Source organism: Collimonas sp. (genome assembly GCF_035566555.1).
Classification (GTDB): Bacteria; Pseudomonadota; Gammaproteobacteria; order Burkholderiales; family Burkholderiaceae_D; genus Collimonas.
In genome coordinates, this window is the sequence record NZ_DATMRB010000025.1 from 1 (window position 1) to 48,247 (window position 48,247).

Sequence of the window (48,247 nt, forward strand, 5' to 3'; positions counted from 1 at the left end):
TGGTGCTGATCATCATGCTGATCATCACGATTCCGATCCAGAATCATGCGATCAAGCTGAACATGCCGACCGGTAATCCGCCGCCGCCGCTGGCTCTGCCAGTGGTCGACACGGTGGATATCGATCCGAGCGGCACGGTGATGTGGAACGGGACGCCGATGGCGAACCGCGCAGAACTGGAAGATCGCCTGAAGACGGTGGTCGCCGGCGGCAACATCGATGAAGTACATCTGCGTCCGAACAAGGCGGTGGAGTATAAGTCGGTCGCGGCCGTGATGGCGTCGGCGCAGCGTCTGGGCGTCACCAAGATCGGTATCGTCGGCAATGAGCAGTTCATGGAGTAACAATTAGGTTTTGTTTTTTTGCACCATATAATAGGCAGGTTTAGGGCGCGCCCTGGAACCTGCCTATTTTCGTTTTCGATTGAAAGAATGCCATGTCAAAATTACGCTTCGCTCCCATGTTTGTGTTGTTGGCTGCAGTCGGTTTCAATGCGACGCTTCCTGTCCTGGGTCTCACCCAAAGCGCTTACGCTGCCGATGATGCAGACAAGGCGAAAGTCGAAACCGTGCGCCCGGAAATCGGCACGCCGCTGCAGGCAGCACAGGCTTTGATGAAAGAACAGAAGTACAAGGAGGCGTTGGCGAAAATCGCGGAAACAGACGCTGTCGGCGACAAGACTGCCTATGAAACCTATACCATCGACCGCATGCGCGGCGCCGCCGCGGCAAGCGCGGGCGATGCCGATCTGGCCGCCAAGTCATTCCAGGCCGTGATTGCTTCCGGACGCCTGGCCCCTGCCGATCAGGCCAAGATCGTGAAGGCCCTCGGCAACTTGTATTACGAAGCGCAGAATTATCCAAAGGCGATCGAATGGCTGTCGCGCTCCGTCAAGGAAAGCGGCAGCGATCCGGAAACCCGCACGCTGCTGGTCCAGTCCTATTATCTGAGCAATGACATTCCGCGCGCCACCACCGAACTGCAGGCAGACATCGCAGCGGATGAAGCTGCCGGCCGGGCGCCGACCGAGATCAACCTGAAGCTGTTGATCAGTTGCGCGCTGAAGAGCAATGACAAGGCCGCTTACCTGGCCGCGCTGGAAAAACTGAACACCTACTATCCGAAGAAAGAATACTGGGCCGATCTGATCAACAAGGTGCAGTCAAAACCTGGCTTTTCCGACCGTCTGATACTCGACGTCTATCGCTTGAAAGCCGCTACCGTACAACTGCAGACCAGCACGGAATTCACCGACATGGCGCAGCTGGCCTTGTTGGCGGGTTTCCCGGCCGAAGCCAAGAAGACCCTGGAGCAGGGTTATCAGGCCGGTTTGCTGGGAAGCGGTCCGGATGCTGCCAAGCAAAAGCGTTTGCGCGACCAGGCGACCAAGGCCGCGGCCGACGACCTCAAAACCATGGCGCAAAGCGAAGCTTCGGTCGCCAGTTCCAAGGAAGGCACCGGGCAGATCAATCTCGGCTACGCGCTGGTAACGGCTGGGCAGTTTGACAAGGGCCTGGCGCTGATGGAAGACGGCTTGAAGAAGAGCGGCGTCAAGCGTAGCGAAGACGCTAAATTACATCTGGGTATCGCATACCAGATGGCCGGCCAGAAAGACAAGGCGATCCAGGCCTTCAAGTCGGTGCAGGGAACGGACGGCGTTGCCGATCTGGCGCGTCTGTGGGTGATGCAGGTGAACCATCCGGTGAATTGATGGCCCCGGGCAGTTGCTAAAACCAGAGACAGAGTTGTCCGCAGCGATCTGCGGCGACTCTGTTTTTTATTGGGAGGGAGCAGGGCCGCTGCGGGCCTGCTCCCGAACCGTTTAACCCTTAGGACCTCTAGGTGCGACAGGTGGAATCATGTCGGCAGCCTGCTCAGGCGAGAGCGTCTGCATATTCGATTTCTTGTTCTGCTTGGATGGCAGGTTGCTGCCGGTGGTGTAGACGTTTTCCTGGTTGGCCGATGCGCTGTCTTGGTTGGTCTCGGTCGAAGTCATTGCACATGCGGATACGAGCGGCAGGATTAGAGCGCTGATCAATAAAGTTTTCATGGCGGGCTTGGTTTGTCTCAAAAGGTTAGGTATGAATGTCTGCTGAATACAGATCGACATGTACTACAGTATGTTACATACTAGAACTGCAAGATAACATAGTTGCTTTTAGAAAAGTTAAAGCAATGTAAAAAAAATCACCGCCCGCTTATCCGCGAGCGTCTGATGACAGCATGACTCTTTGCTGACCTGATTTCACCCCAAATCACAACGGACAAAACATGTATCTCAAACACGCACTTGCTTTATCCGCAATCCTCAGCAGCGGCGCCGGCATCGCCCAGCAATGCCCGGCCGCCGGCCAGACCCTCAACTACCCCACAAGCAAGAAAGTCGACCAGACCGACGATTATCACGGCGTCAAGGTGGCCGATCCCTACCGCTGGCTGGAAAACGCCAACGGCGACGACACCAAGGCCTGGATCGAGGCGCAGAACAAGCTGACGCAAGGCTACCTGGAGACGATCCCGGCACGTGCGGCGATCCGCGACAGGCTCACCAAGCTGTGGAACTATGAGCGTTTCAGCGTGCCGTTCAAAGAGGGCGGCCGCTACTTCTACAGCCGTAACGATGGCCTGCAAAACCAGGCTGTGCTGTATACGGTCAAGCACATCAACGATGAGCCGCGCCTGCTGCTGGATCCCAACACGCTGGCGGCAGACGGCACGGTGGCGCTGGCGGGCATAGCCGTCAGCCCGGACGGCAAGTATCTGGCCTACGGCACCGCGGCTTCCGGCTCTGACTGGAACGAATGGAAAGTGCGCGACATCGAGAGCGGCAAGGACACTGCCGACCATCTGCAATGGGTGAAATTTTCCGGCGCCTCCTGGGCTCACGACAGTTCAGGATTTTTCTACAGCCGCTACGACGCGCCGAAAGAGGCGACCAAGCTGGCCGACGTCAATTATTTCCAGAAACTGTATTTCCATAAAATGGGCACGCCGCAGTCGGACGACGTCCTGGTCTACGACCGCCCGGACCAGAAAGAATGGGGCTTTGCCGGCCATGTCACCGACGATGGCAAATACCTGATCGTCAGCATTTCGCAAGGCACTGAACAAAAGAACCGCGTCTACTACAAGGACCTGGGCAAGAAGGACGCCGCCATGCAGCCGTTGCTCGACGATTTCGACGCTTCCTACGATTTCATCGACAACGATGGCCCGGTGTTCTACTTCAACTCGAACAAGGATGCGCCGAAGGGCAGCATCATCGCGATAGACACGCGCCAGCCGCAGGCCGCGAAGTGGAAAATGATCGTGCCGGAAGCGGAGGAGACCTTGCAGGGCGCGAATGTGGTCGACCAGCGCCTGGTGCTTGATTATCTGAAAGACGCGCGCAGCCAGGTCAAGGTTTATACGCTGAACGGCAAGCTGGTGCGCGAGGTGGCCTTGCCCGGCATCGGTTCCGCCAGCGGTTTCGGCGGCAAGCGCAGCGACAAGGAAACCTTCTATTCGTTTACCGGCTTTACCACGCCGGCCGCGATCTATCGCTACGACCTGGCAAGCGGCAAGAGCAGCCTGTACCGGCAACCGAAAGTCGATTTCGATCCGAGTGCTTTTGAAACCCGCCAGGTGTTCTACAGCAGCAAGGATGGCACCAAGGTGCCGATGTTCATCGTCTCGAAAAAAGGCATCAAGCTCGATGGCAGCAATCCGACCTATCTGTACGGTTATGGCGGCTTCAATATTTCGCTGACGCCGACATTCTCGGTCGCCAACCTGGCCTGGATGGAAATGGGCGGCGTCTACGCCTTGCCGAACCTGCGCGGCGGCGGCGAATACGGCAAAGCCTGGCATGAAGCGGGCACCAAGCTGCACAAGCAGAATGTGTTCGATGACTTCATCGGCGCGGCGCAATGGCTGATCGCCAACAAGTACACCTCGCCGCAAAAGCTGGCGATCGGCGGCGGCAGCAATGGCGGCCTGCTGGTCGGCGCTACCATGGTGCAGCGGCCGGATCTGTTTGCGGCGGCGATTCCGCAAGTCGGCGTGATGGACATGCTGCGCTTCCATAAATTCACTATCGGCTGGGGCTGGACTTCCGATTACGGCTCTTCCGACAATGCCGATGAATTCAAGGCGCTGTACGCTTATTCGCCTTTACATAACCTGAAGCCTGGCACCTGCTATCCGGCCACGCTGGTGACCACCGCCGATCACGACGATCGCGTGGTGCCGGCGCACAGCTTCAAGTTTGTGGCAACGGAACAGGCCGACCAGGCCGGCGCGGCGCCGGTGCTGATACGCATCGATACCAAGGCAGGGCATGGCGCCGGCAAGCCGACCTCGAAGCAGATCGAAGAAGTGGCTGACCGCTGGGGATTCCTGACCAAGGTGCTGGGCATGCAGGTGGCGCCGGATGGCGCAGCAGTTGCCGGTGACGTGGCAAAGCCAGTCGCAAATTAACCCCTGGCTTTAGTAGTTCAAAAAAAATCCAGCGGGTCTTCACGACCGCTGGATTTTTATTATCTTGCTTTTTTCAAGCGCAGATTTTTTTCTTATGCGCTTGCTTGTCATGATGCTTTTTTCTCTGCCGGCATGGCATGGCACTCATGCTTCAGGTCGTGATAGCACTCGCAGGCCCTGGCTTCCAGGCCGTCGCGGTCGAGCACCGTCAGGTGTCCGCGCGCATACTGGATCAATCCTTCTTCCTGTAGCTTGCCGGCCGCTTCCGCCACCGATTCGCGGCGCACCCCAAGCATGGCAGCGATCGCACTTTGGGTAACGCTGATTTCATTGTCCGGCAGGCGATCCAGCGTCAGCAGCAGGCTGCGGCACAGTTGCTGCGGCACGCTGTGGTGACGGTTGCAGACGGCGGTTTGCGACATCTGCGTGATCAATTCCTGCGTGTAGCGCAGCAATAGTTGCTGCAAAGCGCCGCCGCGCGCAAATTCTTCCAGCAGGATACTGGCCTTGAGGCGGAAGCCGTAGCCGGCGCTCTTGACCGTGGCCCGGTTCAGGCTCTTGCCGCCGCCCATGATCAAGGTGATGCCGAGTACGCCTTCGTTGCCAATGACCGCTGTTTCCGCGGAGCTGCCGTCCTTCATGTCATGCAGCAGAGAGACGATGCTGCTGGTGACGAAATAGATGTGCCGGATCGGGCTGTCTGCTTCGCAGACGGTCATGCCGAACGGCATGGCGACAAATTCGAGATGTGGCTGCAGGCGTTTGAAGTCGTCGCCAGGCAGGGATGCAAGGATGTGGTTCTGCAGCGGGTTGTGCCCATACAGGCCAGCAATGCGAAGCGAGCTCATGTTTTGCGCGCCGAGCTGGATGAAATCACCTTTGCTTGCGCCAGGCACGGCGGCCAGTACGACTGCCTTCTTGTTCGCCGCGTTTTTTGCACTGCTGTTGCTACAACCATTCAATACGTAAGCCATCGCCGTCTCCTTCGAGGGGTGGTAGTTCTGTGCATTGATAGTCGCAGTTGCAGGCGGATTGAGGAATCGGCGGATTACCTCTTCTGTTGTAGGACTTCACTGACACGATCATTGACTTCCTGATCGAGCCGGCGGTCGCGTCATGTTATGAGAATAATAATTGTCGGCCAGCACCTTGCGCGGAGGCCCGGAGAGACGATGGCCACCAGGAAGGTGGCCATCATGGCGGATGTCTAGCTGCCGGAACTGCCGGCGCCGCTTGCGGCAGGCGCGGCGGCATCTGGCGTGGACGGTGCAGGAGCCGGCGCCGGAGTAGGCGCGGGCGCCATGGCAGGAGGTGCTGCTTGCTGCGCGGCAGGTGCGTTCGCGTCATCGGCTTTTTTACATCCGGCGACCGCGATCATTGCAAATGCTGTAACCATCAGGGTATGTTTGAGTTGCATGTTTTCTCCATGAGACAACGAGGCATGTCAAAACCGCAGCTGTCAAAAAAATAAAAAAAGAATTACTGACGGTTTTATTTTTGTTCAAAAAAACCAGAATGTAAAGTTGTAATCGGCAATCCGCTGCTGCCGAAATTTCAACACCAGCCCGCAAACCCTTATGCAGTGCGGTGATAGCGCGTTTTTCGAGAAGCCGCCTTTAAGTGGCGTAGCGCACAAAAGCGATCTCCGTTTGCCGTTAACCTTGAGTCGTGTTGATGCGGAAACCCTGTCGGGTGATCCCGTATTTATTCAAAGCCGGACCCAGCTGCGATGTACAGATCCAGCCGTTTCATGCAGGCTCGGGATCATTCCAGCTGGGCCATTCCAACTTGAAAGGATCTATCATGAAACCTATCTACACACTTATTTTCGCCGCTGCGGCGTTGGCTGCTGCCGGCGCCGCCCAGGCCCAGACAGCGGCAGCCGCCGATGGCGATGCCAACGGCGGCCAAGTGATGATGGTGCCTGTCCCCGGCACCAATCCCGCAGCGCAGGCTGATCCGCTGGTGCAGAAGCGTCAGGCGGACAGCGACGCCAAGGCCGAATACAAGGCGCGCACGAAAGCGGCGAACACGGAAATGAAAGTGGAAAAAGCGGAAGCCAAAGCCGATATGAAACAACAGAAGGTCGATGCAAAAGCTAACCGCGACAAGGCGATGTCCAACGATGCCGCATCGCAGTAAACCGGTGTCGCCGTCTGCCCGGTCCTGAGCCGGGAAGGCGCTCCGGCACTGGTGTTGGCAGCCAACACGTAGCAATAACATACTAGCGCAAAGCAGCGCATGACATTAAGATGCGGACATCTCAAAGGAATCGTCCATGCCGCATCCCACTCCTTCCTCAAGTTTTGCCGCCGGCGCCCGCGACAGCCTGCCCATGCTGGTGGGCGCGGCGCCGTTCGGCGTGATCTTCGGCGCCCTGATCGCTGCCGGTCCGCTGGTGGCATGGCAGGGCCAGTTCATGTCGCTGAGCGTGTTTGCCGGCTCCAGCCAGTTCATTGCGGTGGGCCTGGCGGCAGCGCAGACCGGGATCCTGGTGATCTGGATGGCGACCTTCATCGTCAACCTGCGCCACATGCTGTACGCGGCGACCTTGCTGCCCTACGTCAGCCATCTGCCGGCGCGCTGGCGCGGCCTGCTTGGCTTCCTGCTGACCGACGAGACCTTCGCCGTCGCCAACGCCTACTATCACAAGCACGGACAGACGCCGCTGGGGCACTGGTATTTTCTCGGTTCGGGCGTGGCCATGTACGGCAACTGGCAGCTGTGGACATTGATCGGATTATTGTTCGGCGAAGCCTTCCCGCAATTGCAGACCCTGGGCCTGGATTTCGCCATGGTGGCGACCTTCATCGCGATCGTGGTGCCGCAACTGTTCCGCTTTCCGCAGCTGGCGGCGGCGATCGCTGCCGGCGCCTTCGCCTGGTTCCTGCGCGGCCTGCCGTACAAGCTTGGTTTGCTGGCGGCGATCCTGGCCGGCGTCGGCGTCGGCCTGGGGATCTCGCACTGGCAAGCGCGCAGCCGTGCAGCAAGGGGTAAAGCATGACGTACACATTGATGATCGTCGGCATGGCGCTGATCACGGTCTTTATCAAAGCGGCGATTTTCATGCTTGGCGAGCGCGCTGCCTTTCCAGTCTGGCTGAAAGAGGCGCTGGCCTTTGTCCCGGTCACCGTGCTGACGGCGATCATCGTGCCGATGGTGCTGGCGCCGCATGGCCAACGCATCGAACTCAGCTGGCGCAATCCGCAGCTGATTGCAGCCTGCGCGGCAGTGCTGGTGTGTGCCGCGACGCGCCGCCAGCTGCTGACTATCATGGTCGGGCTGGCAGTCTTCTTTGCCTGGCAGTTTGGCGTGCTGGGACAGTAAGATTTTTCAGGCTGCGGCCGGTTTCACCGGCGGCTTCTGCATTTTTCCCACCATGCCAGGAATTTCGGCCACCAGCGCATCGATGGCAACCCTGGTTTTCGTCGGCAGATAGCGTGACTGCGGCCACACCAGGTAAATTTCGGTAGGCAGCACGCTCTCGCTGTCCATCACCAGGGCCAGTTCGCCGGCGCGCGAATGCTTGGACATCAGCCAGCACGGCAGCCAGGCCAGGCCGGCGCCCGCCACGGCAGCGTCGGCGATGGCCTGCAAATCGTCGAACACCAGACGGATATCCACCTGCGGCTTGTGCACCTCGCCACTGCTGTCGCGCACGCGCCAGGGTTCCAGCCGGCCTGCGCGGCCATAGGCGATGCCGACATGTGCGCTCATCGCCGCAATGTCGGCCGGGGTGCCGTACTCCGCCAGGTAAGATGGCGCCGCGCAGATGGCCATGTCCTGCGTGGCCAGGCGCCGCGCCACCAGGGTTGTGCTGTCGGGCAGGCTGCCGCTGCGGATCGCCAGGTCGAATTTTTCTTCCACCAGATCCACCACCTGATCGCTGAAGGACATTTCAATCGTCATGCGCGGGTGCCGGCGCGCCAGCGCCAGCAATACCGGCGCCACGCAATGGCGGCCAAACAGCACCGGCACGCTGACGCGCAGGCGGCCGATAGCTTCGCTCTTGCCGCTGTCGAGCGCCGAGACGCCGGCATCCAGTTCGGCCAGCGCGCGCACGCAGCGCTCGTAGTAAGCCTGGCCGTCTTCGGTCAGGCTCTGGCTGCGTGTGGTGCGTTGGAACAGGCGCACGCCCAGACGCTGCTCCAGCCGGGCGATGCTTTTCCCCACCGCCGAACGGGTCAGCCGCATGCGCTGCGCTGCCACCGCAAAACTGCCGGCTTCGACTGCTTCCACGAAGGCGCTGATGCCATGCAGGCGATCACTCATTGATTGTATCCATATACGCTACATACATAGTAAAAAATGACATCACTGGAGAATAAATAGCTTCTATATGATAACAGGCAATCCCTGAGCAAGTGCTGCCGCAGCAACTGCCAGGTCCCGGACCGTGTGAACCCAACAGGAGAATTTCGTGCAAGCTTATCAAATTCAATCAGGACAAAAGATCGCAGGACTGGAACGGGTCCAGCGCCAGAGTACGCCGCTTGCCGCGCATGAGGTGAGGGTGCGGGTGCATGCGGTGTCGCTCAACTACCGCGATCTGATGATTGCCGATGGCAGTTACCTGAGTAGCGGCGACGGTCCGGTCATTCCGGCTTCCGACGGCGCCGGCGAAGTGATCGAGGTGGGCGCCGGCGTTACCCGCCTGCGCGTCGGCGATCGTGTCGCCGCCTCGTTTTTCCCGGACTGGATCAGTGACGCGCCGACGCCGCAGGTCACCAGCCGGGCGCTGGGCGCTGTCACCAACGGCATGCTGGCCGAAGAAGTGGTGCTGCACGAGCAGGCTTGGGTGACGATTCCGGCGCATATGGATTATGTGGAAGCTTCCACGCTGCCATGCGCCGGCGTGACAGCATGGAACAGCTTGTTTGTCGAAGGCGGCTTGCGTGCCGGCGACAGCGTGCTGCTGCTGGGCACCGGCGGTGTGTCGGTCTGGGCCCTGCAGATCGCCAAAGCCGCCGGCCTGCGCGCCATCATTACTTCTTCCAGCGACGAAAAACTGGAGCGCGCGCGGGCGCTGGGCGCCAGCGCCACCATCAACTACAACAGCACGCCTGAGTGGCAGGACGAGGTCCTGCGCCTGACGGCTGGCCGCGGCGTCGATCTGGTGCTGGAGGTCGGCGGCCAAGGAACGCTGTCGCGCTCCATCCGCAGCGCCAGGATGGGCGGCACGATCGCCATCATCGGTGGCGTCAGCGGGTTCGGCGGCGAGCTCGATCCCTTTGCGCTGATCGGCGGCGCCAAGCGCCTGTCTGGCATATTTGTGGGAAGCCGCAGCATGCTGGAGGAGCTGAGCCGGTTCACCGAGCTGACGGCGCTGCGCCCCGTGGTGGATCGCGTATTTCCATTCGCGCAGGCGGGCGAAGCGTATGCGCACCTGGAACGGGCGGGGCACTTTGGCAAGGTGGTGATTGAAGTCGCCAGGTAAGCGGGCCGGGCGTTTTATCAAGCACCCGCAGGGCGATCGTATCGCCCTGCGGGCTGCTGCTTAGATCGTGATCAGCAGATCGGGATCGAACAGCTGGTTTTCCTGTTTGCCGTCCCGTGCATAGCCGCGCGGATTGCAGGCCACGCGCGTGGCGCCGATGCGATAGCCGAAGCTGTCATGCAGATGGCCGTGTAGCCAGAGGGCAGGCTGCCATTGCAGGATGCGTTGCTCCAGGTCCGAGACGAAGCAGGCGTTCAGCGCCGAACCGGCAAAGCGCGGATGCACGCTGCGCGGACTGGGCGCATGATGGCTGATCACGACTGTGGGGCCGTCGTGCGGCTGCGCAAATTGCTGTTCCAGCCAGGCTACGCTGTCGTCGAACAGCCGTTGCGAGTGTGCCGGCGTGAACAGTTCAGGGGAATCTGGCGCCACGCGTATCCGCGAAAAATCCCTGACCAGTTCCACTGCCTGCTGCAGGCCAAGCTGACGTTGTTCTGCATCGCTGAAAAATCTGAAATCGGTCCATAACGTACAGCCGAGGAAGCGTACGCCATCCAGCGTGATGCTCTGTTTGTGCAGCACATGCACATTGCTGCCTGCAGCCGCAAGCTGCAGTTCAGCGACGGCGCCGTCCAGGTCGCGTCCGTAGAATTCATGGTTGCCGGCTACAAAAAGCGTGGGCACGGTGAATTGCCTGGCCCATTCGATGGCCTCTGCCGGCCGCCAGATATCGCCGGCCAGCACTACCACGTCGGCGCCGGTTTGCGGTGGCGTCATGGGGTGGACCGACAGGTGCAGATCTGACAGCAATGAAATTTTCATGGCAGGAGCGACAGGGGGAAGGAGGGTGCATCGATTTTATCCGGTTCTGCAGGAAGCCGCGGGCCGCTGAAATCCGGCATGCTTTACTTTCGCAGCACCGTCTTGAGTGTTGCGGCCAGCAGCAGGCAGTGCTTATGCAAGGCGCCGGCAAAAGCATCGGCCAGCATCGAGGCCGGCCGATGCTGCGGCCGCACCAGGCTGACATGGAACGGCACCGATAACGAGAAGCGGCGCAGATGCAGGCCCTTGCCGGCTTCATCCATGGCGGTCAGGGGATTGACGATGGCGACCCCGAGGCCTTGCCGCACCATGGCGCAGACCGATGCCGCGCTGGCGGTTTCGATCGCCATCAGGCGTTCTGTCGCATGCCGTTCGAAAATTTCATCCAGCTGCTGCCGGTAGCTGTCAAACACCGACAGGTTGATGAAGCGCTCTCCCGCAAAGTCACCAGGCGTCAGTTTCTGTTTGGCCAGCAATGGATGGCCGTCCGGCAGCACGCACACCATGTCTCCTGAAAACAGAAGCGATTGCGTGGTGGCTGCCGGCACGGCAAGCGTCTCGGTGATGCCGATGTCGTGACGCTGGGAGCTCAGCCATTCTTCCAGCAAAGGCGATTCCTGCGGCGTGATGCTCAGGCCGACGGTCGGGTAGTCGTCGAGAAAACGGCGGCATGCGGCCGGCAGCAGGGTCTGGGCAAAGGTCGGCAGGCAGATCACGGAAAGCTGGCCGTGCTCGAACTGCCGTATCGAGCCGGCCATGCTGACGATGCGTTCCAGGCCCACATAAGAACGCCGCACTTCTTCATACAGCGCCAAGGCCTGGGTGGTGGCTTGCAGGCGGCCGCGCACGCGCTCGAACAGCGCCATCCGCACCAGCGATTCGAAGCGCGCCAGCTCGCGGCTCACGGTCGGCTGCGAAGTGCGCAGCAAGGCGGCGGCGCCGGTCACGCTGCCGGCCGTCATGACTGCCCGGAATACTTCGATGTGCCTGAGTGTGATGGACATTTTTTACCTGCCTGGGGTTGCCTGACCTATATCGTATATGAATAGAGATGAGAATAACTGATATTTTATTGAATGGGATATTTGAGGGATGATATGGTCCATATCGACAATTGTCCTGGAGAATTTGCATGAATACGGCCCTGCTTGATACCTTTCCTGAACTCGCCCGCCAGTACGGCACGCCGCTCTGGATCTACGACGCCGCTACCATCGTCGAGCGGATAGGCCAGCTCAAGGCCTTCGACGTCATCCGCTTCGCGCAGAAAGCTTGTTCGAATATCCACATCCTGAAACTGATGCGGGAACATGGCGTGATGGTCGATGCGGTGTCGCTGGGAGAGATCGAGCGCGCCTTGCTGGCCGGCTATAGCCCGCAGGGATCGCCGGCCGGACTGGTGTTCACCGCCGACCTGCTGGATCCGGCTACCCTGGCGCGGGTCACACAGGCCGATATCGAAGTCAATGCCGGTTCGATCGACATGCTGGAACAGATCGGCAAGGTCAAGCCTGGCCATCGTGTCTGGCTGCGCATTAATCCGGGTTTCGGCCATGGCCACAGCGCCAAGACCAACACCGGCGGCGAGAACAGCAAGCACGGCATCTGGCACACCGACCTGGAGCGCGCCTTGCAAGTGATCCAGCAATACGGGCTGCAACTGGTCGGGCTGCATATGCACATCGGCTCCGGCGTCGATTACGGCCACCTGAAGCGCGTCTGCGGCGCCATGGTCGACACGGTCAAGCGGCTCGGCTGCGAGCTGGAAGCAATCTCCGCCGGCGGCGGCCTGTCTATCCCTTACAAGGAGGGCGAACAGCCTATCGACGGCGCCCACTACTTTTCGATATGGGATGCCGCACGCAAGGAAATCGAAGCGCATCTGGGACATGCAGTCCGGCTGGAAATCGAGCCGGGCCGTTTCCTGGTGGCGGAAGCCGGTGCGCTGCTGTCGGAAGTGCGGGCGGTCAAGGATAGCGGCAACAACCATTTCGTCCTGGCCGACGCCGGCTTCAACGACTTGATGCGGCCTGCCATGTACGGCAGCTACCACGCCATCTCGGTGCTGCATCGGACGACCGCGGCAGATGCGGCGGAAGCGCGGCCGACGGTGATTGCCGGCCCGCTGTGCGAATCCGGCGATGTCTTCACCCAGCACGACGGCGGCGTGGTGGCGCCGCGCCTGCTGCCGCAAGCGCAGGTGGGTGACTACCTGGTATTCCATGACACTGGCGCTTACGGCGCTTCCATGTCGTCCAACTACAATAGCCGGCCGCTGCTGGCGGAAGTCATGCTTGAGCAGGGCGTGCACCGGCTGATCCGGCGCCGTCAGACCGTGGCCGAACTGATCGCGCTGGAAACCGAGGTATAACAGCGCTCGGGAAAATATCGGCAAGCATCGTTCCATAAAAAAAACGGCATCCAGGAAAATCCCGGATGCCGTTTTTGCGTCAGCGCCGATGAAAATCAGGCGTGCAGGTAGGCGTCCTCGCCGTGCAAGTCTTCATCCATGCGGTCCTGCGTTGCAGCGCCGACCTTGACCGGCGTGAACAGATTGATCAGCCACAGCATGCCGTAGGTAAAGGCAAAGGCCCAGATGCCGGAGATGATCACGGCGCCGCACTGGGCGAAGAAGAACGATGTATTCCCCAGCAGCAGGCCGTCGGCGCCGTTGGCGTTCCACGCCTTGGAAGCAAACACCCCAAGCAGGATGGTGCCGGCCATGCCGCCGACGCCGTGTACGCCCCAGACGTCAAGCGCATCGTCCCAGCCCAGCCGGTTCTTCAGCGCCACTGCATAGAAGCAGATCAGGCCGGCGCAGATGCCGATGATGGCGGCGGTGCCGAGCGAGACATAACCGGCGGCTGGCGTGATGGTCGCTAGGCCGGCGACACCGCCGGTCAGCAGGCCGATGAATTTCGGCTTCTTGTGATAGAACCATTCGATGAACAGCCAGGTGATGGCGCCGAACGAGGCAGCGACGTCGGTATTCAGGAAAGCCGAAGCGGTGACCGCATCGACGCGGAATTCCGAGCCGGCATTGAAGCCGTACCAGCCAAACCACAGCAGGCCGGAACCGAGCGCAATCAGCGGCACATTGTGCGGCTTCAGCTCGACCTTTTGGCGGCGGCCGACATACAGCACCGAAGCCAGGGCGGCGAAACCGGCCGTGTTGTGCACCACGATGCCGCCAGCATAATCGAGCACACCCCATTTCGCAAACAGGCCGTCAGGACTCCATACCATGTGCACGAACGGGAAGTAGACGAAGACCAGCCAGCCGGTCAGGAACAGGAAATACGCCTTGAAGGTCACGCGGTTGGCGAAGGCGCCGGTGATCAGCGCCGGCGTGATGATCGCAAACATCATCTGGTAGGCGACGTGGACGATCAGCGGTATGCCGGCATCGTTGCCGGTGTACATGCTGGACAGCGTGATGCCATGCAGGAAGGCGTAGTAGGTGGGGTCGCCGACGATGCCGTGCCAGGAAGGACCGAAGCACATCGAATAGCCGAAGGCGAACCACAGCACGGTGGTCCAGCCGAGCGAGATGAAGCTTTGCATCATGATCGCCAGCACGTTCTTGCGTCCGACCAGGCCGCCGTAGAAGAAAGCCAGGCCTGGCGTCATCAGCATCACCAGGCTGGAGCAGAGCAGCATGAAAGCCGTATTGCCGATATTGATCGGCATGATTGAAGGTGTCATGGATAACTTCTTTTAATTGTTTTAAGTGAATTAACTGAGCAGGAAGGAGAAGCCTCCGAGCGTCGCCTGGAGCACTCCGCGTCCCGGCCGGCATGCGGCCGCCAAACCTGGAGAGTGAATCCTATACATAAGCAGCTGCTTATATAAGACGACAAAAAATCCTCTGATCCGGTATCTCAGGTATTGAATCCCTTATCCCTTCTTTACGTTCGCCACTCCGGCGCAAAGCCCCGTGTTTATTGGCTTTCCATGGAATTGTCGGATTGCTATCCGGCGCTTTCCGGCAGTGCCGTCCGACGGTAGCGATACCAGCCGGCCCGCTTGTCTCATCGGCGCAACGGCTGCTTCGCCGCCGTTGCGCGCGATCATCGTGACAAAACGGTCACACAGCCTTCATACGCCTGAAATATTTGCGCTTGATACTGCGTGCATCAAAAATTGCCCTGACGGAAAAGCATGGCTGAAATCACCCACCTGCCGACGATACATAGCCGTTCATGCGCATGCCGCAGCCACAGTAAATTCCCTTCCCAGCGTTACCCATTCCAGGAAAGAACAGGACCATGACCACAAAGAACCGCCGCCATTTCTTGCGCACCGCCGGCGCCACCGTTGCCGCCACCGCCTATTCCATGAGCGCCAATGCGGCCTTCCCGGAAGCCATCCGCCGGGCGCTGGCGATCCCCGCCAACAACAAGACCGGCACCATCCGCGATGTCGAGCATGTGGTTATCCTGATGCAGGAAAACCGTTCCTTCGACCATTACTTCGGCACCCTGCACGGCGTGCGCGGCTTCGCCGACCGTTTTCCGATCCCGCTGGCCGGCAACCGCAACGTCATGCAGCAGACTTACACCAACAACAGCAAGCAGTCGCGCGTGATCCTGCCTTACCACCTGGACAGCAAGATCGGCAACGCCCAGCGCGTCAACGGCACGCCGCATACTTATGACAATGCGCAGGAAGCCTGGGACCTGGGCCGCATGAACAGCTGGCCGACCTACAAGCAGACCCAGTCGATGGGTTACTACACGTCGGCCGAGCTGGATTTCCAGTTTGCGCTGGCCAATGCTTTCACGGTCTGCGACGCCTATCACTGCTCCTTCCATGGCGGCACCAATACCAATCGCCTGTTCCACTGGTCCGGCACCAACAATCCAGCCGGCGACAAGGGCGGCCCGGCCATCGACAATTCGCAAGACCATCTGGAAGTCTCCACCTCGCCAACCAGCTACAGCTGGAAGACCTATCCAGAGCGCCTGCAAAAACAGGGCGTGTCGTGGAAGGTCTACCAGAACATGCCTGACAATTTCACCGACAATCCACTGGCCGGTTTCGTCGCCTATCGCCAGTCTAATGAGCTGCGCGGCAACGTCGCCGGCGGCGATAATGCCGGTTCGCCTTTTCCAGCCTGGCAGGCCAGCGACGATGCCAGCAATCCGTTGTTCAAAGGTGTCGGCAACACCATGCCGGACGGCGGCTTCCTCGCGGCGCTGAAGGAAGACATCGGCGCCGGCACCTTGCCGCAGGTTTCCTGGATCGTCGCGCCTGCCACCTACAGCGAACACCCCGGCCCATCCAGCCCGGTGCAGGGCGCCTGGTACGTGCAGGAAGTGCTGAACGCGCTGACCGCCAATCCGGCGGTGTGGAGCAAGACCGTATTGCTGATCAATTTCGACGAAAACGACGGCTTCTTCGACCACGTGCCGCCGCCTTGCGCGCCAGGCTTCCAGGATGGCGAGCTGGCTGGCTATTCCAGCATCCCGACCGACGGCGAGTATTTTTCCAGCAAGGCCTCCGTCACTTACGAAAAGCGTCCTTATGGTCCTGGCCCGCGGGTGCCGATGTACGTGGTGTCGCCATGGAGCCGCGGCGGCTGGGTCAACTCGCAAGTCTTCGACCACACCTCGGTGCTGCGTTTCCTCGAAGCCCGCTTCCACGTCAAGGAAGAAAACATCAGTCCTTACCGCAAGGCGGTCTGCGGCGATCTGCTGTCGGCCTTCAACTTCGCCCATCCGAACGATGAAGTACTGCCGACGCTGCCGAAGCGCAGCCGCGCCGAAGCTGATGCCGTGCGCGCACAGCAGGAGAAGCTGCAGCAGGTTGCGCTGCCGTCCGAAGGCACCCAGGTGTTCCCGATGCAGACTGCCGGCATCCGGCCGTCGCGCGCCTTGCCTTATGAATTGCATGTCACTGCCCGCACCCACGTGCGGCGCAACGATATCGTCCTGAGCTTCCGCAATACCGGCCGCGCTGCCGCCGTGTTCCACGTCTACGACCGCCTGCATCTGGACCGGGTGCCACGCCGTTATGCGCTGGAAGCCGGCAAGGAATGGCAAGACAGCTGGGACCTGGGCGCGGATCGCGGCGCCTACGATTTGTGGGTGCTGGGCCCGAACGGTTTCCACCGCGCCTTCCAGGGCAATCTGTCGACGCTGGATGCGGACGACAGCGCGCTGCCGGAAGTCAAGCTCAGCTACGACGTTTTCGGCAAACGCATCTGTCTGACGATGATGAACCGCGGCGAGAAATCTTGCGTGCTCACAGTCAAGCTCAACGCTTATCGCAAGGCTGGTCCGTGGACCTTCCACGTGCCGGCAGGCATGCAGCTGGACCAGCACTGGCCGGTCGGCAGCCAGGGCAACTGGTATGACTTCACCGCGACCGCGCCGGTGGGCGGCTTCAGCCGGCGCTTTGCCGGCCGCATGGAAACCGGCGCCCACGGCGTCAGCGACCCGGCGATGGCTTTGACCAGTTAAGCAAGGGATGCAATGGCGGCGTCCGGAGCGATGGGCGCCGCAGCTTGAACAAAAAAGCCTGCGCAGAGCGGGCTTTTTTGCGGTCAAAATAATATTTTTTTGATATCGTTTCTTGTGCCCGCTGTCATGCGCAACTATCAATTTTGCCAGTTGTTGTATCAAAGTGTGACTGCTACTCTGGGGCCGTCCCACACAAAATGGTTGGAAAGACAACTTGCATCCATCCAGCGCGGGTTGTCGGAAATTGCAGAACGGTTCGTGAGCCATGAATAGTACCTTGCCTGAGTTGATTGAATCCCGCCTCGAAGTGCAGCAGCATGAGTTCTTCGGCGTACCGGTGCATAGCACTTGCTTCCCCCATCCACTCGACGCCCGCCTGCACTGCGTCGAGAGCACCGTCAGGTTTACCAGCGGCGGCTGCGATGAACATGCGTATTTCGGACATGCTGCGCGCCAGGATCCGGATGCCGCCATATTTGCCTCGTGCAGCGAGATCCTGCAGAAAATGCTGGCCTCGCTTGCGCTGTTCAGCCACAAGCAATTTGCCGGCGGCTTGCCGGGCCGCTATCTGTTCCGCGCCGGCCAGGCTGGTCCTTACTTCGCGCATCAGTTGCTGCTGCGGGAAAAGGAGGCTGGCGCGCCTGCCGTCGCCAGCAGCAACGGCCTCGGACTGCAACGGCATATCGGTGCAGCTATCGAGCAGGCCAGCCTGGAACTGCTGGAGCAGCATATCTTGCTGTCGATGTGGTATTCCGGCCGGCAGCTGGCGCTGCTGGATGCGACCGAGCATCTGCCGAACGGCTACCGGATCGCCTACTACACCACGGACGATCCCATCCCCTTTGTGCTGGCGGTGCTCAGTTCGGCGCAGCAGGATGTTTTTTTCTGCGGCTCTGCGCTCAAGTGCAAGTTTTCCGAAGCCTTCGAGCAAGCCCGCAGCGAAGCCTTGCAGCTGTCGGCCAAATTTTTTGTCAAAGGCTTGTTCTCGCCGGCGCAGGGCAACCTGGCTTTCCATGGCAAGGTAGCGCAAACCATGGCCAGGGTAGCTTATCTGCGCGGCGCCAGCGCCGCCGCCATGCATGCGCACCTGGCGTCGCGCCTGGCGCCGGCATCCGGGAAAATCCGCAAGACTGACGACTTCAAGGATATCCTGAGCCTGGCGTTCCGGCGGCTGGACGATATCCATTATGTCGCGCTGGGGCGATGGCAGGATTTCGTGCTGGTCAGGGTGCTGATCGATGAAGCGCTGACGCCCAGCCAGATGCGCCATGCCTACCGCGCCACCGGCCATCTTCCCGATCCGTTCTTCTAAGCGCTGCAGCTCTTTACCAATCGCGCGGCCAGGGTTAATGTGTCGCCATGGCCCACATGCAAGACCGGTACCGGCTAGCGCCGGCAAGGGCGCGCAAAGAAAGGGGGGAGCCGTGGATATCCAGTACAAGAAGATCGACCCGAACAGCAATTTCAGCCGGGCGCTGGCGTTCAGGCGGGATTCCTTTGTCTGCAGTTTCGGTTCGGACGAGGAATTCTGGAAGGAGGTCGGCGCGGAAGGGTGCACCTACCGCGACAAGATGGAGCAGCGCAAGGACGAAGAGGCATGGTGCTACTACCACGTCTGGCACGCCGGCCGCATCATCGGCCAGCTGGAATTCCGCAGCTTCTCCGACTGGGACAAGCTGGGTTATGTACACCTGTTCTACCTGATCCCGGAATACCGCGGCATCGGCGTTTTCGACCAGCTGCACCGCTTTGTCGAGGACCGGCTGATCATGGCCGGCTGCAGCGGCGCCGTGCTGAGCGCCAGCAAAACCAACCTGGCGGCGCTCAAGGTCTATGAGCGCCACGGCTGGTACTGGCTGGGACCGAATCCCAGGCACGCCATGCTGGATTTCTACCGCATCGACTTCAACTGACGCCCTTATTTGGCAGGGCTGTCGGTCGCCTCGGCACGCACGATGGTGGTGTGGTCGACTTCATCTTCATTGCCGATATCCAGCTCGGCCCTGACGGCGTACAGGGAACCCTTGGGCACCACGATCGTCAGGATTTCATCGTATTCGGCGCCCGGCTCGATTTCATAGCCGTCCAGGTAGCGCTTCAGCAGGTCGGTGCTGTACAGCAGCGGCAACGCGTCCAGCCGCATGATGCCGTCCTTGGCGTCGCCGGGGATTTTGCGGACCGTGACCAGCAAGCCATCCTCGCCGGGCTTCACCACTACCTTGCCGATGTTCTTCGGTTTGACATGGATGATCAGCAGGCTTTGTGTGTCGCTATAAGCCCTGCTCTCGGCCGATACCAGCACCTGGATATTGGTGTCCGAGCTGCCAGTGGCCGAAAACTGGAAAGCGGCCCACAGGCCGCCGGCGGCAATGGCGACGATCGTGACGGATTTGAGGAGAAAGTCGGTCCAGTCGCGTGCTTTCTGAAGATCCATAGAATGTGTTTTCCGCTGTTTTTAAAATTCGACTTCGCCGGGGATAATTTCCTGGCTGCAATTACAATAAACGTCGAACTGCGGGAAAAGGTTGACTGGCGCGGTAAATTGCAAGCCGCGGTTGCGGCAAAGGGGAAGGCGGGAGGGAGGGGGGAGACAGATGCACAATTACGGTGCACCTGCCTGCAGGTAGCTTGGGCCGAGTGGCGCTCAGCGCATGTTGCCGGTATGGCCCAGCGAATAGCGGCCAGGCTGCGGCCACACGGTCAGGCCATGCGGCTCCATGCCGACCGGAATCGACTTGACTTCGCCGCTGCTGGTGTCGATGGCATACACCACGTCGTCGAAGCGGCCGGACAGCCACAGCATCTTGCCGTCGGCGCTGACGTTACCCATGTCAGGACTGCCGCCGCCGGGAATCGGCCAGGTATTGAGCACCTTGCGCGTGGCGAAATCGATCACCGAGACGCTGCCCTTGCCCTTGCGCGGGCCGTGCACTTTGTTGGAGCCGCGGTTCGCCACATACAGCTTGCTGCCGTCGCGGCTTGGATACAGGCCATGGGTGCCGATGCCGGTCTTGATGAAGTCGATCTTGGTAAAGCTTTCGCCATCCACCACATACACGCCGTCGGCCATCATGTCGGCGACGTAGAACACCTTGCCGTCCGGCGAGATGCGGATATCCTGCGGCATGCCTTTCTTGGCCAGCTGCAGATAGCCGACTACCTTGCGGTTCACCATGTCGATCTTGGCCAGGCTGCCTTCGAATTCGCAGGTGAACAGCGCGTACTTGCCGTCTATCGAGAAATCGGCGTGGTTGATGCCTTTACACTGCGGCACTTCGATGCTCGATTCCAGCTTCATGGTATGGGCATTGCGGAAATCCAGGCGCGCATGCGCTTCCACCACGACGATGGCCTGCTTGCCGTCCGGCGTGAAATACATATTGTAGGGATCATCCACCATCACTTCCTTGCCCGGCTTGCCGGTCTGCGGATCGATCGGGGTCAGGCTGCCGTCGGGACGGCCTTCGGCATTGTTGGCGACCCACAGGGTTTTCAGGTCCCAGGCCGGCACCACGTGCTGCGGGCTGTAGCCGACCTTGTACTTGTCGACCACTTTGAGCGTGGCAGGATCGATCACATACACTTCATTCGAACGCAGGTTCGGCACGTACACGCGCTGCAGCGCGCCCGCCACGGCCGGGCTGAAATGGCCGGCGGCGGCTTCGCTGTACAGGTTGGCCGGGTTGACCACCGGCGGCATGCCGGCCACGGTAGTTACTGCGGGGGCAGCTGGCGCGGCAGACGCGGCGCCGGCCAGGCACAAGCCGGCCATGGCGGCGGCCAGCTGTGTTAAACGGGAAGACAAGAATGGCATGACAGTTCCTTTGATCGAGTGCAGCGTAGTAAATATGGGTAGCGCGGCGCATCAGCGCGCGGCAGTGTCTTTCTTGAGCGCGGCGACGGTGCGCGCAATGATCGCATCGATGCCGAGCTGGCCCAGCTCAGCCGTGGAGCGGCGCGGATCGCCGCCGTACACGCCGTCAGCCAGGCCGAGTTTCGGCGCATTGCGCAAGCGTTCCTGGCGCACCATCTGCGGCGCCACCGCCAGCTGCAGCGAGGTGTCCGCCAGCCCGGCATGGGTGCCGATCTCGTCGTCGCGGAAGCCGCGCTGGCGCAGCAGCTTGGCGTAGCCGTCGGAGCTGGCGTCATAGTACTCCGGCGGCATCATGGCGCGCGCCGGCGAGCCGCTCCAGGACTTGTTCAGCTGCGCCACCACTTGCCTGACATCGTTCAGGTAGCCGCCATGGTCGCCGAGGAAGACCACGTTCTTGAAGCCGTGCACCTTGAAGCTGTTGGCGGCGGCAACCAGCATCTTTTCAAAGACATCGTCGCTCACCGTGATGGTGCCGGGAAAATGCATGTGCGAGGTCGGCGGCGCGTAGCCGCCTTCCGGCACGTAGGCGATGACCGGCGCCACCAGCGCGTCGCCGAGTCCTTCCGCGATGCGCTGCGAGAGTATCTTGACGCGCACATTATGCTTGCCGAGCGCGACGTCCGGCCCGCTCTGTTCGGTGCCGCCGATAGGGATGATGATGGTGCTCTTGCCGGCCAGGATCTGGTCGCGCAGCTCGGTCCAGGTCAGTTCTTCCAGGAAGACGGTTTTGGGCGCCTGCGCCAGGACTGCGTGGGCGGCGGTGATGAGAATGACGGAAGCAAATACGTGTCGTAAGAGGCGTTGCATGGATGTTCCTGATCGGTATACCTGTGTTTTTGTAAAGTCGGCCGCCAAAGCGCAGCCGGTTCAGCGCAGATCAGACCCGGGCAGCAACGGTTGGTTCAGTGGCGATGCAATGATTATCGCACTGTCAGGTGATAAGTCGTGGTCTGGCGGTATACCTGCCCCGGCCGCAGCACCACCGCTTCGGCGTCGGGACCGTTGATCTGGTTGGGATAAGCCTGTGCTTCCAGGCAGAATCCGTCGTGCCGGGCGTAGGGAGCGGCGCCGCGTCCCTGTACCCCTTCCAAGAAATTCCCGCTGTAGAACTGCAAGCCGTTTTCAGTGGTCGCTAGCGACAGCTGGCGGCCGGACCCGGGGTCGTAGACGGTTGCCACTTCGCGCAAGGTCTGCGGCTTGCGGCCCTCGCCCGGTACTGCCGGATGTTGTGGCAGCAGGCAATAGCAATGATCGAAGCCGCCGGCCAGCTTGAGCTGGGGATCTGGCCAGGCCAGGCGCGGCCCGATCGGCGCCGGCTGGCGGAAATCGAAGGCGCTGCCGGCGACGCTGGCGGCAGCGACCGGGATCAGCTGGGCGTCGATCTGCAGATACTGGTCGGCGGCAATGGCCAGGATATGGTCGTAGATATCGGCGCTGCCGCCGTTCAGGTTGAAGTAGCCGTGCGAGGTCAGGTTGAGCGGCGTCGGCGCGTCGCTGCTGGCGCTGTAGTCTATGCTCAGGCGGCCCTCGTCATCCAGGCTGTACAGCACGCTGACCTGCAGCTTGCCGGGATAGCCGGCCTCGCCTTCCGCCGATTCCAGCGTCAGCCGCAAGCCGTCCGGCCCGGCCGCGGCTTGCCACTGCGCCAGGTGGAAGCCGCTGTCGCCGCCATGCAGATGGTTGCTGCCTTCGTTGCGGTCGACCAGGTAGTCGGCGCCGTCCAGCGTAAAGCGGCCGTTGGCGATACGGTTGCCCCAGCGTCCGATCAGGCCGCCGAAGTAGGGCGGGTTGCTTTGATAGCCTTCGCAATCGGGATAGCCGAGCAGGATGTCGGCCACGCGGCCATAGCGGTCCGGCGCCCACCATGAGACCAGGGTGGCGCCGCAGTCGCTGATGGTGATCCGCATGTCGTGCGCATTGCGCAGGGTGTAGAGGGTGACGCCGTGGTCGGCGCTGGTGCTGGTGATGGTGGCTTGGCTCATGGGCTGGATTGCTTTTCTGTCTGTTTATTAGGGGCGGCGGTGGCCATCCGGTCCTGGTATTCGCGTGGGGTGCAGGCCAGCTCGCGCTTGAAGACGGCGTGCATGTACTGCAGCGAGGTGAAGCCGCAGCTGACGGCGATTGCGGCGATGCTGCGCGCCTGTTCTTGCCCCTGCGCTTGCTGCATCTCCAGCATACCCTTGGCGGCGTCCAGCTTGAAGCGCAGGATTTCGTCATGCACGCTGCGCCCCAGCTCGCGCCGGAAATACCACTCCAGCGATGAGCGCGAGACGCCGACGTAATCCGCCACCTGTTCGGTCTTGATGCCCTGGCAGGCGTACTGGCGGATGAAGTGCATGGCTTGCATCACGTGCGGATGGTTGAGCGCTTCATGGCGGCTGGAAGCCAGCACGTTGATGCCGGCCGGCGGCACCAGGATGCGGGTGCCGGCCAGGCGTGCGCCACCACCCACCTGCAGCATCTGGTGCAGCAGGTGGGCGGCGCTGCGGCCCATCTCGCGCGTGCCCTGGATCACCGAACTGAGCGGCACCCGGGTCAGGATGCGCGCCAGCGGGTCGTTGTCGATACCGATCAGCGCTACCTGTTCCGGCACCGCGATGCCGGCGCACAGGCAAGCCTGCAGCAGCTGGCGCGCCCGGGCGTCGCTGACGGCGATGATGCCGATCGGCTTGGGCAGCGTCTGCAGCCAGGCGATCTGCTGTTCCACCGCGGTATCCCAGGACGGCGCGCTGGTGCCAACGCCGCGGTAAATTTCGCCCTGCATGCCATCGCGCAGCATCAGCGTGGCGAACGCCTTTTCACGTTCCTGGGCCCAGCGGTTGACCGCCGCTTCGGGCAAGCTGAAACAGGCAAAGCGGCGCAGGCCTGCTTCGATCAGATGATCGTAGGCCAGCTTGACCAGCTTGAAATTGTCGGTGGCCACATAGGGTGTGTCGGCCGGATAGTCGCCATCGTCGGCATACGAGCCGCCTACCGCCACCACCGGCAGGCTGACCCGCGCCAGCGCTTCGCAGGCGGCCGGATCGTCGAAGTCGGCGATGATGCCGTGGCCCTGCCAGCGCTCTATGCCTTGCAGGCGGCAGCGGAAATCCTCTTCCAGGAACAGGTCCCAGGCGGCACGCGTGCTGCTCAGGTACTCGCCGATGCCGGCGATGATGTCGCGGTCGAAGATCTTGTTGCCGTTGAACAGCAAGGCGATGCGGTGCACCGCCGGTATTTTGGTCATCCTGCGTTCTCCTGGATTGTCGCAAGCGTGCTCTCTGCGCGAGTCTTGGGCAGCTTGTCAATCTGTCACCAACGGCCTCGCTCAAGCTGGCCTTGTCTGATTGTACCCAGCGGCAGCGGCGGCGTCAGGCCAAATGGCGTTTTGTGCGACTGCAATAGAAAGAATCGCTAGCGCATCTGGCGGATTTCGTAATTGTGAAGCGCTCCCCTCGGTTGCTAGTATGGCCCACACCAATACAGCGAGACTGCGCTTTGCAGTGCCGCGCCATCTACCGACCGGAGACCATCGATGAGTTACTTCCCTGCTGTTACACCTATACTTTTCGAGGGCAAGCAGGCGCAATCGCCGTTGGCTTTTCGTCATTATGAAGCCGACAAGCTGGTGCTGGGCAAGCCGATGCGCGAGCATCTGCGCATGGCGGCATGCTATTGGCACAGCTTTGTCTGGCCTGGTTCCGACGTCTTCGGCGCCGGCACTTTCCGCCGTCCTTGGCATGGACCCGGCGACGCCATGGAGATGGCGCATAAGAAAGCCGATGCCGCTTTCGAATTTTTCAGCAAGCTGGGCATCGACTACTACACCTTCCACGATACCGACGTTGCGCCAGAGGGCGCCAGCCTGGCCGAATACCGCAACAACTTCGCGCAGATGCTGGACGTGCTGGAGCGCAAGCAGGAACAGACTGGCTTGCGTCTGCTGTGGGGCACCGCCAACTGCTTCAGCAATCCGCGCTTTGCCGCTGGCGCCGCCAGCAATCCCGATCCGGAATTGTTCGCCTACGCGGCGGCACAGGTGTTCACCGCCATGAACGCGACCCAGCGCCTGGGAGGCGCCAACTATGTGCTGTGGGGTGGCCGCGAAGGTTATGAAACCTTGCTCAATACCGATCTCAAGCGCGAGCGCGAACAGCTTGGCCGCTTCATGCGGCTGGTGGTGGAACACAAGCACAAGATCGGTTTCAAGGGCACGCTGCTGATCGAACCGAAACCGCAGGAACCGACCAAGCACCAGTACGATTACGACAGCGCCACGGTCTACGGCTTCCTCAAGGATTACGGCCTGGAGCGTGAGATCAAGGTGAATATCGAAGCCAACCATGCCACCCTGGCCGGCCACAGCTTCCATCATGAAATCGCCACCGCCGCTTCGCTCGGCATCCTCGGCAGCATCGACGCCAACCGCGGCGATCCGCAGAACGGCTGGGATACCGACCAGTTTCCCAACAGCGTCGAGGAACTGACGCTGGTCACTTATGAAGTTCTGAAAGCCGGCGGCTTCACCACCGGCGGCTACAACTTCGATTCCAAGGTGCGCCGCCAGAGCCTGGACGAAGTGGATCTGTTCCATGGTCATGTCGGCGCCATGGATGTGCTGGCGCTGTCGCTGGAGCGCGCCGCAGGCATGATCGAAAACGACCTGCTGGCGCAGTTCAAGAGCCAGCGTTACGCAGGCTGGGACAGCGGCATCGGCCAGGATATGCTGGCCGGCAAGCTGAGCCTGAGCGATATCGCCGACCATGCCTTTGCCAAACAGCTCAATCCGCAAGCCGTGAGCGGCCGCCAGGAGATGCTGGAAAATCTGGTCAACCGCGCCATCTTCGGCTGACGCCATGTTCATCGGCATCGATCTGGGCACCTCCGGCGTCAAGGCGATCCTGCTGAACCGCAGTGGCCAGGTGCTGGCCAGCGCCAGCCAGCCGCTGTCGCTGCTGCCGCAGGCGTCGCAAAACGCGCTGTGGCGCGAGCAGGATCCCGCCGACTGGTGGCGGGCGTGCGAACAGGCGCTGGCGGATTTGCTGCAGGCGGCCAGCGCGATGGGAATCGCCGGCGGCGCCATCGAAGCCATCGGCCTCACCGGCCAGATGCACGGCGCCACCGTGCTGGACGACAAGGGCCAGGTATTGCGGCCGGCTATCCTGTGGAACGACGGCCGTTCGTTTGCCGAATGTGCCGAACTGGAAGAACGCGTTCCGGCGTCACGGGAGATTACCGGCAACCTGATGATGCCTGGCTTTACCGCGCCCAAGCTGCTGTGGCTGGCGCGCCATGAGCCACAAGTGTTCGGGCAGATCGCCAAGGTGCTGCTGCCCAAGGACTGGCTGCGTTATCGGCTTACCGGCGACTACGCCAGCGACATGTCGGATGCCGCCGGCACCATGTGGCTGGATGTCGCCAGACGCGACTGGAGCGATCAACTGCTGCAGGCCACCGGCCTGAGCCGAGCCCATATGCCGGCGCTGTATGAAGGCACGCAAATTACCGGCAGGCTGAAGGCCGATCTGGCGCAGCGCTGGGGGCTGGCGCAGATACCGGTAGTGGCTGGCGCCGGCGACAACGCCGCCGGTGCGATCGGCGTCGGCGTCGTCCGTCCCGGGCAAGCCATGCTGTCGCTTGGCACTTCCGGCGTGTACTTCGCCGCCGGCGCCGGCTTCCATGCCAATCCGGAGCGTGCGGTGCATAGTTTTTGCCATGCCTTGCCGGCCACCTGGCACCTGATGTCGGTGATGCTGTCGGCTGCGTCCTGCCTGGATTTCACGGCGCAGCTGTGCGGCTATGCCGACGTCACCGCGTTGCTGGCCGATGCCGGGCAGCGCGATGCAGAACTGGATGACATCGCAGCCGATGCGCCGTTGTTCCTGCCTTACCTCAACGGCGAGCGCACCCCGCATAACAATCCCGCCGCACAAGGCGTGTTTTTCGGCCTGCGCGCCGGCACCACGCGCGCCGACCTGGCGCTGGCGACCCTGGAAGGGGGCGGCTTCGGCTTGTGCGACGGCATGGACGCTGTCGACGGCTGCGGCATCGCCGCCGAAGAAATCACGCTCATCGGCGGCGGTTCGCGCAGCGCGTTCTGGGCGCAGATGCTGGCCGATATCAGCGGCCGCCGGCTGGTGCGGCGCCAGGGCGGCGATGTCGGGCCGGCGCTGGGAGCGGCGCGGCTGGCCCGCATCGGCGTCGCCGCCGACAGTGGCGACCGCGCGTCCCTGAGCGAGATCTGTCCGGTGCCGCCGCCGCTCGCCAGCTATCAGCCCGATCCCCAGCGGCACGCGCAATACGCCAAGCGCCGGGAGAAATTCGCACTGTTGTACCAGCAGTTGTTACCCGTGTTTTCAGCATGATGTATCAAACGCGGTCAAACGCGATCAAGCGGAGTCAAGCGCAGTCAAGTGTAGTCATACGAAGTTAACTAAAACTAATGGAGACCTAGCAATGAACAAGATCCTGAAAAAAAGCCTGTTGGCAATGATGACTGTGGCGGCATTTTCGCTCGTCAGTTCGGCCGCGATGGCCGATGCCAAGAACCCGAAGATCGGTTTTTCCATCGATGACCTGCGGGTGGAGCGCTGGGCGCGCGACCGCGATTTCTTCATCGCCGCCGCCGACAAGCTGGGCGCCAAGGTGTTCGTGCAATCGGCCGATGCCAGCGAACAGCGCCAGATTTCCCAGATTGAAAACCTGATTTCGCGCGGCGTCGACGTCATCGTGATCGTGCCGTTCAACGCCACCGTGCTCAGCAATACCATCAAGGAAGCCAAGAAGGCCGGCATCAAGGTGGTGTCTTATGACCGCCTGATCCTGAATGCCGACATCGATGCCTATATTTCCTTCGACAATGAAAAAGTCGGCGAGATGCAGGCCGAGGGCGTGCTCAAGGCGCAGCCTAAAGGCAATTACTATCTGCTGGGGGGATCGCCCACCGACAACAACGCCAAGATGCTGCGCGAAGGACAGATGAAGGTGCTGCAGCCGTCCATCGACAAGGGCGACATCAAGATCGTCGGCCAGCAATGGGTCAAGGACTGGAGTGCAACGGAAGCGCTGTCCATCGTGGAAAACGCGCTGACCGCCAACAATAACAAGATCGACGCCATCGTTGCGTCCAACGACGGCACTGCCGGCGGCGCGATCCAGGCGCTGGCTTCGCAGAAAATGGCTGGCAAGGTGCCGGTCTCGGGACAGGATGCCGATCTGGCTGCAGTCAAGCGCGTGATCGCCGGCACCCAGGCCATGACGGTGTACAAGCCGCTCAAGCTGATCGCCTCGGAAGCAGCCAAGCTGTCGGTGCAGCTGGCGCGCAATGAAAAGCCGGCCTACAACGCCCAGTATGAAAACGGCGCCAAGAAGGTCGACACCATCTTGCTCAAACCTACCACGCTCACCAAAGCCAATGTTGACCTGCTGGTGACGGACGGCTTCTACACGCAGACGCAGATCGCCGGCAAGTAGCAAGTAGGGTGGGCACCTGTGCCCACGCGTGAATTTCATGCACCGCTTATCACATTAAATCACATTAATATCACATGAGCGGGTGGGCACGGTGTGCCCACCCTACCGGGAAACAATATGTCCGACTATCTGCTGGAAATGCAGGGCATCGTCAAGGATTTCGGCGGTGTCCGCGCACTCGACGGCATAGACATCAAGCTCAAGGCCGGTGAATGCCTCGGCCTGTGCGGCGAAAACGGCGCCGGCAAATCGACGCTGATGAAAGTCTTGTCCGGCGTCTACCCGCGCGGCAGCTGGCAAGGTGAAATCCTGTGGCAAGGCCAGCCCTTGCAATCGCAATCGGTGCGCGACACCGAAGCGGCGGGCATCATCATCATCCATCAGGAGCTGATGCTGGTGCAGCAGCTGTCGGTGGCGGAAAACATCTTCATGGGCCATGAAATCACGCTGGCGGGCGGCCGCATGAATTATCCTGCCATGTATAAGCGCGCCGGCGAACTGATGCGCGAACTGAAAATGCCGGACATGAATGTAGCGCTGCCGGTCATGCAGTACGGCGGCGGCCACCAGCAGCTGGTGGAAATCGCCAAGGCGCTCAACAAGCAAGCCAAACTGCTGATCCTGGACGAACCGTCTTCCTCGCTGACGGCGTCCGAGATTGCGGTGCTGCTGGACATCATCCGCGACCTCAAGGCGAAGGGTGTCGCCTGCGTCTACATCTCGCACAAGCTGGATGAAGTGGCCGCGGTATGCGACACCGTGGCGGTCATCCGCGACGGCAGGCACATCGCCACCACTCCCATGCACGACATGAATGTCGACCAGATCATCACGCAGATGGTGGGCCGCGAAATCACCGCCATGTATCCCGACCAGGAACATGACATCGGCGAAGTGATGTTTGAAGCGCGCAACGTGAGTTGTTACGATGCCGACAATCCCGGCCGCAAGCGGGTCGACGATATTTCTTTCACGCTGCGGCGCGGGGAAATCCTTGGCGTCGCCGGCCTGGTCGGCGCCGGCCGCACGGAACTGGTGTCGGCCTTGTTCGGCGCTTATCCCGGCCGCTGCGAGGGCGAGGTCTGGCTGGAGGGCGTCCAGCGCAAGGTAGGCAGCGGCACGCCGCTGAAATCGATACGGATGGGCCTGTGCATGGTGCCGGAAGACCGCAAGCAGCACGGCATCGTGCCGGACCTGAATGTCGGCCAGAACATCACGCTGACCGTGCTTCAGGATTTCTCACACCATGGCCGCATCGATGCAGAGGCTGAGCTGAAAACCATCCAGGGCGAAATCGGGCGCCTGCAGCTGAAGACCGCCAGCCCCTTCCTGCCCATCACCAGCCTGTCCGGCGGCAACCAGCAAAAGGCGGTGCTGGCGAAAATGCTGCTGGCGCGGCCCAAGGTGCTGATCCTGGACGAACCGACGCGCGGCGTCGATGTCGGCGCCAAGGCTGAAATCTACCGCCTGATGGCGGAACTGGCGCGGCAGGGGGTGGCAATCATCATGGTGTCGTCCGAACTGGCAGAGGTGCTGGGCGTGTCCGACCGCGTGCTGGTCATCGGCGAAGGCAAGCTGCGCGGCAACTTCGTCAACCAGGATCTGAGCCAGGAAACCGTGCTGGCGGCCGCGATCGACCAGTCGTCGCAGTATCTGACATCACAGCGGACGGCGCAGCCGGAAAACGCTGCCGGCAATCATCAGGAATCACAATGACCTCTATCAATCTCAAGCAATTGTTCCGACAGTACAAGATCATGGCCTTGCTGATCGCCATCGCCCTGATCTGGGCCTTCTTCAGCTGGAAAACCGAAGGCGGTTTCGTCACCCCGCGCAATCTCTCCAACCTGTTGCGCCAGATGTCCATCACCGGCATCCTTGCCTGCGGCATGGTGCTGGTGATTATCGCCGGCGAGATCGATCTCTCGGTCGGCTCCATGCTCGGCCTGCTGGGCGGGGTCGCTGCCGTGCTGGACGTGACGCATCATATGCCGCTTGCGCTCAATCTGTTGCTGGTGCTGCTGATGGGACTGGCGCTTGGCCTGTTCAACGGCTATCTCACGGCTTACATGCGGATTCCCTCGTTCATCGTCGGCCTCGGCGGCATGCTGGCGTTCCGCGGAATTTTGCTGGGTGTCACCGGCGGCCTGACCATCGCGCCGGTGTCCAGTGACCTGGTCTACCTGGGACAGGGTTATCTGCCGCCGCAATTCGGCATCGTGCTCGGGATCGGCCTGTTTGCCCTGGCGCTGGTGCTGAGCTGGCGCCGCCGCAGCAACCGCCAGCAACACGGCTTGCCGCTGCCGCCCGTGTGGCGCGACGCCGTGCGCGTGCTGCTGATCGGCGCGGTGCTGCTGGCTTTTGTGCGCACGCTTAACACTTACGACGGCATTCCCGTGCCGGTGCTGCTGTTATTGGCTTTGCTAGGTCTGTTCAGTTATCTGACCACGCAAACCGTGTTCGGCCGCCGCATCTATTCGGTCGGCAGCAATATGGAAGCAACCCGCTTGTCAGGCGTCAACGTGCAGGCAGTCAAGCTGTGGGTGTTCGGCATCATGGGCGTGATGTGCGCGCTGGCAGGGCTGGTCAACACGGCGCGGCTGGCGGCCGGTTCGCCTTCGGCCGGCAACATGGGCGAACTGGACGCGATTGCCGCCTGCTTTATCGGCGGCACTTCCATGCGCGGCGGCTACGGCACGGTGTATGGCGCGCTGATCGGTGCGCTGGTGATGGCCAGCCTGGACAACGGCATGTCGATGCTGGATGTCGATACCTATTGGCAGATGATCGTCAAGGGCGGCATTCTGATGCTGGCGGTGTGGGTGGATGTCAGCACGCGTGCCAGCCGTTGAGCGCTCATGATGCTTGGCATCGTCGCAGGAAACGGACCGAGTCATCTGGGGTCAGAGTCGACTTTCGCGGCGCTTTTTCGCGAAACTCGACCCCCCACATGACGGATTCGGAGAAAGGCAGAAAGCGCTGCATGGGATTTTTCCAAGCTGCGAGCATGTACTCCGTAGCCCGCTAAGTGGGGTCAGAGTAAACTTTCTGCAAAAAGCCGCAGAAAGTTCACTCTGACCCCACTTAGCTGCGTGTGTGGCGTGCGACAAAAAACAGATGGCTTTGTCTGAATTTCTCAATGGACCTCGATAATTTCAAACTTGTAGCCGACGCCGTAAATCGCATGGATGACGTTACGGCCGTCGAAAAAGGGTTCCAGCTTGCGCCGCAGGTTCTTGATGTGGCTGTCGACCGCGCGGTCGGTCACCGTGCGGTAGTCGTCATGCAGCTTGTCGAGCAGCTGGTCGCGTGAGAATACTTGCCCCGGGGCTGCCGCCAGCGCTTTCAGCAGCCGGAATTCCTGCGGCGTCAGGTTGAGCGCGACGCCGTCGATGCTGGCGCCATGCAAGGCGTCGTCGATATGCACGGCTGACGGCGCGGCGGCGCTGTCGCGCTGGCGCCGCCGCAGCATCGCCTTGACTCGCGCCACGATTTCGCGCGGGCTGAAGGGGGTCTTGCAGATGTAGTCGTCGGCGCCCAGCTCCAGTCCCTGCAGACGGTCTTCCTCGCCGATGCGGGCGCTCAGCATCAGGATCGGCACGTCGCTGAACTCTCGCAGTTCGCGGCAGATCTGCCAGCCGTCGCAACCCGGCAGCATGATGTCCAGCAGGATCAGGTCCGGCATCCGGCTGCGCACCTGCGGCAGGGCTGCGCGGCCGTCGCTGATCCAGCGCGAGGCATAGCCGGCGGCGGTCAGGTAGGTTTGCAGCAGTTCGGCCATCTTCGGCTCATCTTCGACGATCAGGATGTCTGCGCAGAGCGGGGCGGAAAACTTGAAGTTATCGGTCGGCATGGCGGCTCTTCAAATCAGGCTGGCGGGCAGCCGGATGCTCAGGCGCAGGCCGCCGAGCGTGGAAGCGTCGGCGCTGATGCTGCCTTCATGTGCTTCGACGATGTGCTGGCAGATCGCCAGCCCAAGGCCGGCGCCGCCATGAGCCCGGTTGCGCGAGGCGTCGGCGCGGAAAAAACGTTCGAACAGGCGCGGCAGCGCTGCCGCCGTGGTGCCGGGGGCGCTGTCGTCGAACTGCAGCAGCCAGTGCTGCTGTTCGCGTTTGCCGCCGATCTGCAGGCGGCCGCCGCTGTCGGTGTAGCGCAGGGTGTTTTCCAGGATATTCTTGAACAGCTGCTGCAGGCGGCCGGCGTCGGCATGCACCAGCATCGGCTGTTGCGGCAGGTCGATGGCGACCGCCAGGCCGTGCTCGCGATAGATATCTTCGTAAGACTGCAGGCTGGTCCGCAGCAGCGCGCCGATATCGATATCGGCCTTGCGATAAGTCAATGCACCGGCATCGGCCAGCGACAATTCGTATAAATCGTTGACCAGCTTGTTGAGTGTCGCCACTTCCGACTGCAAGGACCTGACGGTATCCATGCCGGTGTCGAGCAAACCGTCTTCCATCGCTTCCAGCTGGCCGTTAAGTATGCCCAGGGGAGTGCGCAATTCGTGCGAGATGTCGGCCATGAAATCGCGCCGCATTTTTTCATTGCGTTCCAGCGTCAGCGCCAGCTGGTTGAAATCGGCGGACAGGCGGCCAACTTCATCTTGCGTTGCCACCTCGACCCGGGTGCTGTAGTCACCGCCGGCCAGCCGGTGCGTGGCCTTGGTCAGGCGCGTCAGCGGCGACAGCAAGACATTGGCGATCTTGATGGCGATGAAACCGGTGAACAGAATCGACGCCAGGCCGATCAGCAGGTGGGCCAGTAGCTGCTTGTGCTGGAAGCGCTGGTCGATGGCCGTGATCACGCTCTCGAAAGGCGTCAGCGCCACCCAGCCGATGATGACGCCGTCGCGCATCAGCGGCCGCAGCAAGGCATCTGCCTGCATGCCGCGGAAGCCGATCACGAAGCCGCGTTCGGCATCGAGCAGGGTAAAGCGCAGATGGGCGCCGGTCAGGTCGGAACCGGAGGGCGCGGATTTCGACGAGGGTGCATCGGAACCGTACTCAGGGCGGGTGCTGCGCAGCACGGCATACCAGATGCCGGGATTGTCTTTCATGAATTGCCAATTGCCGTGTTCGCGATATGACTGCTCCAGGCGCGGTATCAGTTCATCCATCCGCTCCTGCGCCTGCTCATTCAGGTAGCCGAGGAAATCGTGGGTGAAGCTGAGGCGCGCCACCACGCTCATGGCGATGATCACCGCTATCGCCATGGCCAGCATGGCATAGAAGAGTTTCAGTCGGATGCTGGTTGCGGGCAGGATGAGACGCACAGGGTCCTTGGCAATGAGTCGATTTGCGGCTTAGGGTAGCAAGGAAAGCCGCTCTTGGGAAGATTTCCGGGGTCGCCTGTTTCTTCATTATTCCTCCACATTTTGTTCTTACCATGGCAGATTCGATAAATTCCAAGATCGACGTCGTGTTTCTGCGCAAGTTGAAATGCGGCTGCGAGCCACGCCATGCTACCAAAAAAAACCTTGCTCACACTGACGCTGACCCCGTTGCTGGCTGTTGCCATGCTGGGCGCCTGCTCCAGATCCGCCGATGCGCCGGCGCCAAAAGCCGTGGCCGAAGTCGGCATCGTCACCGTGAAGCCGGAGCCGCAGTCGGTGTCGACCGAGTTGCCAGGGCGCACCGTTGCCTATCTGACGGCGGATATCCGGCCGCAGATCGGCGGCATCATCCAGCGCCGCCTGTTTACTGAAGGCGCCGACGTCAAGCAGGGGCAGGCTTTATATCAGATCGATCCGGCCACCTACCAGGCCGCGGCCGACAGCGCCCGGGCTTCGCTGGCGAAGGCCGAGGCGACGTTGCGCGCCTCGAAGCTGAAAGCCGAGCGCTATGTCGAGCTGAACAAGATCGATGCGGTCAGCAAGCAGGATAACGACGATGCGCAAAGCGTGCTGAGTGAAAACCAGGCGGCGCTGGAAGTTGCGCGCGCGGCGTTGAAGACCGCTGCCATCAACCTGGAATTCACCCGCATCACGGCGCCGATCTCGGGCCGCATCGAAACCTCTACCGTCACGCCCGGGGCGCTGGTGGTGGCGCAGCAGAACGTCGCCTTGACCACCATACAAAAGATCGATCCGATCTATGTCGATGTGACGCAGTCCAGCGTCGACGTCTTGCGCATGCGGCGCGAACTGAGCAGCGGCAACATCAAGGCGGTCGGCCGCGACGAAGCGCCGGTCAGGCTGGTGCTGGAAGACGGCAGCGTCTACGCGCAGCCGGGCAAGCTCAAGTTCACCGGCCTGAGCGTCAACACCGGCACCGGCATGATCACCTTGCGTGCGGAATTCCCGAACCCGGACGGCTTGCTGTTGCCGGGCATGTATGTGCGGGCGCAGCTGGAAGAGGCCGTCGATCAGAGCGCCATCCTGGTGCCGCAGAAAGCCGTCACGCGCGACGCCTTGGGGGCAGCCACGGCGCTGATCCTGAACGATGCCGGCAAAGTCGAGCGGCGCGCGCTGACGGTGGGGCGCGCCATCGGCAACCGCTGGTGGGTCAACGATGGCCTGAAGGCAGGCGACCAGGTGATCGTCGACGGCCTGCAGAAAATCAAGATCGGCGACAGCGTACGGGCAGTCGACATGAGCGCAGCACCGCTGAAAGCTGTGCCGCAGCCTGTGACATCGCCGCAGATCAGCGCGCGCTAAGAGGAAGATCATGGCGCATTTCTTTATCAACCGTCCCATCTTTGCCTGGGTCCTGGCCATCGTCATCATGCTGGCCGGCGCAATTTCCATTGTCTCGCTGTCGCTGGAGCAGTATCCCGACATCGCTCCACCCAAGGTCAACATCCGCGCCAACTATGCCGGCGCCTCGGCCAAGACGCTGGAAGACTCGGTCACGCAGGTGATCGAACAGCAAATGAAGGGGCTGGACAACCTGGAATACATGTCGGCCTCCAGCAGTTCTGCCGGCCGCACCAACATCACCCTGAATTTCAAGGCCGGCACCAATCCGGACGTGGCGCAGATGCAGGTGCAGAACAAGCTGCAACAAGCTACTTCCCGCCTGCCGCAGGCGGTGCAAAGCACCGGCGTGACAGTGACCAAGGCCGCCAGCGACACCTTGATGATCGTGTCGCTGGTCTCGGCCGACCCCAAGGTCACCGGGGTGGATATCGGCGATTTCATCAGCAGCACCTTGACCGATCAGATCAGCCGGGTGGAAGGCGTCGGCGACGTTACCGCCTACGGCACCAACTACGCGATGCGCATCTGGCTCGATCCTGCCAAGCTGCTGAAGTATGCGCTGATGCCGTCCGACATCAACCGTGCGCTGGAATCCCAGAATGCGGAAATTTCTGCAGGCCAGCTGGGCGGCTTGCCGGCCGTCCAGGGGCAGCAGCTGAACGCCACCATTACCGCCCGCAGCAAGCTGAGTACGCCGGAGCAGTTTCGCCAGATTATCGTGAAAGCGGCCAGCGACGGTGCCGTGGTCCGGCTGCAGGATGTGGCGCGGGTGGAAATCGGCGCGGAAAGCTACGACGTCAAGGCCCAGCAGAACGGCCGCCATTCGGCGGCGCTGGCGGTGCAGCTGGCGTCCGGCGCCAACGCTCTGGCAACCTCCAAGGCGGTGCTGGCCAAGATGCAGGAGCTGGAACCGTATTTTCCGCCGGCGCTGAAACTCAGCAGCACGGTCAGCTATGACACCACGCCATTCGTGCGGGTCTCCATCAAGGAAGTGGTCAAGACCCTGCTGGAAGCCATCGTGCTGGTGGTGCTGATCATGTACCTGTTCCTGCAGAACCTGCGCGCCACCTTTATTCCGGCCATCACCGTGCCGGTGGTCTTGCTCGGCACCTTCGGCATCCTGTCTCTGTTCGGTTATTCGATCAACACCTTGACCATGTTCGGCATGGTGCTGGCGATCGGCCTGCTGGTCGACGACGCCATCGTGGTGGTGGAAAACGTCGAGCGCCTGATGGCCGAACAGGCGCTCAGTGCGAAGGAAGCGACGCGCAAGGCCATGTCCGAGGTCAGCGGGGCGCTGGTCGGCATTGCGCTGGTGCTGTCCGGCGTGTTCATTCCGATGGCGTTCTTTGGCGGCTCCACCGGCGTGATCTACCGCCAGTTTTCCATCACGATCGTGTCGGCCATGACCTTGTCGGTGCTGGTCGCCCTGACCCTGACGCCCGCCCTGTGCGCCACCATGCTCAAGCCGCACGCCCATGGCCAGGCCGCACAGAAGGGTTTCTTCGGCTGGTTCAATCGCACGTTTGAGCGCAATGCGCGACGTTACCAGTCTGGCGTCGCCGGCGTGCTGGGCCGTGGCCGCCGCAGTCTGCTGACTTATGTGCTGATTGTCGCGGCGATGGCGGTCTGCCTGATGCGCTTGCCTACCTCCTTCCTGCCGGATGAAGACCAGGGCGTGCTGAACGCCCAGGTCCAGCTGCCGGTGGGCGCCACCGAGGAGCAGACCACGCAGGTCATGCGCACCGTGCAGCAGTATTTCCTGAAGCAGCCGGAAGTGATCGACGCCTTGCTGTCGATTACCGGCTCCGGCTCTAGCGGCAATAGCCAGAACGTCGGACGCGCTTTCATCAAGCTGCGGGATTGGGACAAACGCAAGGAAAAATCCCAGGGCGCGGCGGAGATTGCGCGCCGCGCCAACCGGGATCTGGCGAAGATACGCGACGCCAGGATTTTCGTGACCCTGCCGCCGGCAGTGCGCGGCCTCGGCCAGAGTTCCGGCTTCGATGTGCAGATGAAGGATGTCGGCGGCGTCGGCCATGACGCGCTGATGCAGGCGCGCGACGAGTTCATCGCCTTGGCCGGCAAGAGCGACAAGCTGGCCAACGTGCGCACCACAGGCCTCGACGATACGCCGCAGTTCCGCGTCGAGATCGACGACAGCAAGGCCGGTGCACTGAGCCTGAGCACGGCGGACATCAACTCCACCATGTCGACCGCGATGGGCGGCACTTATGTCAACGACTTCCTCAACAACGGCCGCGTCAAGCGCGTCTACGTGCAGGGCGATTCAGCGTCGCGCATGCAGGCGCATGACCTGGAACAATGGCACGTGCGCAATGCCGCCAGCCAGATGGTGCCGTTTTCTGCCTTCACCAGCGCCAGCTGGACTTACGGACCATCCCTGCTGGAGCGTTACAACGGCGTTTCGTCCTTTGAAATTGTCGGCGAACCGGCGGCCGGCGTCAGTTCCGGCGTGGCGATGCAGGAAGTGGAGCGCATCATGGCGCAGATGCCGGCCGGGATAGGCTATGAATGGACCGGCCAGTCCTATCAGGAACGCCTGTCCGGTTCGCAGGCGCCGTTGCTGTATGCGGCCTCTATCCTGTTTGTTTTCCTCTGCCTGGCGGCGCTGTATGAGAGCTGGTCGGTGCCGTTCGCGGTGATCCTGATCGTGCCGCTGGGGATCATCGGCACGGTGCTGCTGACGTCGGCCAGCGGTTTGTCCAACGATGTCTATTTCCAGGTCGGTTTGCTGACCACGGTCGGCTTGTCCTGCAAGAACGCGATCCTGATTGTCGAATTCGCCAAGCAGCTGCACGAATCCGGGAAATCCTTGCTGGAGGCAACGCTGGAAGCGGTGCATCTGCGCCTGCGGCCGATCCTGATGACTTCGCTGGCGTTCATGTTCGGCGTGCTGCCGCTGGCGCTCGCCAGCGGCGCCGGATCTGCCAGCCGGCGCGCCATCGGCACCGGCGTGCTGGGCGGGACCATATCGGCAACGCTGCTGGGGATTTTCTTTACCCCCTTGTTTTACTATCTGATCTGCCGCCTGATGCAAAAGCGCCGAAACACGGTGCCGGCGGCGGCAGAACCGCAAAAGGCAGGTGAGTGATGCGCAATACCTTATTGATCCCTGGCCTGGCGCTGCTGCTCGGCGGCTGCGTCAACCTGGCGCCGGACTATGCACGGCCCGCCGCGCCGGTGCCGGCAACCTGGTCTCAGAGCAGCAGCCAGGGCGCGGTGCAAGATGCCGCCGCTGAAATAGCCTGGCGCAGTTTCTTCACGGATGCGCGTCTGCGTGAAGTGATTGCGCTGACGCTGGCCAACAACCGCGACCTGCGGGTAGCCGTGCTGAACATCGAAAAAGCGCGTGCCCAATACCGGATCCAGGACGCCGCCAGCTATCCTGCGCTTGGCGTCGCCGCCAGCAGCAGTACCGTGCGCACGCCGGCCAGCCAGGCCAGCGGCAATGCGGCAGGCATCGCGCGCAACCAGAGCGTGCAGCTGGGTTTCAGTTCCTACGAACTGGATTTTTTCGGGCGCCTGAAAAATCTCAGCACGGCTGCGCTGGCGTCCTATCAGTTCAGCGTGGAAATGCAGCGCAGCGTGCAGATCAGCCTGGTGGCGGAAGTCGCCGGCGCCTGGCTGACGCTGGCGGCCGACAATGAACGCCGGCTGCTGGCCAAGGATACCTTGAAGAGCCAGCAGATTTCTTACGATCTGAGCCAGCGCAGCCACGCCATAGGCGCTACCTCGGGCCTGGATTTGTCGACGGCGCAAGCCAGCGTCGAAGCCGCCCAGGTGGATCTGGGCGAATTCACCAGCCGCGTGCAGCAGGATCTGAATGCGCTCAACCAGCTGGCCGGCGCGGCTGTGCCGGCGCACTTGCTGCCGGACAGTATCCCGCAAACCTCGGCAGCGCTGCTGGCTACGCCGGCGCAGCTGTCGTCGGACCTGCTGCTGCAAAGGCCCGATGTGCTGGCGGCCGAACAAACCCTGATTGCCGCCTACGCCGATATCGGCGCGGCGCGCGCGGCATTCTTCCCTAGCATTACGCTGACTGCCGCCGGCGGCACCGCCAGCAGCAGCCTGGCAGGCCTGTTCAAGCCGGGCAGCGGCGCCTGGAGTTTCCTGCCGGCTGTCAATCTGCCGATATTCAACGCCGGCAGTAACCGCGCCAGTCTCGACGCCGCGAAAGTCAGCAAGGAAATCGAGATCGCCAACTATGAGAAGGCGATCCAGATAGCGTTCCGCGAAATCGCCGACGCGCTGGCCGAGCGGGCGACGCTGGATCAGCGCCTGGGCGCGCAACAGCGCCTGGCCGATGCCTCCGGCAAGAGTTATCGCTTGTCCGAGGCGCGTTACCGCAGCGGCATCGACAGCTATCTGAATTCGCTGGTGGCAGAGCGCAGCTGGTATGGCGCCCGGCAAAACCTGATCTCCCTGCGTCTGCTGGAGCAGAGTAACCGGATCAATCTGTACAAGGCGATGGGAGGAGGATGGAGCGACCCCTGAGCGCGCCGCCGCATGAGATATTGGCGAAGTTGAATTTATGTCATCGGCCTGAGTTCGTACCGGGGTAGTACAGTGCTGCTCAAACCACCGGGCCAGTTTGTGGGGCCGAGCCCTGACGCCGCGGGCCGGATCGTGATAGCCTTGCACGTCGGGCTCGCCAAGCCTGCACCGATCTTGTCCGCGACTGCCGTTTGACTTAGCCCAGACCCGAAAGCCCTTGCGATGAATACCCAGACTATCCTCACCTTCACCGCGATGGCGGCTTTGTCGATCCTGAGTCCCGGTCCCTCCATCCTGCTTAGCCTGCGCAATGGCGCGACCTACGGTCCGCGCTCGGTGATGTGGTCCGGCCTGGGTAATATTTCGGGCGTGTTCTGCCTGTCCACGGCCGCGATACTCGGCCTCGGCGTCTTGCTCAAGTCATCCGCGCTGGTGTTCGGCGTGGTCAAGCTGATCGGCGCCGGCTACCTATTCTATATCGGCGTGCGCCACCTGTTCGGCCGCGGCACGGTGCTGGCGGTCGAAGTCGAAGCCGGCAAGGAAGATATCCCGCCCAAGCGCCGCCAGCTGTATGGCGAAGCTTTCCTGACAGCCGCCACCAATCCCAAGGCCGTGCTGTTCTTCACCGCGCTGTTCCCGCAATTCATCAGCGCCAAGACTGCCTTGCTGCCGCAGTTCCTGATCCTGATGGCGATCTTCATGACGATCTCCTACAGCACCCACCTGAGCTACGCCTTCATCGCCTCGCGCGCCCGCGGCGTGCTGCTCAAACCCTTGTTCGCCAAATGGCTCAGCCGTTTCGTTGGCGCTGCTTTTATTACTTTCGGTTCGCTGTTGCTGACCCTGCGCCGCCAGGCCGTATAAGTACAAGCGCCTGCCTCCAAAGCAGGCAATTGTTGAACTGATAGAATGACGCTCGTCATCATTGGAGCCGGACATCCTATCCTCATGAATCCCTCTTTCTTTCGCTTGTTGCTGTGCGCTGCCGTGAGTGTGCTGGTGGTCGCGCATGCCAATGCCGACACCACCGTGCATTCAATCGATCAGGTGCGTGGCGCCATCAAGAACCCGGATGCCCGCGCCGCCTTCGACCGCGAAATGAGCGGCGCCGCCTTGCCGGATGGCTTCGGCGTGCAATTGCCGCCAGGCTTCAGCAAGAACCTGCTGGCGGCGCAACTGGCGCCTGGCAGCGACCCGGCGCGCGTGATCCTGGCCGGCGCCAAGCCGTGGCCGCAGCGGCCTGGCTGGTATGTGGCGGTAGTCTGCCTGGCCGTCGCGCCCGTGCCCCAGGACTTGAAGAACCCGGCATCCTCCTGCGACGGTTTCAGCGACAGCCAGGATAAACAGATCTGGTTCGGCGTCTTCGAGCGCAGCGGCGATGCCGCGCCGCGCTTGATCGCCAGGACTGAAGAAGCCGTCGCGGTTGCCACCGACTGGGGCGCGACCAATATCGACACTCCGCAGGCGATCGGTTCGGATGACGGCAAAGGACCGGCAACCGGCCTGCCGGACAACTGGCAACGCTTCGATCTGGCGCCTTACCTGCTGCGCGACGGCGACTACGCTTTTGGTGTGCGCGCCGGATGGTTCGAAGGCTATGCCGGCGGCGGCGCTTCGTTCGAAGCCTTGTACCTGTTCCATATCGACGGCAAGGCGCTGCGGGTGGTGTTTGCCCAGCCCATGCTGTTCGACAAGATGATTGCCGGCGACTGGCACAAGGACGGCACCCGCAGCCATGACGTTTCTTACGGCAGCAATGCGCTCAGTGTGCTGCCTGCCATGCACAGCGGCTTCCACGATCTGCAGCTGCGCGAACAGCATGGAAAATGGCGCCAGACCTTGCGCTGGTCGGACGGAACGAAGTCTTATCAGGTGCAGTGAGCGCTGACGAACAACGGCCTGCTGCAATAAACTTCAAAGACAAACCCGGCAAAATGTGGCATCGTAAGACGCAAGCGCGATGTCATGTCCGCAGGCTGCCGTGAAATGGCCAGGCGCCGGCAGCGCGGAAAATTTTGAACCGGAGCAGGGGAGACCATGAAGCTGACATACTGGGTAGCCGCCAACCTGGAAGGCGACAAGACCGACGCCATCATCGCCAGGACCAGGCACGACTGCGAGCAAAAGATCCTCGCCTACGGCAATCCGGCGGAATACGCCCAGCCGGTAAAAAAATCCTTCCTCTACGACGACGTATTCGACCTGTTCGAGATGGCCACAGCCAAGGACGGCGGACGCGGCATGGGATAGCACTTCCGCGGCCTTGCTCGAAGCAGCCGGCGCAAATCCGGCAACATCAATTCCATAGGAGACACCATGAGAAAAAATGCAATGCGCACATTGCTAGCGGCAGCTTCATGTTTCATCTGCGCCACCGCTTTCGCCCAAACGGACAATGCCCTGATGGCCGCCGCCAGCAAGAAGAAACCGGAGTTCTTGCGCGACCTCGCCACACTGGTGAATATCGATTCCGGCACCGACGACGCCAAAGGCCTGGGACAGGTAGAGACCTTCCTGGCACAACGCCTCAAGAAACTGGGCGCCAAAGTCGAGATCGTCGCCGCACCGCCTTCAGCCGGAAAAATGGTGCTGGGCACCCTGCAAGGCAAGGGCAGCAAAAACATCATGCTGATGATCCATTTCGATACCGTCTTCGGCGTCGGCGAAGCCGCCAAGCGGCCGTTCAGGGTCGAAGCTAACAAGGCCTTCGGTCCCGGCGTCGCCGACGCCAAGGGTGGCGCCCTGATCGTGCTGTATGCGGTGGACCTGGCGCGCGAGCGCGGCATCGATAACTACAAGACCCTCACCGTGCTGTTCAATCCGGATGAAGAAAAGGGTTCCGCGGGCTCGCGCGAAATGATACGCAAGCTGTCTGCCGACCAGGACTATGTGCTGATCTATGAACCGCCTGAGGCCGACCGCGTGACCGTCTCCACCAACGGCATCGCGCATGTGAACCTCGACGTCAAGGGCCTGGCCTCGCACGCCGGTTCGGCGCCGGAAAAAGGCCGCAACGCCGCCGTCGAAATTGCCAACCAGATCGTCCAGTTGAAAGACCTGGGCGATCCGGTGAAAGGCACCACCGTCAGCTGGACCATCATCCAGGCCGGCGACCGCGCCAACATCATTCCCGACAAGGCCAGCGCCATCGCCGACATGCGCATGTCCGACCTGAGCGAAATCGCGCGCGTCCAGGCCGACGCCGACAAGATCGTGCAGAAGAAGCTGATTGCCGGCACCGAGGTCAGCGTCAAGGTCGAATACGGCCGGCCGCCGTTCAGCAAGAACCCGGCCAGCGACCATCTGGCCGCCGTCGCCGACCAGATCTACCGCGAGCTGGGCAAGAGCATTGCCCCGGTCGGCATGCGCTACGGCACCGACGCCGGCTTCGCCTACAATCCGAAGAGCGGCAAGCCGGTGGTGCTGGACGGCATGGGCATCGTCGGCGACCGCATCCATTCCTCGGATGAATGGGCCGACCTGGACAGCGTGGCGCCGCGGCTGTATCTGACGACGCGGCTGTTGCAGACCCTGGCAAAGCCGGACAGCGAATAGCGTGCCCGCCGGCGACGGCGCGGCGCATATCGGGCTGCCGGCTGAATCGAGCCTGGCAGCCCGGACCAGCAGTTTTTTCAGGAGTGCAAGATGGCTGACCTGTCTTTGACGATGCCGGCTGCCCAGCCGGACAGACCCCCAATCCACGGACTGGCGGCAGCTTTTTCCTTGCTGCTGCTGGCGCTGGTCGCCATGTGGCTGGCGCAGGCCGTGTCCGGGCGCCAGGCGCTGCTGTTTGCGGTGGGCGCGGCGCTCGGATTTGCCCTGTACCACGCCCAGTTCGGCTTCACCTCCGCGTTCCGCGTCTTTATCTCCGAGCGGCGCGGCGCCGGTCTGCGCGCGCAGATGGCGATGCTGGCGCTGGCCTGCCTCCTGTTCTTTCCGGCGCTGGCCGCCGGCTCGCTGTTCGGCACCCCGGTCAGGGGCAATATCGAGCCGGTCGGCGTATCCCTGCTGACAGGGGCATTCCTGTTCGGCATCGGCATGCAGCTCGGATCCGGCTGCGCCTCCGGCACGCTCTATACCGTCGGCGGCGGCAGCATCCGCATGATCGTCACCCTGTTCTTTTTCATCGCTGGCTCCGTGCTGGGCACCTTGCACCTGAGCTGGTGGGCAGCCACCCCACATCTGGCCGGCATCTCGCTGCTGAAGCAGTTCGGACTGATGCCGGCACTGTTGCTTAACCTCGCGGTATTCGCCGGCATCGCCGCGCTCACCGTCGTACTGGAGCGCCGCCGCCACGGCAGCTTGCCGTCGCCCGCTTCGACCAGCGGGCCAGGCTGGCGCCGCATCCTGCAGGGCTCATGGCCGCTGCTGGCCGGCGCACTGGCGCTGGCCGTGCTCAATTTCGCCACGTTGGCCCTGGCCGGCAGGCCGTGGGGCATCACTTCCGCCTTCGCCCTGTGGGGCGCGAAACTGCTGGCCGCCGGCGGAATAGACGTCGCCTCCTGGCCCTACTGGTCCTCGGCCGACAAGCTGGCGCAGCTGAACGGCAGCCTGGCGACCGACATCACCTCCATGATGAATGTCGGCATCATGCTCGGCGCCTTGCTCGCCGCCGCGCTGGCCGGAAAGTTCGCACCGGTGTGGCGCATCCCCTTGCGCTCGCTGCTGGCCGCCATCGTCGGCGGACTGCTGATGGGCTACGGCGCCCGGCTAGCCTACGGCTGCAACATCGGCGCCTACTTCAGCGGCATCGCTTCCGCCAGCGTGCATGGCTGGCTGTGGTTCGTCGCAGCGCTGATCGGCAGCTACTTCGGCGTCTGGGCGCGGCCTTTGTTCGGGCTATCAAGAACTTAAAATTCATCCGCGGGCAGCAGCCAGTTCCTGGGCAGGCTGTAGTGCTGCTCGCTCAGCAGATCGATGCCGCAATCCAGCTGCTCGACCCAGTCTATGAAGCGGGCCACCATTTCCGGCCCCTGGAACATGCAGCCGTGCTGCGGCACGATGCACTGGATATCCAGCTGCCGCACCATCGCCGCCCACAAACGGCAAGCACGGTTGCCGCTCATATAGCGCCGGTGAAACGATTGCATGCTGCGCAGGTGCGCCGAGAAATCCGTCACCGGCTGCGCCGCATCGCTGTTGCTCACCATCGACGCCCCCAGGTCGCCCGAGAACAGGATCTTGCTGATGGGATCGTAGAACTGGAAATTGCCTTCCGAGTGCAGGAAGTGCGCCGGCAGCGCTAGCACCTCGCTCTGGCCGATCTGGATGCGCAAGCCGTCGTCCGGAATAGAGATGATGCGGCCGGCGGTTTTCCCCGCCGGGCAAAAATGCGGGATGAAGCGCGACCACAGCTTGGAGATGACCACCTGGCATCCCGAGCCGGTCAGCCAGCGGCCGACCGAGGCCACGATGTCAGGATCGGCATGCGAAGCCAGGATGTATTTCAGTTCCTTGGGCGGGAAGAAGCGGCTCAGCGCGATGAACAGTTCGTTGTAAGTCATCTGGCCGCCGGGGTCGATCAGCGCGCCTTGACCGTGGTCGCAGATGAAGAACTGGTTGGTCTGGACGACTTCGCCTTCATCTTCTTCCACCAGGTCGGAAAACATGACGCAGACGTGCTGGCCGTTGTTGAATAGCTCGGTTGCCATTGATTTTTTGGGGGGAATGAATAATCGATGAGCGTAGTACGGAGTGGGGCTGTGGTTCTTTGATAAATATCAAATTATTGACAGATCTAATGGATTTAGAACTGTAGTAAAGGGACGTAAAATTTGTTCCTGTGGAATGTCGACTTTTAGATTTGAGAGATCGTTGAAAAGAATACCAATCATTCCAACGCTGGAATTAAATGTTGCAAAGAATATGCTTACCAATCCTTCTATTTCATCCGCACCGTAGCTATAGGTGAATTGATCGTTTAGGGGGAAATTTTGCCATTTTAATTTTGGAGTTCCTGTCAAAAATGGTGTCACAATTTGGATAGGTATCTCGTCAGTTTTAGTGGCGTTTGTAAACCAAAGAAAAATTACTCCCCCATCGTTACTCAATATTCGTCCGGTATGAAGATAATGAAGGCTCAGAAAAAGTTTCGTGGCGCATCGTTTAACCCGCTCATGGATTTCAGGATGTTTTAGCGATATCACAGGAACATCTCGAGTGCTTTGCCCAGGCTCTAGCTGTCTCCCCGTTTCTGTCAACCATCTTCGTATTTGATTTGGGGATTGAAAAAATGAACGATAGATTGCTGGAAGACGCTCATTTACGGCCATCAGCAGTTTTTTAGTTTGTTCTGATTTGGCTGCATCTAAATGTTCCTGATTTAATCGGCATAGCAATGCAAATAGTGCCTCATCGCTGGCAGTTGCATTGTTGCAGCGGGTACAAGCGGGAAATACATAGCCTTCCGGCCATTTACGTTGGTCAAAAATGGATCGAGATGGCCAATGGTCTTCTGTTGTGGCTGGCGTTTGGCCCGAGCAATAGCAACAAATAGGGTGTTTTGTGAGGAATGCCTTTAGCCGCTTGCTCTTGCTGCCCATAGATTATTTCCTCATAAAAAAGGGGAGGCAATTTCCGTTGATTGAACTCTGATTCTTACGAAATATCTGTGCTATTTGTCATAAATCTCTTCAGTCAAAATGATTATGCGCTTCTTATCATTGTGCTTTAGACGATGAAACATCATTAGTAATCTAGCTAAATCATCATCCGCAGCGTAAAAATAAGCCGCCGGTACATTCAATACCGAAGCAAGCCGCTCCACCATAGAAAGATCCGGCACATGCTTCCCTCGCTCATACTGATTCATCCTCGCGCTTGCAGACATCTCGTCAATTCCAGCGATGACGCCAAGCCGTTCCTGGGACAAACCAGCCTCTAATCTGGCTTCTTTAAGCCTTTTTGCCAGTGACATTTTTGCCCCAAAAACTAAGATATTCTTAGTTTTCTCTTGATGTTACACTAAGGAATACTTAGTATTGGGTTACGTACACGTCGAACGTAAAATCATCATGAACCAACTCAACGCCTACTTCTCCCTAAACAACAAAGTAGCCCTGGTCACTGGCGCAGCACGCGGCATCGCCCTCCACATCGCCTGCGCACTCAACGCCGCAGGTGCCCGGCTGGCGATCCTCGATGCGCGCGAGCAGGAGGGCCATGCCGTCGCCAGGCTGTTCGGCAGCGAACAGGGCAGGGCCAGGTTCTGGCAGCTCGATGTCAGCGACAGCAGCGCGGTGCGGCGGGTGATGGCTGCGGTCGAGGCTTACTTTGGCCGTATCGATATCCTGGTCAACAGCGCCGGCATCGACGCCGACAATCCATCGGCGCAGGGCCTCTCGATCAAACAGTGGGAAAACGCCATGCAGGCCAACGTCAACGGCAGCATCCTGTGCAGCAAGCACGTGCTGGCGGCGATGGAGCGGGCCGGCGGGGGCGCTATCGTCAACGTGTTGTCCTTGTGTGCGATGGACGATGCGCGCCAGGAAGCGGCCGATCATGCGGCGCGGGCGGCGCTGCGCGTCGCCGGAATGAACGCGATGCGCTATGCCGCAAGCAATATCCGCGTCAACTCAATCCACCCGGGCTTGCTGCGTCCGCCGTCGCTGGCGGCGGCCATGCGTAAGCAAGGCGACCTGACCTAGGCGCTGGCCGACATGGCGCAGATGCGCATGCTGGCCGGGCGCGGCTCGGCTACCGATGTGGCGGCGGGGATCTTGTACCTGGTGTCGGATGCCAGCCGCTATGTCAGCGGCGCTGAGTTTGTGATTGATGCGGGTTCTGGCCGACGCTGATAAAAAGACCGGAACCGGTGATTTTGGCCGGGAGAAGCTGTGATACAGTATTATTGGTAAAATATCATTTTTTCCGCTTGGCAATATGTCGACCCACGCATTACCTCGACATCACTTCACTACTTTGGCGATCCAACGAGACGGGATGCACATGGAAATATCATCGGTCTAGATCCTAACAAACCACCTAAAAAATGGGCTCCACGCTTTGACCCCGTTGTGTTGAAGACGAACTCTATTATCGCTACCGACAGCGGGTGTTTTTACTGGGCGTGGCAGAAAATAAATCGGAAATGTGACAATGGGATAGAGCCTTCAGATGTCAATGGTATAAACATTGCAGTGAATGGAGGGGGATTTGGTTATTACGAAAGGCAAGCTTATACAAAATATCTGGCGCGTTATTTCCTTGATGGGACGGATACCAGTGCATCTGAAGAATTTATTACACCAAGAAACCATATTTCTGTAAGAGTTAGCTATGAAAAACCTGAATAATAAAAGCAGTTTTAACTTCTTTATTTCGTTCATATTTTTATTTTTTTCGGTTGAAATGGCGCAAGCAAAGCCATTAATTGGAGAGTCTGACTGAGGTTCCCTCTGTTTTTCGTCTTCCAACAGACGACTTCTATGCAGCTCGTTTTTCCTGATTCTGTTCACTGATCCAGCGCTGTAGAAACTGGAACGGCGATTTATAACCGAGGGTCGAATGCAGCCGCTTGCGATTGT

At 61.0% G+C, this 48,247-nt stretch carries 42 protein-coding genes and 1 pseudogene; 26 read left to right on the forward strand and 17 right to left on the reverse strand.

All coding sequences use genetic code 11. From position 1 onward, the window contains the following. The coding region (locus tag VNZ65_RS03875; RefSeq protein ID WP_325666260.1) for a biopolymer transporter ExbD at window positions 1-344 on the forward strand (344 nt) is incomplete at its 5' end. 92 nt (window positions 345-436) lie between these two features. Continuing rightward, a complete protein-coding gene (locus VNZ65_RS03880; RefSeq protein WP_325666262.1) occupies window positions 437-1,711 on the forward strand; it encodes a tetratricopeptide repeat protein in 1,275 nt (424 codons plus the stop codon). Window positions 1,712-1,822: 111 nt separating this feature from the next. Here VNZ65_RS03880 and VNZ65_RS03885 read toward each other — a convergent pair whose 3' ends face one another. Beyond that, window positions 1,823-1,996 (reverse strand): hypothetical protein, encoded by a 174-nt coding sequence (locus VNZ65_RS03885; protein WP_325666264.1) that lies wholly within the window; start codon window positions 1,994-1,996, stop codon window positions 1,823-1,825. A gap of 275 nt (window positions 1,997-2,271) precedes the next feature. Here VNZ65_RS03885 and VNZ65_RS03890 point away from each other — a divergent pair, with 275 nt between their 5' ends. Further along, complete coding sequence (locus VNZ65_RS03890; protein WP_325666266.1) at window positions 2,272-4,458, forward strand: prolyl oligopeptidase family serine peptidase; 2,187 nt, start codon at window positions 2,272-2,274, stop codon at window positions 4,456-4,458. A 107-nt stretch (window positions 4,459-4,565) separates the two neighbouring features. Here the strand turns inward: VNZ65_RS03890 and VNZ65_RS03895 are convergent, their stop codons facing one another. Together VNZ65_RS03895 and VNZ65_RS03900 are read right to left on the reverse strand one after the other, a co-directional pair. Further along, window positions 4,566-5,306 carry a Crp/Fnr family transcriptional regulator gene (locus VNZ65_RS03895; protein ID WP_325666340.1) on the reverse strand — a complete coding sequence of 247 codons (741 nt, stop codon included), beginning with the start codon at window positions 5,304-5,306 and terminating at the stop codon, window positions 4,566-4,568. Between the two features lie 359 nt (window positions 5,307-5,665). Next, window positions 5,666-5,875 (reverse strand): hypothetical protein, encoded by a 210-nt coding sequence (locus VNZ65_RS03900; RefSeq protein WP_325666268.1) that lies wholly within the window; start codon window positions 5,873-5,875, stop codon window positions 5,666-5,668. A gap of 386 nt (window positions 5,876-6,261) precedes the next feature. Here VNZ65_RS03900 and VNZ65_RS03905 point away from each other — a divergent pair, with 386 nt between their 5' ends. The 3 genes from VNZ65_RS03905 to VNZ65_RS03915 all read left to right on the forward strand — a co-directional run bounded on the left by VNZ65_RS03905 (window position 6,262) and on the right by VNZ65_RS03915 (window position 7,785). After that, on the forward strand, window positions 6,262-6,600 hold the full coding sequence (locus VNZ65_RS03905) for a hypothetical protein (RefSeq protein ID WP_325666270.1): 339 nt from the start codon (window positions 6,262-6,264) through the stop codon (window positions 6,598-6,600). A gap of 136 nt (window positions 6,601-6,736) precedes the next feature. Beyond that, window positions 6,737-7,462, forward strand: a complete 726-nt coding sequence (locus VNZ65_RS03910) for an AzlC family ABC transporter permease (RefSeq protein WP_325666271.1) — start codon at window positions 6,737-6,739, stop codon at window positions 7,460-7,462. Continuing rightward, the gene (locus VNZ65_RS03915) at window positions 7,459-7,785 is read left to right on the forward strand and encodes an AzlD domain-containing protein (protein ID WP_325666273.1); all 327 of its coding nucleotides are present in this window, start codon (window positions 7,459-7,461) and stop codon (window positions 7,783-7,785) included. The genes VNZ65_RS03910 and VNZ65_RS03915 overlap by 4 nt, the downstream gene beginning before the upstream one ends. Before the next feature lie 6 nt (window positions 7,786-7,791). Here VNZ65_RS03915 and VNZ65_RS03920 read toward each other — a convergent pair whose 3' ends face one another. Beyond that, entirely contained in the window at window positions 7,792-8,730 is a 939-nt protein-coding gene (locus VNZ65_RS03920; RefSeq protein WP_325666275.1) for a LysR family transcriptional regulator, read from the reverse strand. Window positions 8,731-8,878: 148 nt separating this feature from the next. On the opposite strand from VNZ65_RS03920, the gene VNZ65_RS03925 reads away from it, so the two are divergent. Next, window positions 8,879-9,895 (forward strand): NAD(P)-dependent alcohol dehydrogenase, encoded by a 1,017-nt coding sequence (locus VNZ65_RS03925; RefSeq protein ID WP_325666277.1) that lies wholly within the window; start codon window positions 8,879-8,881, stop codon window positions 9,893-9,895. Window positions 9,896-9,955: 60 nt separating this feature from the next. Here VNZ65_RS03925 and VNZ65_RS03930 read toward each other — a convergent pair whose 3' ends face one another. Then, complete coding sequence (locus tag VNZ65_RS03930; protein ID WP_325666279.1) at window positions 9,956-10,717, reverse strand: metallophosphoesterase; 762 nt, start codon at window positions 10,715-10,717, stop codon at window positions 9,956-9,958. Window positions 10,718-10,800: 83 nt separating this feature from the next. Beyond that, on the reverse strand, window positions 10,801-11,721 hold the full coding sequence (locus VNZ65_RS03935) for a LysR family transcriptional regulator (RefSeq protein ID WP_325666281.1): 921 nt from the start codon (window positions 11,719-11,721) through the stop codon (window positions 10,801-10,803). Window positions 11,722-11,849: 128 nt separating this feature from the next. Between VNZ65_RS03935 and lysA the strand changes: the two genes are divergently transcribed. Next, window positions 11,850-13,088, forward strand: a complete 1,239-nt coding sequence (gene lysA / locus VNZ65_RS03940; protein WP_325666283.1) for a diaminopimelate decarboxylase — start codon at window positions 11,850-11,852, stop codon at window positions 13,086-13,088. Between the two features lie 95 nt (window positions 13,089-13,183). Here lysA and VNZ65_RS03945 read toward each other — a convergent pair whose 3' ends face one another. Beyond that, window positions 13,184-14,422, reverse strand: coding sequence for an ammonium transporter (locus tag VNZ65_RS03945; RefSeq protein ID WP_205905208.1), 1,239 nt, complete (start codon window positions 14,420-14,422; stop codon window positions 13,184-13,186). Window positions 14,423-14,985: 563 nt separating this feature from the next. On the opposite strand from VNZ65_RS03945, the gene VNZ65_RS03950 reads away from it, so the two are divergent. The 3 genes from VNZ65_RS03950 to VNZ65_RS03960 all read left to right on the forward strand — a co-directional run bounded on the left by VNZ65_RS03950 (window position 14,986) and on the right by VNZ65_RS03960 (window position 19,094). Further along, window positions 14,986-17,181: a phosphocholine-specific phospholipase C gene (locus VNZ65_RS03950; RefSeq protein ID WP_325666288.1), complete on the forward strand. Its 2,196-nt coding sequence runs from the start codon at window positions 14,986-14,988 to the stop codon at window positions 17,179-17,181. A 265-nt stretch (window positions 17,182-17,446) separates the two neighbouring features. Continuing rightward, window positions 17,447-18,493: a YcaO-like family protein gene (locus VNZ65_RS03955; protein ID WP_325666290.1), complete on the forward strand. Its 1,047-nt coding sequence runs from the start codon at window positions 17,447-17,449 to the stop codon at window positions 18,491-18,493. 112 nt (window positions 18,494-18,605) lie between these two features. Next, on the forward strand, window positions 18,606-19,094 hold the full coding sequence (locus VNZ65_RS03960) for a GNAT family N-acetyltransferase (protein ID WP_325666292.1): 489 nt from the start codon (window positions 18,606-18,608) through the stop codon (window positions 19,092-19,094). A gap of 5 nt (window positions 19,095-19,099) precedes the next feature. Here VNZ65_RS03960 and VNZ65_RS03965 read toward each other — a convergent pair whose 3' ends face one another. From VNZ65_RS03965 to VNZ65_RS03985, 5 genes are all read right to left on the reverse strand, one after another. Further along, on the reverse strand, window positions 19,100-19,615 hold the full coding sequence (locus VNZ65_RS03965) for a hypothetical protein (RefSeq protein WP_325666294.1): 516 nt from the start codon (window positions 19,613-19,615) through the stop codon (window positions 19,100-19,102). Window positions 19,616-19,825: 210 nt separating this feature from the next. Beyond that, on the reverse strand, window positions 19,826-20,995 hold the full coding sequence (locus VNZ65_RS03970) for a YncE family protein (protein ID WP_325666296.1): 1,170 nt from the start codon (window positions 20,993-20,995) through the stop codon (window positions 19,826-19,828). A gap of 51 nt (window positions 20,996-21,046) precedes the next feature. Next, complete coding sequence (locus tag VNZ65_RS03975; RefSeq protein WP_325666298.1) at window positions 21,047-21,862, reverse strand: creatininase family protein; 816 nt, start codon at window positions 21,860-21,862, stop codon at window positions 21,047-21,049. Between the two features lie 113 nt (window positions 21,863-21,975). Then, a complete protein-coding gene (locus VNZ65_RS03980; RefSeq protein ID WP_325666300.1) occupies window positions 21,976-23,037 on the reverse strand; it encodes an aldose epimerase family protein in 1,062 nt (353 codons plus the stop codon). Next, window positions 23,034-24,281 (reverse strand): DNA-binding transcriptional regulator, encoded by a 1,248-nt coding sequence (locus tag VNZ65_RS03985; protein ID WP_325666302.1) that lies wholly within the window; start codon window positions 24,279-24,281, stop codon window positions 23,034-23,036. The genes VNZ65_RS03980 and VNZ65_RS03985 overlap by 4 nt, the downstream gene beginning before the upstream one ends. 288 nt (window positions 24,282-24,569) lie before the next feature. Here VNZ65_RS03985 and xylA point away from each other — a divergent pair, with 288 nt between their 5' ends. The 5 genes from xylA to VNZ65_RS04010 all read left to right on the forward strand — a co-directional run bounded on the left by xylA (window position 24,570) and on the right by VNZ65_RS04010 (window position 31,359). Next, window positions 24,570-25,886 carry a xylose isomerase gene (gene xylA, locus VNZ65_RS03990; RefSeq protein ID WP_325666304.1) on the forward strand — a complete coding sequence of 439 codons (1,317 nt, stop codon included), beginning with the start codon at window positions 24,570-24,572 and terminating at the stop codon, window positions 25,884-25,886. A gap of 4 nt (window positions 25,887-25,890) precedes the next feature. Further along, on the forward strand, window positions 25,891-27,399 hold the full coding sequence (gene xylB, locus VNZ65_RS03995; RefSeq protein ID WP_325666306.1) for a xylulokinase: 1,509 nt from the start codon (window positions 25,891-25,893) through the stop codon (window positions 27,397-27,399). A gap of 91 nt (window positions 27,400-27,490) precedes the next feature. Continuing rightward, the gene (gene xylF, locus VNZ65_RS04000; RefSeq protein WP_414649045.1) at window positions 27,491-28,507 is read left to right on the forward strand and encodes a D-xylose ABC transporter substrate-binding protein; all 1,017 of its coding nucleotides are present in this window, start codon (window positions 27,491-27,493) and stop codon (window positions 28,505-28,507) included. 117 nt (window positions 28,508-28,624) lie between these two features. After that, the gene (gene xylG, locus VNZ65_RS04005) at window positions 28,625-30,223 is read left to right on the forward strand and encodes a D-xylose ABC transporter ATP-binding protein (RefSeq protein WP_325666308.1); all 1,599 of its coding nucleotides are present in this window, start codon (window positions 28,625-28,627) and stop codon (window positions 30,221-30,223) included. Continuing rightward, entirely contained in the window at window positions 30,220-31,359 is a 1,140-nt protein-coding gene (locus VNZ65_RS04010) for a sugar ABC transporter permease (protein WP_325666310.1), read from the forward strand. The genes xylG and VNZ65_RS04010 overlap by 4 nt, the downstream gene beginning before the upstream one ends. Window positions 31,360-31,643: 284 nt before the next feature. Here the strand turns inward: VNZ65_RS04010 and VNZ65_RS04015 are convergent, their stop codons facing one another. Together VNZ65_RS04015 and VNZ65_RS04020 are read right to left on the reverse strand one after the other, a co-directional pair. Then, entirely contained in the window at window positions 31,644-32,360 is a 717-nt protein-coding gene (locus tag VNZ65_RS04015) for a response regulator (RefSeq protein ID WP_325666312.1), read from the reverse strand. A gap of 9 nt (window positions 32,361-32,369) precedes the next feature. After that, on the reverse strand, window positions 32,370-33,779 hold the full coding sequence (locus tag VNZ65_RS04020) for an ATP-binding protein (protein ID WP_325666314.1): 1,410 nt from the start codon (window positions 33,777-33,779) through the stop codon (window positions 32,370-32,372). Between the two features lie 186 nt (window positions 33,780-33,965). Here VNZ65_RS04020 and VNZ65_RS04025 point away from each other — a divergent pair, with 186 nt between their 5' ends. The 8 genes from VNZ65_RS04025 (at window position 33,966) to VNZ65_RS04060 (ending at window position 44,576) form a co-directional block, all read left to right on the forward strand. Then, window positions 33,966-35,162: an efflux RND transporter periplasmic adaptor subunit gene (locus VNZ65_RS04025; RefSeq protein WP_325666316.1), complete on the forward strand. Its 1,197-nt coding sequence runs from the start codon at window positions 33,966-33,968 to the stop codon at window positions 35,160-35,162. Window positions 35,163-35,172: 10 nt separating this feature from the next. Further along, entirely contained in the window at window positions 35,173-38,319 is a 3,147-nt protein-coding gene (locus tag VNZ65_RS04030; protein ID WP_325666318.1) for an efflux RND transporter permease subunit, read from the forward strand. Then, window positions 38,319-39,722, forward strand: a complete 1,404-nt coding sequence (locus VNZ65_RS04035) for an efflux transporter outer membrane subunit (protein WP_325666320.1) — start codon at window positions 38,319-38,321, stop codon at window positions 39,720-39,722. The genes VNZ65_RS04030 and VNZ65_RS04035 overlap by 1 nt, the downstream gene beginning before the upstream one ends. 222 nt (window positions 39,723-39,944) lie before the next feature. Next, entirely contained in the window at window positions 39,945-40,586 is a 642-nt protein-coding gene (locus VNZ65_RS04040) for a LysE family translocator (protein ID WP_325666322.1), read from the forward strand. An 84-nt stretch (window positions 40,587-40,670) separates the two neighbouring features. Next, complete coding sequence (locus VNZ65_RS04045; protein ID WP_325666324.1) at window positions 40,671-41,603, forward strand: hypothetical protein; 933 nt, start codon at window positions 40,671-40,673, stop codon at window positions 41,601-41,603. Between the two features lie 156 nt (window positions 41,604-41,759). Beyond that, window positions 41,760-41,972, forward strand: a complete 213-nt coding sequence (locus tag VNZ65_RS04050) for a hypothetical protein (RefSeq protein WP_061938444.1) — start codon at window positions 41,760-41,762, stop codon at window positions 41,970-41,972. A 66-nt stretch (window positions 41,973-42,038) separates the two neighbouring features. Next, window positions 42,039-43,277, forward strand: a complete 1,239-nt coding sequence (locus VNZ65_RS04055; protein ID WP_325666328.1) for a glutamate carboxypeptidase — start codon at window positions 42,039-42,041, stop codon at window positions 43,275-43,277. Between the two features lie 90 nt (window positions 43,278-43,367). Beyond that, entirely contained in the window at window positions 43,368-44,576 is a 1,209-nt protein-coding gene (locus VNZ65_RS04060) for a YeeE/YedE family protein (RefSeq protein ID WP_325666330.1), read from the forward strand. Here the strand turns inward: VNZ65_RS04060 and VNZ65_RS04065 are convergent. From VNZ65_RS04065 to VNZ65_RS04075, 3 genes are all read right to left on the reverse strand, one after another. Next, the gene (locus tag VNZ65_RS04065; protein ID WP_325666332.1) at window positions 44,573-45,373 is read right to left on the reverse strand and encodes an MBL fold metallo-hydrolase; all 801 of its coding nucleotides are present in this window, start codon (window positions 45,371-45,373) and stop codon (window positions 44,573-44,575) included. The two genes, VNZ65_RS04060 and VNZ65_RS04065, sit on opposite strands and share 4 nt — an antisense overlap. A 69-nt stretch (window positions 45,374-45,442) precedes the next feature. Beyond that, the gene (locus VNZ65_RS04070; RefSeq protein WP_325666334.1) at window positions 45,443-46,264 is read right to left on the reverse strand and encodes a hypothetical protein; all 822 of its coding nucleotides are present in this window, start codon (window positions 46,262-46,264) and stop codon (window positions 45,443-45,445) included. Between the two features lie 71 nt (window positions 46,265-46,335). After that, window positions 46,336-46,638 (reverse strand): helix-turn-helix transcriptional regulator, encoded by a 303-nt coding sequence (locus tag VNZ65_RS04075; RefSeq protein WP_325666336.1) that lies wholly within the window; start codon window positions 46,636-46,638, stop codon window positions 46,336-46,338. A gap of 97 nt (window positions 46,639-46,735) precedes the next feature. Here VNZ65_RS04075 and VNZ65_RS04080 point away from each other — a divergent pair. After that, window positions 46,736-47,518, forward strand: a pseudogene (locus VNZ65_RS04080) (SDR family NAD(P)-dependent oxidoreductase). A gap of 219 nt (window positions 47,519-47,737) precedes the next feature. Next, window positions 47,738-48,016: a hypothetical protein gene (locus VNZ65_RS04085; protein WP_325666338.1), complete on the forward strand. Its 279-nt coding sequence runs from the start codon at window positions 47,738-47,740 to the stop codon at window positions 48,014-48,016. Window positions 48,017-48,247 lie beyond the last annotated feature (231 nt).

Coding starts and splice junctions, on each gene's coding strand:
- VNZ65_RS03975 (WP_325666298.1), bottom strand. CDS start 21,862: ATGCAACGCCTCTTACGACACGTATTTGCTTCCGTCATTCTCATCACC.
- VNZ65_RS03965 (WP_325666294.1), bottom strand. CDS start 19,615: ATGGATCTTCAGAAAGCACGCGACTGGACCGACTTTCTCCTCAAATCC.
- VNZ65_RS04025 (WP_325666316.1), top strand. CDS start 33,966: ATGCTACCAAAAAAAACCTTGCTCACACTGACGCTGACCCCGTTGCTG.
- VNZ65_RS03985 (WP_325666302.1), bottom strand. CDS start 24,281: ATGACCAAAATACCGGCGGTGCACCGCATCGCCTTGCTGTTCAACGGC.
- VNZ65_RS03915 (WP_325666273.1), top strand. CDS start 7,459: ATGACGTACACATTGATGATCGTCGGCATGGCGCTGATCACGGTCTTT.
- xylF (WP_414649045.1), top strand. CDS start 27,491: ATGAACAAGATCCTGAAAAAAAGCCTGTTGGCAATGATGACTGTGGCG.
- xylA (WP_325666304.1), top strand. CDS start 24,570: ATGAGTTACTTCCCTGCTGTTACACCTATACTTTTCGAGGGCAAGCAG.
- VNZ65_RS04065 (WP_325666332.1), bottom strand. CDS start 45,373: ATGGCAACCGAGCTATTCAACAACGGCCAGCACGTCTGCGTCATGTTT.
- VNZ65_RS04055 (WP_325666328.1), top strand. CDS start 42,039: ATGAGAAAAAATGCAATGCGCACATTGCTAGCGGCAGCTTCATGTTTC.
- VNZ65_RS04035 (WP_325666320.1), top strand. CDS start 38,319: ATGCGCAATACCTTATTGATCCCTGGCCTGGCGCTGCTGCTCGGCGGC.
- VNZ65_RS03980 (WP_325666300.1), bottom strand. CDS start 23,037: ATGAGCCAAGCCACCATCACCAGCACCAGCGCCGACCACGGCGTCACC.
- VNZ65_RS04060 (WP_325666330.1), top strand. CDS start 43,368: ATGGCTGACCTGTCTTTGACGATGCCGGCTGCCCAGCCGGACAGACCC.
- VNZ65_RS03905 (WP_325666270.1), top strand. CDS start 6,262: ATGAAACCTATCTACACACTTATTTTCGCCGCTGCGGCGTTGGCTGCT.
- VNZ65_RS04010 (WP_325666310.1), top strand. CDS start 30,220: ATGACCTCTATCAATCTCAAGCAATTGTTCCGACAGTACAAGATCATG.
- VNZ65_RS03930 (WP_325666279.1), bottom strand. CDS start 10,717: ATGAAAATTTCATTGCTGTCAGATCTGCACCTGTCGGTCCACCCCATG.
- VNZ65_RS03950 (WP_325666288.1), top strand. CDS start 14,986: ATGACCACAAAGAACCGCCGCCATTTCTTGCGCACCGCCGGCGCCACC.
- xylB (WP_325666306.1), top strand. CDS start 25,891: ATGTTCATCGGCATCGATCTGGGCACCTCCGGCGTCAAGGCGATCCTG.
- VNZ65_RS03900 (WP_325666268.1), bottom strand. CDS start 5,875: ATGCAACTCAAACATACCCTGATGGTTACAGCATTTGCAATGATCGCG.
- VNZ65_RS04015 (WP_325666312.1), bottom strand. CDS start 32,360: ATGCCGACCGATAACTTCAAGTTTTCCGCCCCGCTCTGCGCAGACATC.
- VNZ65_RS03920 (WP_325666275.1), bottom strand. CDS start 8,730: ATGAGTGATCGCCTGCATGGCATCAGCGCCTTCGTGGAAGCAGTCGAA.
- VNZ65_RS04045 (WP_325666324.1), top strand. CDS start 40,671: ATGAATCCCTCTTTCTTTCGCTTGTTGCTGTGCGCTGCCGTGAGTGTG.
- VNZ65_RS03945 (WP_205905208.1), bottom strand. CDS start 14,422: ATGACACCTTCAATCATGCCGATCAATATCGGCAATACGGCTTTCATG.
- VNZ65_RS03895 (WP_325666340.1), bottom strand. CDS start 5,306: ATGAGCTCGCTTCGCATTGCTGGCCTGTATGGGCACAACCCGCTGCAG.
- VNZ65_RS04050 (WP_061938444.1), top strand. CDS start 41,760: ATGAAGCTGACATACTGGGTAGCCGCCAACCTGGAAGGCGACAAGACC.
- xylG (WP_325666308.1), top strand. CDS start 28,625: ATGTCCGACTATCTGCTGGAAATGCAGGGCATCGTCAAGGATTTCGGC.
- VNZ65_RS03910 (WP_325666271.1), top strand. CDS start 6,737: ATGCCGCATCCCACTCCTTCCTCAAGTTTTGCCGCCGGCGCCCGCGAC.
- VNZ65_RS04030 (WP_325666318.1), top strand. CDS start 35,173: ATGGCGCATTTCTTTATCAACCGTCCCATCTTTGCCTGGGTCCTGGCC.
- VNZ65_RS03935 (WP_325666281.1), bottom strand. CDS start 11,721: ATGTCCATCACACTCAGGCACATCGAAGTATTCCGGGCAGTCATGACG.
- VNZ65_RS04075 (WP_325666336.1), bottom strand. CDS start 46,638: ATGTCACTGGCAAAAAGGCTTAAAGAAGCCAGATTAGAGGCTGGTTTG.
- VNZ65_RS03970 (WP_325666296.1), bottom strand. CDS start 20,995: ATGCCATTCTTGTCTTCCCGTTTAACACAGCTGGCCGCCGCCATGGCC.
- VNZ65_RS04040 (WP_325666322.1), top strand. CDS start 39,945: ATGAATACCCAGACTATCCTCACCTTCACCGCGATGGCGGCTTTGTCG.
- VNZ65_RS03885 (WP_325666264.1), bottom strand. CDS start 1,996: ATGACTTCGACCGAGACCAACCAAGACAGCGCATCGGCCAACCAGGAA.
- VNZ65_RS03880 (WP_325666262.1), top strand. CDS start 437: ATGTCAAAATTACGCTTCGCTCCCATGTTTGTGTTGTTGGCTGCAGTC.
- lysA (WP_325666283.1), top strand. CDS start 11,850: ATGAATACGGCCCTGCTTGATACCTTTCCTGAACTCGCCCGCCAGTAC.
- VNZ65_RS03890 (WP_325666266.1), top strand. CDS start 2,272: ATGTATCTCAAACACGCACTTGCTTTATCCGCAATCCTCAGCAGCGGC.
- VNZ65_RS03955 (WP_325666290.1), top strand. CDS start 17,447: ATGAATAGTACCTTGCCTGAGTTGATTGAATCCCGCCTCGAAGTGCAG.
- VNZ65_RS04070 (WP_325666334.1), bottom strand. CDS start 46,264: ATGGGCAGCAAGAGCAAGCGGCTAAAGGCATTCCTCACAAAACACCCT.